This window comes from Vibrio sp. Isolate22 (assembly GCF_022398115.1).
Lineage (GTDB): Bacteria > Pseudomonadota > Gammaproteobacteria > Enterobacterales > Vibrionaceae > Vibrio.
This window is the reverse complement of the sequence record NZ_JAKEUW010000041.1, coordinates 1-46984: the sequence shown is the minus strand read 5'-3', so window position 1 is coordinate 46984 and position 46984 is coordinate 1. Positions and strand designations below refer to the sequence as shown.

44 protein-coding genes and 1 pseudogene are annotated in these 46984 nt (G+C 44.8%); 27 read left to right on the top strand and 18 right to left on the bottom strand.

From position 1 onward, the window contains the following. A partial coding sequence (locus tag L1D55_RS19335) for a transposase (RefSeq protein WP_345772792.1) occupies positions 1 to 143 on the bottom strand: 143 nt, incomplete at its 3' end. Positions 144 to 937: 794 nt separating this feature from the next. Here L1D55_RS19335 and L1D55_RS19330 point away from each other — a divergent pair. From L1D55_RS19330 to L1D55_RS19290, 9 genes are read left to right on the top strand one after another with little or no spacing between them, the layout of a single operon-like run. After that, entirely contained in the window at positions 938 to 1339 is a 402-nt protein-coding gene (locus L1D55_RS19330; protein ID WP_004741168.1) for a hypothetical protein, read from the top strand. 1 nt (position 1340) lies between these two features. Beyond that, a complete protein-coding gene (gene atpB / locus L1D55_RS19325) occupies positions 1341 to 2111 on the top strand; it encodes a F0F1 ATP synthase subunit A (RefSeq protein WP_017060838.1) in 771 nt (256 codons plus the stop codon). Between the two features lie 46 nt (positions 2112 to 2157). Beyond that, positions 2158 to 2394 carry a F0F1 ATP synthase subunit C gene (gene atpE / locus L1D55_RS19320; RefSeq protein WP_004730405.1) on the top strand — a complete coding sequence of 79 codons (237 nt, stop codon included), beginning with the start codon at positions 2158 to 2160 and terminating at the stop codon, positions 2392 to 2394. A 55-nt stretch (positions 2395 to 2449) separates the two neighbouring features. Further along, a complete protein-coding gene (locus L1D55_RS19315; protein WP_004741166.1) occupies positions 2450 to 2920 on the top strand; it encodes a F0F1 ATP synthase subunit B in 471 nt (156 codons plus the stop codon). Between the two features lie 11 nt (positions 2921 to 2931). Continuing rightward, positions 2932 to 3483, top strand: a complete 552-nt coding sequence (locus tag L1D55_RS19310) for a F0F1 ATP synthase subunit delta (RefSeq protein WP_004741165.1) — start codon at positions 2932 to 2934, stop codon at positions 3481 to 3483. Positions 3484 to 3491: 8 nt separating this feature from the next. Continuing rightward, positions 3492 to 5033 (top strand): F0F1 ATP synthase subunit alpha, encoded by a 1542-nt coding sequence (gene atpA, locus L1D55_RS19305; protein WP_239918506.1) that lies wholly within the window; start codon positions 3492 to 3494, stop codon positions 5031 to 5033. Positions 5034 to 5079: 46 nt separating this feature from the next. Beyond that, positions 5080 to 5949, top strand: coding sequence for a F0F1 ATP synthase subunit gamma (gene atpG, locus L1D55_RS19300; protein WP_063521901.1), 870 nt, complete (start codon positions 5080 to 5082; stop codon positions 5947 to 5949). Positions 5950 to 5992: 43 nt separating this feature from the next. Continuing rightward, positions 5993 to 7378: a F0F1 ATP synthase subunit beta gene (gene atpD, locus L1D55_RS19295; protein WP_128164034.1), complete on the top strand. Its 1386-nt coding sequence runs from the start codon at positions 5993 to 5995 to the stop codon at positions 7376 to 7378. A gap of 14 nt (positions 7379 to 7392) precedes the next feature. Beyond that, positions 7393 to 7836: a F0F1 ATP synthase subunit epsilon gene (locus L1D55_RS19290; RefSeq protein WP_004741161.1), complete on the top strand. Its 444-nt coding sequence runs from the start codon at positions 7393 to 7395 to the stop codon at positions 7834 to 7836. A 140-nt stretch (positions 7837 to 7976) separates the two neighbouring features. Here the strand turns inward: L1D55_RS19290 and L1D55_RS19285 are convergent, their stop codons facing one another. Further along, entirely contained in the window at positions 7977 to 8939 is a 963-nt protein-coding gene (locus L1D55_RS19285) for a nitrilase family protein (protein ID WP_239918505.1), read from the bottom strand. A gap of 107 nt (positions 8940 to 9046) precedes the next feature. Between L1D55_RS19285 and L1D55_RS19280 the strand changes: the two genes are divergently transcribed. Then, positions 9047 to 9934: a LysR family transcriptional regulator gene (locus L1D55_RS19280; RefSeq protein ID WP_239918504.1), complete on the top strand. Its 888-nt coding sequence runs from the start codon at positions 9047 to 9049 to the stop codon at positions 9932 to 9934. Between the two features lie 136 nt (positions 9935 to 10070). Here L1D55_RS19280 and L1D55_RS19275 read toward each other — a convergent pair whose 3' ends face one another. From L1D55_RS19275 to hisD, 4 genes are read right to left on the bottom strand one after another with little or no spacing between them, the layout of a single operon-like run. Next, on the bottom strand, positions 10071 to 10787 hold the full coding sequence (locus L1D55_RS19275) for an alpha/beta hydrolase (protein ID WP_239918503.1): 717 nt from the start codon (positions 10785 to 10787) through the stop codon (positions 10071 to 10073). Next, positions 10787 to 11791 carry a cupin domain-containing protein gene (locus tag L1D55_RS19270; protein ID WP_239918502.1) on the bottom strand — a complete coding sequence of 335 codons (1005 nt, stop codon included), beginning with the start codon at positions 11789 to 11791 and terminating at the stop codon, positions 10787 to 10789. The genes L1D55_RS19275 and L1D55_RS19270 overlap by 1 nt, the downstream gene beginning before the upstream one ends. Before the next feature lie 17 nt (positions 11792 to 11808). After that, entirely contained in the window at positions 11809 to 12540 is a 732-nt protein-coding gene (locus L1D55_RS19265; RefSeq protein WP_102425388.1) for an SDR family oxidoreductase, read from the bottom strand. 1 nt (position 12541) lies between these two features. Then, entirely contained in the window at positions 12542 to 13834 is a 1293-nt protein-coding gene (gene hisD, locus L1D55_RS19260; protein ID WP_061031088.1) for a histidinol dehydrogenase, read from the bottom strand. 341 nt (positions 13835 to 14175) lie between these two features. Here hisD and L1D55_RS19255 point away from each other — a divergent pair, with 341 nt between their 5' ends. The 8 genes from L1D55_RS19255 to L1D55_RS19220 all read left to right on the top strand — a co-directional run bounded on the left by L1D55_RS19255 (position 14176) and on the right by L1D55_RS19220 (position 23570). Further along, on the top strand, positions 14176 to 14925 hold the full coding sequence (locus L1D55_RS19255) for an aldolase/citrate lyase family protein (protein WP_239918501.1): 750 nt from the start codon (positions 14176 to 14178) through the stop codon (positions 14923 to 14925). Positions 14926 to 15077: 152 nt separating this feature from the next. After that, positions 15078 to 16043, top strand: coding sequence for a substrate-binding domain-containing protein (locus L1D55_RS19250; RefSeq protein ID WP_239918500.1), 966 nt, complete (start codon positions 15078 to 15080; stop codon positions 16041 to 16043). A 296-nt stretch (positions 16044 to 16339) separates the two neighbouring features. Further along, on the top strand, positions 16340 to 17335 hold the full coding sequence (locus L1D55_RS19245; RefSeq protein WP_060981473.1) for a TRAP transporter substrate-binding protein: 996 nt from the start codon (positions 16340 to 16342) through the stop codon (positions 17333 to 17335). A gap of 168 nt (positions 17336 to 17503) precedes the next feature. Then, positions 17504 to 18067 carry a TRAP transporter small permease gene (locus L1D55_RS19240; protein ID WP_239918499.1) on the top strand — a complete coding sequence of 188 codons (564 nt, stop codon included), beginning with the start codon at positions 17504 to 17506 and terminating at the stop codon, positions 18065 to 18067. Further along, positions 18064 to 19344, top strand: a complete 1281-nt coding sequence (locus tag L1D55_RS19235; RefSeq protein WP_239918498.1) for a TRAP transporter large permease — start codon at positions 18064 to 18066, stop codon at positions 19342 to 19344. Before L1D55_RS19240 ends, L1D55_RS19235 begins: the two co-directional genes overlap by 4 nt. Before the next feature lie 512 nt (positions 19345 to 19856). Beyond that, on the top strand, positions 19857 to 20831 hold the full coding sequence (locus L1D55_RS19230; protein WP_086713765.1) for an ester cyclase: 975 nt from the start codon (positions 19857 to 19859) through the stop codon (positions 20829 to 20831). 17 nt (positions 20832 to 20848) lie between these two features. Further along, entirely contained in the window at positions 20849 to 21844 is a 996-nt protein-coding gene (locus L1D55_RS19225; protein ID WP_239918497.1) for an ester cyclase, read from the top strand. Further along, entirely contained in the window at positions 21837 to 23570 is a 1734-nt protein-coding gene (locus L1D55_RS19220; protein WP_239918496.1) for a sodium/solute symporter, read from the top strand. The genes L1D55_RS19225 and L1D55_RS19220 overlap by 8 nt, the downstream gene beginning before the upstream one ends. A 144-nt stretch (positions 23571 to 23714) precedes the next feature. Here the strand turns inward: L1D55_RS19220 and L1D55_RS19215 are convergent, their stop codons facing one another. From L1D55_RS19215 to bla, 6 genes are all read right to left on the bottom strand, one after another. Next, positions 23715 to 24254 carry an RNA-binding S4 domain-containing protein gene (locus L1D55_RS19215; RefSeq protein WP_239918495.1) on the bottom strand — a complete coding sequence of 180 codons (540 nt, stop codon included), beginning with the start codon at positions 24252 to 24254 and terminating at the stop codon, positions 23715 to 23717. 126 nt (positions 24255 to 24380) lie between these two features. After that, positions 24381 to 26000, bottom strand: coding sequence for a microcin C ABC transporter ATP-binding protein YejF (gene yejF / locus L1D55_RS19210; protein WP_239918494.1), 1620 nt, complete (start codon positions 25998 to 26000; stop codon positions 24381 to 24383). 9 nt (positions 26001 to 26009) lie between these two features. Further along, a complete protein-coding gene (locus L1D55_RS19205) occupies positions 26010 to 27032 on the bottom strand; it encodes an ABC transporter permease (protein ID WP_008217114.1) in 1023 nt (340 codons plus the stop codon). A 32-nt stretch (positions 27033 to 27064) separates the two neighbouring features. Then, the gene (locus L1D55_RS19200; protein WP_061031098.1) at positions 27065 to 28153 is read right to left on the bottom strand and encodes a microcin C ABC transporter permease YejB; all 1089 of its coding nucleotides are present in this window, start codon (positions 28151 to 28153) and stop codon (positions 27065 to 27067) included. A 12-nt stretch (positions 28154 to 28165) separates the two neighbouring features. Continuing rightward, positions 28166 to 30061 (bottom strand): extracellular solute-binding protein, encoded by a 1896-nt coding sequence (locus tag L1D55_RS19195; protein ID WP_239918493.1) that lies wholly within the window; start codon positions 30059 to 30061, stop codon positions 28166 to 28168. Positions 30062 to 30305: 244 nt separating this feature from the next. Beyond that, complete coding sequence (bla, locus tag L1D55_RS19190) at positions 30306 to 31169, bottom strand: class A beta-lactamase (RefSeq protein WP_239918492.1); 864 nt, start codon at positions 31167 to 31169, stop codon at positions 30306 to 30308. Positions 31170 to 31361: 192 nt separating this feature from the next. Between bla and L1D55_RS19185 the strand changes: the two genes are divergently transcribed. After that, on the top strand, positions 31362 to 32405 hold the full coding sequence (locus tag L1D55_RS19185; protein WP_239918491.1) for an endonuclease/exonuclease/phosphatase family protein: 1044 nt from the start codon (positions 31362 to 31364) through the stop codon (positions 32403 to 32405). 114 nt (positions 32406 to 32519) lie between these two features. Here L1D55_RS19185 and L1D55_RS19180 read toward each other — a convergent pair whose 3' ends face one another. Beyond that, positions 32520 to 33170: a porin family protein gene (locus L1D55_RS19180; RefSeq protein ID WP_239918490.1), complete on the bottom strand. Its 651-nt coding sequence runs from the start codon at positions 33168 to 33170 to the stop codon at positions 32520 to 32522. Between the two features lie 163 nt (positions 33171 to 33333). Next, positions 33334 to 33969 carry a porin family protein gene (locus tag L1D55_RS19175; RefSeq protein ID WP_239918489.1) on the bottom strand — a complete coding sequence of 212 codons (636 nt, stop codon included), beginning with the start codon at positions 33967 to 33969 and terminating at the stop codon, positions 33334 to 33336. Positions 33970 to 34375: 406 nt separating this feature from the next. Between L1D55_RS19175 and L1D55_RS19170 the strand changes: the two genes are divergently transcribed. The 8 genes from L1D55_RS19170 to L1D55_RS19135 all read left to right on the top strand — a co-directional run bounded on the left by L1D55_RS19170 (position 34376) and on the right by L1D55_RS19135 (position 44189). Beyond that, a complete protein-coding gene (locus tag L1D55_RS19170) occupies positions 34376 to 34699 on the top strand; it encodes a winged helix-turn-helix domain-containing protein (RefSeq protein WP_239918488.1) in 324 nt (107 codons plus the stop codon). A 263-nt stretch (positions 34700 to 34962) separates the two neighbouring features. Next, a complete protein-coding gene (gene rbsD / locus L1D55_RS19165) occupies positions 34963 to 35382 on the top strand; it encodes a D-ribose pyranase (protein ID WP_239918487.1) in 420 nt (139 codons plus the stop codon). Positions 35383 to 35467: 85 nt separating this feature from the next. Beyond that, positions 35468 to 36973 carry a ribose ABC transporter ATP-binding protein RbsA gene (gene rbsA / locus L1D55_RS19160; RefSeq protein ID WP_239918486.1) on the top strand — a complete coding sequence of 502 codons (1506 nt, stop codon included), beginning with the start codon at positions 35468 to 35470 and terminating at the stop codon, positions 36971 to 36973. Next, complete coding sequence (gene rbsC, locus L1D55_RS19155; protein WP_239918485.1) at positions 36970 to 37962, top strand: ribose ABC transporter permease; 993 nt, start codon at positions 36970 to 36972, stop codon at positions 37960 to 37962. The genes rbsA and rbsC overlap by 4 nt, the downstream gene beginning before the upstream one ends. 137 nt (positions 37963 to 38099) lie before the next feature. Further along, complete coding sequence (gene rbsB, locus L1D55_RS19150) at positions 38100 to 38978, top strand: ribose ABC transporter substrate-binding protein RbsB (RefSeq protein ID WP_171761730.1); 879 nt, start codon at positions 38100 to 38102, stop codon at positions 38976 to 38978. Between the two features lie 217 nt (positions 38979 to 39195). Then, positions 39196 to 40122: a ribokinase gene (gene rbsK, locus L1D55_RS19145; protein WP_239918484.1), complete on the top strand. Its 927-nt coding sequence runs from the start codon at positions 39196 to 39198 to the stop codon at positions 40120 to 40122. A 293-nt stretch (positions 40123 to 40415) separates the two neighbouring features. Next, positions 40416 to 41417: a substrate-binding domain-containing protein gene (locus tag L1D55_RS19140; protein ID WP_239918483.1), complete on the top strand. Its 1002-nt coding sequence runs from the start codon at positions 40416 to 40418 to the stop codon at positions 41415 to 41417. Positions 41418 to 41729: 312 nt separating this feature from the next. Further along, positions 41730 to 44189: a CHASE3 domain-containing protein gene (locus L1D55_RS19135; RefSeq protein ID WP_239918482.1), complete on the top strand. Its 2460-nt coding sequence runs from the start codon at positions 41730 to 41732 to the stop codon at positions 44187 to 44189. Between the two features lie 88 nt (positions 44190 to 44277). Here the strand turns inward: L1D55_RS19135 and L1D55_RS19130 are convergent, their stop codons facing one another. From L1D55_RS19130 to L1D55_RS19115, 4 genes and pseudogenes are all read right to left on the bottom strand, one after another. Continuing rightward, the gene (locus tag L1D55_RS19130) at positions 44278 to 45069 is read right to left on the bottom strand and encodes a carbon-nitrogen hydrolase family protein (RefSeq protein ID WP_239918481.1); all 792 of its coding nucleotides are present in this window, start codon (positions 45067 to 45069) and stop codon (positions 44278 to 44280) included. 119 nt (positions 45070 to 45188) lie between these two features. Then, positions 45189 to 45611, bottom strand: coding sequence for a lysozyme inhibitor LprI family protein (locus tag L1D55_RS19125; protein ID WP_239918480.1), 423 nt, complete (start codon positions 45609 to 45611; stop codon positions 45189 to 45191). A gap of 54 nt (positions 45612 to 45665) precedes the next feature. Continuing rightward, entirely contained in the window at positions 45666 to 46175 is a 510-nt protein-coding gene (locus L1D55_RS19120) for an NUDIX domain-containing protein (protein ID WP_239918479.1), read from the bottom strand. Between the two features lie 290 nt (positions 46176 to 46465). Then, positions 46466 to 46960: pseudogene (locus L1D55_RS19115) on the bottom strand (transposase); the annotation flags it as partial. Positions 46961 to 46984: the final 24 nt, after the last annotated feature.

The following is a 46984-nucleotide window of genomic DNA, read 5'->3' as shown; positions in this document are numbered from 1 at the left end:
CCTCTACCTCGTTTACCATGGTGACTTTTACATTGCCATGCTTCAACGGCTGAGTCGTCAATCCAAAACGTTACTGAGCCTCGCTTGCACAAGGCTTCATTATACTCACTCCAGTTCGCTATCTTCTTCTTCGACTTACCCATAACAACACCATGCTTCTACTACATGGGATCAGATCGCAGGACTGAGAAAAGGTTCCAACTGATTTAGTCAACAACGCCCTTCAGAATACGCTTTATCTAGTCGCAACAACCACAGTCAACGGGCTCTGAAGTAAGGTTTAAACGTCATAAAAACGGTTTTAACACTCTCAATTCTTCCCCTCACCTTCCAATATAACCGGCCATAAATACCTCAATGAGTAACAAAAACGTGGATAACCATTGATGTGACACAGTTTTTCCACGCTTCATGAGTAATAGATAAAAAGTATATATTTCTGCGTAAATAAACGCACGCTGCTCGTTATAAATAACGAAATAGTGATGAAATCACACATCTAGCCCCCAACTCTTACCCTTATGGAAACAATCTTTAAGTGCATGAAAAGTATAAATTAACCACCTTAATCTCACTTAACGTGACTCTGAATTATTCAGGCAATTTTTAATACTTCAAGTTATCAATAAAGCATCTGAAATATTCATGATTAAAGTGACAGAATTATTACTTTCATAAATGAAAAGCACCCATTTCAAAAATGGAATTATTGATATCGATATTTGTCGTTTTGATCACATAATTTTAGGCGTAGTTTATATTTTGTCGAAACGAGAGCGAATTAGTTTATACCGTTCTATTTCGTCAGGAGATATAAAACCAGAAAGATTATATCTTTGTTAACAAGCAAAGTTTTATTAACAAGTAAATGCGAGTAGCAAGACATATTCAAACTGTGTTTTATATGAGCTTACACTGTTAAATATAAGGTTTTATTATGAGGCTTAACGGAATAAGTGGTGACATTCTTGTTGCTGCTAAAAGAGTTGTTCTCTGCCAAATAGTATTAGCCGTCGGTGTAGTTTTATATGAAGTGTTTTTTGGTAATAAAGTAGATATGGAATCGTCAGCTTTGGGCATCGTTATTGCGATGTTGCCTCCGCTGTTTGGTTTTATATATGCAAGCCTAAAGGTGCGCAAGAACCCTAATTATAGTTTACGTGACTTAATGCAAATGAGTCGTGTCGTGAAAATAACTTATACGTTCTTAATGTTTATCTTGGCATTCCAGTTTTTCAAATTGGATAACCCAGTAATATTGTACGCATATATTCTCACGATGGTTGGGTACTTCTTAACACCATTTATTACTGCCTCTACAAGATCGGAGTACGTGTAGTATGGATCAAGTAACTACCGCTCACGAATACATAGAGCATCACTTAACCTTCTTAACTACAGGTGATGGTTTCTGGGCGTTCAACATCGACTCGATGTTGGTATCTTGGATTACGGGTTTACTGTTTATTGGAGCGTTTCGATACGTAGTGACCAAGGGCACCAGCGGTGTTCCAGGTCGATTTCAATGTTTTATCGAACTGATATTTGATTTTGTAAACAACCTAGTAAAAGAGATTTTTCAAGCGGAGGATAAATTAATAGGACCACTGGCATTAACCACTTTTGTTTGGGTGTTGTTGATGAACGCGGTCGATTTATTACCAATAGATTTTATACCAGCATTAAGTCGTGCAATGGGTCTAGAACACTTTAGAGATCTACCAACGGCGGACGTAAATATTCCAATGTCGATGGCACTCGGTGTATTTATCTTACTGTTGACTTATACGTTTAAAAATAAAGGATTGAAAGGCTTTATCAAAGAGCTTACTACTCAGCCATTTGATAACCCTCTTTTATACCCTGTTAACTTAGTTCTTGAATTAATAACATTAATTTCAAAACCTATATCACTAGGCTTACGATTATTCGGAAACATGTATGCAGGTGAGATGATATTTATTCTTATCGCATTAATGCCATGGTGGATGCAATGGGCACTGAGTGTTCCTTGGGCACTATTCCACATATTAATCGTATTCTTACAAGCATTTATATTTATGGTACTGACCGTTGTTTATTTAGGTATGGCAACAGAAGAACACCACTAATTAATAACTAAAAATTTAACTAACAAATTATTTATCGGAGATACAAATGGATATCGTAAGCGCAGTTTTATATGTAGCAGGTGCATTACTGATTGGTTTAGGTGCGGCAGGTGCAGCGTCAGGTATTGGTAACTTGGCAGGTAAATACCTTGAAGGTGTTGCTCGTCAACCAGACCTTACTCCAATGCTTCGTACTCAATTCTTCATCATGATGGGTCTTGTGGATGCAGTACCAATGATCGGTGTTGGTATCGGTCTATACATCATCTTCGCCGTGGCTTAATCAAAAAGCTTTGAAAAGATCGATTTGTAATTAATCAAGATTTAGCGAGGAAGGTATGAACTTAAATGCAAGCATGTTCGGGCAAGCAATCTCATTCGTGATTTTTGTTTGGCTATGCATGAAATATGTATGGCCCCCTCTCACCGCAATGTTAGACGAGCGCCAAAAAGAAATTGCTGATGGTTTACGCCATTCAGAGAATGCAGCGAAAGAGCTAGAACTAGCAAAATCCAATGGCGCACAACTTGTCGAAGATGCAAAACGCAACGTCACTGAACTGATTGAACAAGGCAAAAAACGCCGTAATGAAATCATCAGCTTAGCGCACGAAGAAGCAGAGCAAGAAAAAGCTCGCATCTTAGAGCAAGGCAGAGCCGAACTAGAAAGTGAGCGTCAAAAGCTTCGTCGTGAACTTCAGGCAGACATGGCAGACGCTGTTATTCAAAGTGCACAGAAACTGATCAACAAAAACCTAGATTCAGAAACGAACCGAGCGTTAGTTGATCAACTCATTAGCGAACTGTAAGCGGAGGCAGTATGTCAGATTACACCAATATTGCTCATCCCTACGCCAAAGCCTCATTCGACTTTGCTTTGGGTGAAAACAAGTTACAAGAGTGGCACTCGATGCTTTCAATTCTTGTGGCAGTAACGGAAGAAGAAGCGATTGCTGATCAGATTATCTCAGCAGAAGGGGCAAGCGCCCAACAAACTGAACAGCTCGCCAATCTTATCATTCACGTTTGCCAAGGGTTGGTTGATGAACACGTTATCAACCTAATTCGAGTGTTGGCTGAGAATGGTCGCCTTTCCGTCGTAAAAGACTTGTTTAGCTTGTTCAGCGAGCTGAAGGACGAACATGAACGTGTAATTCCTGTCACTGTCACCAGCTCAGAATGCCTTACATCAGGTCAAGTTACCTCATTAACGGCTGCACTTGAGAAGAAATTAGAGCGTCAGGTTGAATTAGAACAGGTGATTGACGACTCACTGGTCGGTGGGATTGTCATCAAGGCGGGTGAAACCGTTATCGATGGTTCATTGAACACATCAATAAGCCGATTAGCTAATCAACTTCACGCGAGATAGGTAATAAAATGCAATTAAATTCAAATGAAATTAGTGATCTAATTAGAGAACGAATCTCGCAATTTAACGTGAGCACTGAAGCTCGCAACGAAGGCACTATCGTATCGGTTCGTGATGGCATCATCACCATCAACGGTCTTGCAGATGTGATGCAAGGCGAGATGATTGAACTACCTGGTGGCAAATACGCACTTGCACTTAACCTAGACACCCACTCTGTTGGTGCGGTGGTAATGGGCCCTTACATTGACCTTTCTGAAGGCATGAAAGTAAAAGGCACGGGTCGCATCTTGGAAGTACCAGTCGGTAATGGGCTTCTGGGGCGTGTAGTAAACACTCTAGGTGAGCCAATTGATGGTAAAGGTCCGGTAAGTTGTGACCGCCTTGACCCTGTAGAAGTGATTGCCCCTGGTGTAATTGAACGTAAGTCTGTAGACCAGCCTATTCAGACTGGCTACAAAGCGGTAGATACCATGGTGCCTATCGGTCGTGGTCAACGTGAACTGATCATTGGTGACCGTCAGACAGGTAAAACAGCATTAGCAATCGACGCCATCATCAACCAAAAAGACTCAGGCATTAAATGTGTGTATGTGGCGATTGGTCAAAAAGCATCAACCATCGCTAACGTGGTTCGCAAGCTCGAAGAACACGACGCACTTAAAAACACCATTGTGGTTGTTGCATCAGCATCAGAATCAGCAGCGCTTCAATACCTCGCACCTTACGCGGGTTGTACCATGGGCGAATACTTCCGTGACCGCGGTGAAGATGCACTGATCATCTACGATGACCTATCCAAACAAGCGGTCGCATACCGCCAAATCTCATTGCTACTTAAACGCCCACCGGGCCGTGAAGCCTTCCCTGGCGACGTATTCTACCTTCACTCACGCCTGCTAGAACGCGCAGCACGAGTCAATGCAGAGTATGTAGAGAAGTTCACTAACGGTGAAGTGAAAGGCCAAACAGGCTCATTGACAGCGCTTCCTATCATTGAAACTCAAGCAGGCGATGTATCGGCATTCGTGCCAACCAACGTAATCTCGATTACCGATGGTCAGGTTTTCCTACAAACTCAACTATTCAACGCAGGCTTACGTCCAGCCGTTGACCCAGGTATCTCGGTATCTCGTGTGGGTGGTGCTGCGCAGTGCAAGATCATCAAGAAGCTATCTGGTGGTATCCGTACTTCACTGGCTCAATACCGCGAATTGGCAGCATTCGCTCAGTTCTCTTCAGACCTAGATGAGATGACGCGTAAGCAACTTGACCATGGTGAGCGTGTGACTGAGCTGATGAAGCAAAAGCAGTACTCCCCTATGTCGGTTGCAGAGCAAGCTATTGTGATTTACGCGGCTGAAAAAGGCTACCTAGTCGATGTTGAGCTAAACAACCTAGCCCGCTTCGAAGAAGAGCTGATCGCGTACGCCAAAGCTCAAAACCCAGCGCTCATCGACAAGATTAACGCGACAGGTGATTACAACGACGAAATCGATAGCGCTCTTAAAGAGATTCTAGAAGGTTTTGTTGGGATGAAAGCTTGGTAAGTGCTCCGGTTTGTTAGCTGGAAACAAAAACAAATAGGAGCAGATTATGGCAAGTACTAAAGAAATTCGCACCAAGATAGCCAGTGTTAGTAACACTCAAAAAATCACAAGTGCAATGGAAATGGTCGCGGCAAGTAAGATGCGTAAGGTTCAAGACAACATGACGCAAACGCGACCATATGCCGAAAACATGCGTAAGGTTATCTCCCATGTTGCATCAGGGTCGCTGGAATACCAGCACCCTTACCTTCAACAGCGTGAACCTAAGCGCGTGGCTTACATCATTATTTCGTCTGACCGCGGATTATGTGGTGGCTTGAACTCTAACTTGTTCAAGAAAGTGCTGGAAGAAATGGAGCAATGGCGTGCTAAAGGCGTTGAGGTAGAAACCACCTTAATTGGTTCAAAAGCTATCTCATTTTTCCAACGTGGCGGCAATGTTATCGCACAAACGTCAGGCCTAGGTGACGCACCTAAGTTAGAAGACATCTTAGGTACGGTTAACGCGATGCTTGGTCACTATGACGAAGGCAAAATCGACAGCTTGTACTTAGTCTACAACCAATTCGTTAACACCATGGTTCAAGCTCCAACGACTTTACAGCTTCTCCCCCACCCTTCTGACTCAGAGGCAGACGGTGAAGCCAAGAAAGAACGTCGTTGGGACTACATCTATGAGCAAGCACCAAGAGACATACTCTCTGAACTGTTACACCGATACATCGAATCTCAAGTGTATCAAGGCATCGTTGAGAGCATTGCCTGTGAGCAAGCTGCCCGAATGGTCGCCATGAAAGCCGCTACCGACAACGCAGGCCAGCTCATCGATGATTTGCAGTTGGTGTACAACAAGGCACGACAAGCTGCCATTACCCAAGAGCTGAGTGAAATCGTCTCAGGTGCTCAAGCTGTCTAAGGGCAGACAAGAGCGGGTCAGAATAGAATTTGAGGAATTACACATGAGTGTAGGAAAAATAGTAAAAGTAATCGGCGCGGTGGTCGACGTCGAGTTTGGCGGAAATAATAGCCCACGTGTTTATGATGCATTGAAAGTCACTAGCGACGAAGCAAGCTCGCTGGTGTTAGAAGTTCAACAGCAACTTGGCGGCAACATTGTTCGCTGTATTGCGATGGGTACATCAGACGGCTTACGTCGTGGCCTAACCGTTGAAAACACAGGCTCTCCAATCACGGTTCCTGTAGGTGAAGAAACACTAGGCCGTATCATGAACGTGCTTGGTCAACCTATCGATGAATGTGGCGAAATCGGCCAAAAAGAGAACTACGAGATCCACCGCGAAGCGCCTTCTTATGAAGAACAAGCGAACAGCACTGAATTGCTTGAGACAGGTGTTAAGGTTATCGACCTTATCTGTCCATTCGCTAAGGGTGGTAAAATTGGTCTGTTTGGTGGTGCCGGTGTAGGTAAAACCGTCAACATGATGGAGCTTATCAACAACATCGCCAAAGCTCACTCAGGTTTGTCTGTATTTACCGGTGTAGGTGAACGTACTCGTGAAGGTAACGACTTCTACTACGAGATGAAAGAAGCTGGCGTACTAGACAAAGTAGCCATGGTTTACGGCCAAATGAATGAGCCACCGGGTAACCGTCTACGTGTTGCGCTTACTGGCCTAACTATGGCTGAACGCTTCCGTGATGAAGGCCGTGACGTACTGTTGTTCATCGATAACATCTACCGTTACACGCTTGCGGGGACAGAAGTATCTGCGCTACTAGGTCGTATGCCTTCAGCGGTAGGTTACCAACCAACGCTAGCGGAAGAGATGGGTGTACTTCAAGAGCGAATCACGTCAACAAAACAGGGCTCTATCACCTCTATCCAAGCGGTATACGTACCTGCGGATGACTTGACTGACCCATCGCCAGCAACAACCTTTGCTCACTTAGATGCGACTGTTGTACTGTCTCGTAACATCGCGGCACTGGGCCTATACCCTGCGATTGACCCGTTAGATTCAACATCACGTCAATTGGACCCGCTGATCGTAGGCCAAGAGCACTACGACATTGCACAAACGGTTCAAACCACGCTGCAACGCTACAAAGAGCTAAAAGACATCATCGCGATTCTTGGTATGGATGAGCTTTCTACAGAAGATAAGCAGGTCGTATCTCGCGCTCGTAAGATTGAACGTTTCTTAACTCAGCCTTACCACGTAGCGGAAGTCTTTACCGGTCAGAAAGGTGTGTTTGTACCACTCAGCGAAACGCTAAGAGGCTTCAAAGGCCTATTAAATGGTGAATACGACGACATTCCAGAGCAAGCATTCTTGTACTGTGGCTCTATCGACGAAGTGCTTGAAAAAGCGAAATCACTCTAACAGGTAGGTGCATCATGGCTATTGGAATTACAGACAATACATTTCAACTTAATATCGTAAGTGCGGAAGGTACGCTGTTTTCAGGGCCGGCATATGCCCTAGCCGTTTCTGGAGCAGATGGTGAACTCGGGATTCGTCCCGGTCACTCCCCGCTTCTCAGTAAAATAAAACCGGGCGTGACAGTATTTGTCACCGACCCAAAAGCAGAAGATGAAGTGCTTTATGTGTCTGGCGGGATGATTGAAGTTCAACCCGATGTAGTGACGGTGTTGGCCGATACCGCTTTGCACGCAAAAGATATTGACCGTGCTCGCGCAGAGGAAGCGAAACACGCCGCTCTAGAGAATATCAATAAGGGCAATGTAGACGTCAACTTTGCACAAGCTCAGCTTGAACTTGCCAAAGCGATTGCTCAACTTAGAGCTGCGGATCTTACTTCGTCTCGAACTCGCCACTAAACTAGGCAATTGCTTATCTCAGTGTAAATAGTCTCCCCACTTAAAAACGGTTTAAGTGGGGAGACTACATCCAAAGCTTAAAACTCCCCTTCCCCCACTTACCCATTATTCACTCACTTTACCCACCAGCACCTTCAACATTATTTCTCTGCAAAACGCGCTTGGTGTGGATCCAGCTCATGACCTAAAGGCTGTGTTAGTGAATGATAAAGCTCTGGCTTACGACCGCGAATCCAGCGTCTGCCAGTACACATATTCAACTCTTCGGCTTTTAGCTCTGCAATTACCATGTCGTTATCAACACTGTCTGTCTCAGTAATAATCTCACCATAAGGGCTTAGGATCATCGCATTGCCCGTTCTGACTTCATCCATATCAACGCCAACGCCATTACTGAACACCACAAACATGCCGTTGTCGTGTGCCTTTGCCGGTAGCCACCGCATAAGCCACTCACGGCCATTCTTGCCCTGCATTTCAGCTCGAATCGCTTCTGGGTTTTGATCTCGATTAAACCATAGATCTGGGTCAATTCGCTTCATCGCGTTCGGGCTACGTGAATGACAACCGCCCGTCTGATGGGGTGCAATCAATATATCGGCACCTTTCAAAGCGGTAATTCGAACGTTCTCAACCAAGTTGTTATCCCAACAAATCAGGATACCGACTTTGCACCCGTGGGGCGTATCAAACACAGTGTATTGATCGCCGCTACTCATATATGGGCTTACGAAAGTGTGCAATTTGCGATGTTTTTGTACTTCCCCATTTGGCATCGCGAACACATAAGTGTTGTATAAGTTCCCATCCGTTCCCTGCTCTATCAAGCCCGCACCAACACTCATTCCAAATTGCGTTGCCAACGAAACGAGCTTTTGAATAGATTCACCGCTAGGTACAGGCTCAGCAAGAGCTTCAATTTCGTCTCGCACTAAAGCAGAAACATGCCAATAGCCGGTAATACACATTTCTGGGAAGCTGATGATCTCCACACCACTGTCCGCCGCTTGTTTAACGTAATGCTCAATCACCGATAAGTTGTAAGCCTTGTCGCCAGCATGATGATTAAACTGGACCGATGCTACTTTGATGTCTCTTTTCATGATTCGTCCTCTAATTTTCGCTTTATCCTATTTGCTATCGAGCCAGTATAAAAAATCGCTTCAATTCCATATAATAAAAGATATTCTCAGTTCAATGAGCATTTGGAATGGAATTTGATTTACTGAAGGCGTTTTGTCAGCTGGCTAAGTCGGGCAATTATCGCTTGGCTTCAGAGCAGCTCTACATTACTCAGTCGGCACTCACCAAAAAGATTCAGCGACTGGAATCCAATATTGGAACAAGCTTGTTTTCTCGTGGCAGAAATGGCGCCGAGTTAACACACGCAGGCAAGACGTTACTGGAAGAAGCCCAACGCTTGGTTTATTCAATGCATGCCTTTGAGCAGCTTTCTGGCTCGGTGGTCAATGGGACAGAGGGGCATTTAAACATTGGATTCGGCGTGTCCACTTATCATGAGGCACCTAAGTTGATTGCAGCGTATAAACAACAGCAGCCGAATGTTCACATCACCTTAAATGACACAACTTCTAAGCAGCAGACGGATGAGTTATTGACTCACGAACTCGATATCAGCTTCAATCGAATCCCCAGTTCGTCAGATCTCAACAGCCTAACGCTTTTCGATGATTCCCTTGTGATTGCCATTCACAAAGATGTTCTCAATCAAGCGCAAAACAAAGATCAGCTTCTGTCTGAATTGCCTAAGTGGCCTTATCTCAAGCTCGCCCAACATCGTGGTCCTGGACTAGACAAACAGATCCAACAATATTGTCTAGCAAATCACCTCGACTTATCAAAGACACAAGAAGCTGACGATATTCTTACCTTGCTTGCGTTAGTCTCGGCAAATATCGGCTTCACCATAGTACCGAGCAGCGCACAGCAGATAAGCAACACCAATGTCGAATTCATTGCATTACAGGGCGAGCACGCCACTTGGCCTGTCGGATTAATATGGAATGGAGATAGTAATAATCCACTCAGGGATAGGTTTGTAGAGTTTGTGGCGAAGCAGATAGGAAGCAGCTTGTAAGTCAGCGATGGCTATTAGTGCTTAGGTAAGGTGCAAAGTACAGTGGCAAACATGGTGACAAGTACAATATAAAGCGCACTGCACTTTATATTGCATGTTCGGCATGAAAAGTGGCTTCTTCGCTCACTATAAAGAATCACAGCTGAGCGGCTTCAAACCAACTACGAATATGCTGCGCAACAATCTTAGGCTGCTCCATTGTCGATAAGTGTCCACAATCAGGAATGACATGAAGCGATACCTGCTTGATGTGTTTTGCCATTAACAGGTGATTATCGATTGGACATAATAGGTCATCTTTGCCTGTAATGATCAACGTAGGAACCTGGATATCGGCCAACAGCGGTCTCGCATCAGGGCGAGTCGCCAATGCTTGAGCGTGAGCCTCAAACCTTTCAACGCCAATATTGTTCGCCATTTGCGTGATTCTTAGAGTCAGTTCTTGATTCGCTAACTGGTTCGGATGAATAAGCACTGGCATTAGAATATCAGGCGTTATTGACTCAAACTCCCCTGCTTTTGCTTTATCAACCAAGGCGTTTCTTTTCTCCGAGACTTCTGGCTTTTCATCTGCAGAGTTGGTGTCCATTAAGATCAAGCCTTTCACGCGTTGTGGCGCTTGTCGAAAGACTTCAAACGCAAGAATGCCGCCCATAGACAGACCGCCAAGCACGAAACTTTCCGGGGCGCTCTCAAGCACTTTACTCGCTAAGGCTTGCATGGATGTGTCGGTTCCTAAGTCACAAGTAAAAGGAGCCACCCAATCGGGCAGCTCTTTATTGACGTCTTGAAACAACGCTTCATCACATAACAAACCAGGTAACCATAACAGTGGTACTTCTGGTTTCATCATTAGTTGCCCTGCAGTGTTTGTGGTTGGTCAGAACCTAATACCACGTAGGTGAAGCTCGTACCTCGCAGGTTCTCAAGGCTGTACGATGCGCCTGCTGGCACACTAAACACGTCGCCAGTCGTCAATACCAGTTGAGCTTGTTCGCCATCTTTCACCAGGTTAAGCAAAGTATCGCCTTCAAAGTTAATCAACACCTGCTTTTCATCACGTTGGTGAACAGGAATACTCGCCCCTTCCGTTAACTCGTAAGCCATGATACTTACGTCATCCACGCTCTTAACTTGGAAATCGTAGCTCGCAGATGGGTGACCCGTTAATGCAAACTGTTTAACGCCAGGCTTGTCAAAATCACCTGAGATTTCTCGGTAATCCTTTTTCAATGCTACGAAAGGCATCATCTGCTCAGCTGTGTAGGTATCGAATTTGCTCAGCTCTTCGTCCGTTAGCAGTGGCATCAATTCAGACTCACTAGGCACTGCATCACCGTCAATGGTATCAACCAGCGTGCCGTCTGCTTTTAGGTATAAACCGTAGCCTTGGCTGTCTGTAATCACGCTTGGGTGCCAAACCACGCCACCGCCAGAGTTGTCACCACCTAACACAGAATACATAAAGCCGTAATCACGCCCTACCACCTCAAAGCCTCGGAACAGGTTCGTCGGAATAGAGATAACATCACCGTGCGACAGTACCGCTTCGTGTTCGCCTTCATTACCCCAGTAGAATCTAAACTGACCTTTGAAGACCACGAATAGCTCAGCAGTGTGATGAGAGTGCAGAGAGTTCTTAATGCCTGGAGGCTGACCTGCTGCACCAATATTAAAGCCTGCTGTTTCACGGATATGAACATGTTGACGGCTGCTTTCAGCCACACCAGCACCGATGATACAAAAGTTGTCTTTTAGGTCGCTTCCCGGTGTACGTGCATCAATGAAAGCACTCGTGCCTGGGATAAGCTCCATGTAACGAACGAGATTGTTATTTATTGTAGTTTGTAGGGTCATTCTAAATTCCTTCTTACCTAACCTAGCGGTCTTCCGCCATCGACAGCGATGGTATTACCGGTTGAAAATGTCAGTAGCTCTGCAGCTGCATAAACGGCGTTGGCAACTTCTTCGTCACTCGCTAATCGTTTCAGCGGTGTCGACTGCTCTTGTGCATTGCGCCATTCATCGTCTAAGCCTTTGACAAATTCGGTATCCACTAAGCCAGGAGCAACAGCGAGTACTCGGATATCTGGAGATAAAGCGCGGCCTAATGAGCGTGTCATGTTTTCAACTGCTGATTTACTCGCACAATACGCCACGTTGCTACCCATTGCGGTTTGTGCTGCAATCGAAGTGATGTTCACTACGCAACCCTTGGCGCTGCGAAGTAAAGGTTCAAACGCGCGAACCATCGCAAATGGAGCTCGAACATTGACGCGGAAGATCTTGTCTATCAGCTCATCATTCAAAGACGCTAAGTCATTGTGCGCGACAAACTTTGTCATGCCTGCACAGTTCACTAGCAAATCTAATGAATCCGACGACTCTTTAACTTGGTCCGCTAACGCGCCAATCGCAGAGCTGTCTTCAACATTCAGTTGATACATGGCATGACCTGAACCTTGTAAGCTGTCCAAGATCTGTTGAGCTGCAACCTCATTACTGTTGTAGGTAAACACAACGCGATAGCCAGATTGCGCTAATTTGTGACATATGGCGGCACCGATGCCGCCACTGCCGCCTGTAACTAAGGCGAGTTTTGTCATGTTATGCCTCTACCGATTTTTCTTTGTAGCGACGCACACGAATGTCTGCTTGTTCTTTGTGACCAGCGAAACCTTCTAGTGCACACAGACGCGAACAGTACTCACCTACTTTTAGCGAAGCCGCTTCAGTTACGCGCTGGTAAGTACATGTTTTAATGAATTTACCAACCCACAGACCGCCGGTGTAGCGCGCTGCTTTGTTTGTTGGCAGAGTATGGTTAGTACCGATACATTTATCGCCGTAAGAAACGTTTGTCTCACGACCTAAGAACAACGCGCCGTAATTCGTCATGTTATCTAGGAAGTACTTAGGATCTTTTGTCATTACTTGTACGTGTTCAGAAGCAATGTCATCCGCTACTTCAACCATCTCTTCGTAGCTATCACACACAATAACTTGACCGTAGTTTTCCCAAGCCTTACCTGCCACTTCAGCAGTAGGAAGAATCGTTAGCTGACGCTCAATCTCTTTTACCGTCTCTTCTGCAAAAGTTTCGCTATTCGTTAGCAGTACTGCTGGAGAGTTGTAACCGTGCTCAGCTTGACCAAGTAAGTCCGCCGCTGCTAATTCAGGGTCACATCCCTCTTCGTCTGCAATCACAAGCGTCTCTGTTGGGCCAGCAAACAAGTCAATACCAACACGACCAAACAGCTGACGTTTTGCCTCTGCAACAAATGCGTTACCAGGGCCAACGATCATATCTACTGGAGCAATCGTTTCTGTACCCAGTGCCATTGCACCTACCGCTTGTACGCCACCAAAACAGTAAATCTCATCCGCTCCAGCCATCGCCATTGCCGCAACAATCGCCACATTTGGTTGACCGTTAAAAGGAGGAGCACAAGCAATCACACGCTTCACGCCAGCTACTTTCGCAGTAAGAACACTCATGTGCGCTGATGCAACCAATGGGTACTTACCACCAGGGATGTAACAACCAACACTGTTTACTGGTACGTTTTTATGGCCCAGTACAACACCTGGCATGGTCTCTACTTCTACATCATGCATTGAGTCACGTTGGATCTGAGCGAAGTTACGAACCTGTGTTTGTGCAAATTCAATGTCGTGCTTAGTAGATTCGTCCAATGCGTCTACACATGCCTGAATTTGGTCATCTGTTAAGCGAAACTGCTCCGGAGACCAGTTATCAAATTTTTCTGAAAGCTCACGTACTGCACTGTCACCTTTCTTTTCGATGTCAGAAAGAATGTTCTCAACCGTTTGACGTACTTGCGCGTTGTTTGATGCTGATGCTTCTTCAGTGATGCCGTGTTTTAGAATGCGAGCCATGCTTAGTTCTCCTTGTGGCGTATGCCTAGTGTTTGCTTATGTGTAGTTTTAACAGAGTTTATTTTTGTTTTTGTATACTTTTGGATACGAATGCAAGACAAACATAAACATTTTTTTAACACTTGGCAAATTCATTTCTCAACTTAGGAAATCAAAGTCAAGCCATTGTTTTAAATAATAAAAGAACTTAGCAACGGTTAGTTACGATGCCTATCGGATTAAAATACAGTCAATTTATGTTGCATTGATCACATTGTTTTTACTCTTTTTTTACAACAACACATGTTAAGTTTTGCATACCTTTGCAAAAGCAAATAAAAAGTAATGGAGAATAGAAAGTAATGGATAACTTCAAGGGCACACTAAGCAACACCGAACTACTTGGAACTTTTGTTAAAACCCCTCACCCACACATCATTGAAGTGCTGGCGTTGGCAGAACTCCCTTTCATTGTGCTAGATGCGGAACACGCCCCTTTTGATCGATCGACACTGGATAGCTGCATTCTGGCTGCGCGCGCTAATCAGCTCCCTTGCATAGTTCGAGTTCAAGATAGCCAGCCATCGACCATTTTGAATGCGTTAGATTGCGGAGCGACAGGAATCCAGATCCCACACGTATGCAGTGCAGAGCAAGCAGAAAAGTTAGTGAAGATGTCCCATTACGGTGAAGGTGGTCGAGGCTATGCAGGCTCAAGCCGCGCAGCAAAATACGCAACCAAACCGATGGCCAATCACCTAAAGGACAGCCAGAACAACACAGTTGTCATTGCACAAATTGAAGACCCAGAAGGTGTGGTAAACGCAGAATCGATAGCAAAAGTGGAAGGCATTGATGCACTGTTCATTGGACAAGTCGATTTGGCGGTGTCTTACGGTGCTGAAAGTGTGAATGATGAATGCGTGCGAGAAGCGAGCATTAAAATAATCAAAGCAGCTCAGCAAGTTAACAAGCCCGTTGGTATGTTTGTCGCAAATGCTCAAGCGGCTCGTCACTGGAAAGAGCTCGGCGTTAACTTCTTTTGCGTCGGTTCTGAACACAAAATGATCATTGATGGCTTTCGAAATGAGCAAGCCGTCATGAATTCATAAATTTTCTTTGTGATTTCAAATGTTACACGTATTGTAATTATCAAACCTTGCTCATTAGGACCTGTTGACCTAATCAAGGTGGCGCTTGGATTTATCGCGATATAAGGAGATTCACCATAAAAGCGAAAGTTACCTCTATTGATGTTGCCAAAATGCTTGGCGTTTCTCAGTCTACCGTTTCTCGGGCATTCAGTCCGACAGCGAGCATTAGTGAGAAGAAACGTAAAATGGTTATGGATGCCGCGACCAAGCTTGGCTACACGCCAAATGCGATCGCTCGTAGCCTTATTTCCAATCGTTCAGGGTTAGTGGCAATCGCACTTGATAGCGAGTCAAACCCGATGTACGACTTGCAATCTCGTGCTCTGGCGATGGAAATCCAAAAGCGCGGTGGCCAGGTTGTCCTTTGCCCTATCGATAAAGACGACTTGGATCTTGCCATTTCACGTGCGATTGAATATCAGGTTGATGGCTTGATCATTGCCACCAGCCGTCTTACTTCCCGAGCATTCGCACAATGTGAAAAGTTTGGCGTTCACTTAAGCCTTATTAACCGCTATACAGAAAGCATTAATGCGAACAGCGCTGGCTTAGATAACCAACGAGCTGGCACGCAAGCGGCGGATTATTTGCTGGATAAGGGCTACCAACAACTGGCTTATGTAAGTGGTGATGCAGGCTCAATGACCAGTGACAAACGTTGGCTTGGCTTCTCTGAAACCGCAAAAACTCGTGAAGCCGCTTCACCTATCTTCATCAATGCAAAATACAGTTTTGAAGCGGGATTAGAAGCCGCTAAAGAGTTAATGGAGCATACATCCAAGCCAGATGCTGTGTTCTGTGCCAATGATATCCTAGCTATGGGTGTTATGGACGGTCTTAGAAAGCTCGGATGTCATATTCCTCAAGACTTTGCAGTGATGGGAGTGGATGATATCCCAATGGCCTCTTGGCCAAGCTATGACCTCACCACTATTGCTCAGCCTACCGATAAAATCGTGCAAAGAGCTGTCGAAGATTTAATGCAGCGCATCAACGATAACGTGGACGCTAAAGGCGAATACCTGCTTGAATCCGGCACCATTATTGAGCGAGGAAGTACAGCCAAAGGCTCTTAGGCTGCTTTCTCCCCTTTAACAAGCTCACTGCAAACCAACCTACTCAACACCGATAAATTTAGACTAAAAGCCCTAATCTCAAGTTAGGGCTTTTTTCTGTGATCTCGTCGAAAAATTCGCCTATTCATATTAACTGCACTATCAAATCGCCCCAATTGTTATTGACTTGTTAACTCTGTGTTTATATTTTGGATTCGTATGCAAAAATTAGGATATGAAGTGCGGATAAATAACCCACTGAACAACATGGCTCAAATGAATGCACATAAAAGCCATGTGATGAACAAGGAAGAACGATGAAACGCGCAATCTTTACCTCGATTACTGCCCTCGGCTTAACGCTGTCTAGCATGAATACCTTTGCAAGCAATGTGATCCGCCTTGCTCACGACAGCCAAGAAACATCACCAGTCCATAAAGCAATGCTTCACTTCGAAAAAGAGTTGGAATCTCGCTCTAACGGAGAACTTGAAGTTGAAATCTACCCTGCCCGTCAACTGGGCGATGTAAGAGAAACCACAGAGCTTGTTCAGCAAGGTAATTTACAGATGACGTTTGGTGCATCGGTACTGCTTTCACCTTACGTACCTGAGTTCAACGTACTTGATGTTTTCTACCTATTTGAAGACGAAGCGCAAGCACACAAAGCGTTGGACAGCGACAAGATCGGCAAACCACTTCTCAATTCAATGGAATCAAAAGGCTTTCATGGCTTAGGCTTTATGGAAGTTGGCTTCCGCAGCATCACCAATAACAAGCAGCCGATTAACAGCATTGAAGACTTGAACAGCTTAAAGATTCGTTCAGCGTCTAACCCTACGCAAATCAGTGCTTGGAAATCGGTGGGTACAGCACCGACACCGCTTTCTTGGGGCGAGATCTTCACTTCGTTACAACAAGGCTTAATCAATTCACAAGAAAGCGCGGTTTACTCTATTTACGCTGAGCGTTTTTATGAAGCACAAGAGTACCTATCGTTAACTAACCATATTTACACTAACTACGTGCTATTCATGAATAAAGAGTTCTGGGATTCTCTACCGAGTGATCAACAGGCGCTTATCAATGAAGTAAGCCAAGAAACCATCGCGGTACAGCGTGATCTAGCAGCGAAACAGAACCAAGAAGTCATCAAAGAGCTTGAAGCGAAAGGAATGACAGTAAACGTAGTGCCAACCGACGTTCGTGCTCAAATGAAAGAAAAGATGAATGCAGCGGTTTACCAAGAACTTCGTAGCAAAACTGGCGAAGCGCTATTCGACAGTGTGATCACAGAAATAGAGCAACTCTAATTTACTGATCACGATTGCTAGCCCTTCATGGGTGCCCGTTATTGACTCAGGCTTTGAGGCTTCGTTTTAAAGCAGCTTTATTGCTTTACAGACAAACCGCTTTAAAGCCTGAGATGCAGTTCATTCATTGGCATTCAATGCCCTTTTCAACACTCTTTGGAGTTACGTATGAAATGGTTTCGCCTGTTCGACCGATACTTCGAACCAACACTGATCGTACTTTCTATCTCGTTGATGACCGCGCTACTCTGTTTACAGATAGCATTGCGCCTATTCGACGCTTCAATTGCTTGGGCAGAAGAACTTGCCCGCTACCTTTTCGTTTGGGCGATGTACTTAAGCATCAGCTACTGTATTCGTGATGATCGACATATTCGCATTCGCCTATTCATCGACAAACTACCGGGTAATCTAACCCACTACAGTTTGATTCTTTCAGACCTTATCTACCTTACCTTCAGCTCTACCGTTGCCTGGTTTGGTTTCAAAGTGATTGGTCGAAGCCTGAAACTGGGCCAAATCGCTCCAGCAATGGAAATCCCGATTGCATGCCTATATGCCTCTGTACTTGTTTGTGCCGTGCTCAGTGCCATTCGCCTTGTCGTTAGCATCAACAAGCGCATTTCAATTATTGCTTACTCACCAAAGTCGGTTCGACTCACGCAACACCGTTACCGTCATTTGAAAGCAAAACACCGCACTTCTAATCGCTTGTTGGAGCTAAGCTTATGACCTCTGCTTTGTTATTTGGTAGTTTCGGATTACTGCTTCTTATTGGCGTTCCCGTAGGTATCGCACTCGCAGGTGCCAGCATGCTGGCAATCTTGAGCCTACCCTTCTTAAATATCGAATTTTTAGTTCAGGGCTTGGTGACAGGCCTAGACTCTTTCCCACTATTGGCGGTAGTACTCTTTACATTGGCCGGTAACCTAATGAGCCAAGGCGGTATATCAAAACGTCTTTTGCATGTTGCTGAAGTCTTCTTCGGTCACTTCACCGGTGGTTTGGGGATTGTAGCTATCGTTGCTTGTATGTTCTTTGCTTCTATCTCTGGTACAGGTTCAGCAACCGTTGCGGCTATTGGCTTAACCATGATTCCGTCTATGGTTAAAAAAGGCTACGACCGAAGCTTTGCTGGTGCCTTGATTGCTTCCTCCGGCGGTATCGGTGTGATTATTCCACCGTCTGTTGTGATGATCGTGTATGCCATTACTGCAGAAGTGTCCGTAACGAAAATGTTCATGGCTGGTATTCTCCCTGGGGTTGTCGTCGGGCTCGTCCTTATCGGTTACTGTTTGATCGTCTCTAAAGTCCGTGGCTACAAAGGTAACGATAAGAAAGCGACATGGCCTGAGAGACTGGCAGCGCTTAAAGAAGCGATTTGGGCAATGCTATTACCCGTAATCATTCTTGGCGGCATCTACTCTGGTGTCTTCACGCCAACTGAATCTGCGGCGATTGGTGTGTTATACGGCTTGTTTTTCGGCATGTTTGTTTACAAAGAGCTGGATTACAAAAAGGTCGTGAAGATCATTTTGGAGTCTTCGTTATTGGTAGGTGCAGTACTTGTGATTGTGGGCGCTTCAGTTACCTTTGGTCGAATCCTAACGCTTGAGCGTCTACCAACTGAAATCGCGCAGTTCATTCTCTCTATCACGGAAAACAAGCTGCTCATCTTGCTATGTATCACCGCATTGCTACTGATCGTCGGTACATTCATGGAGACATTAGCGGCGATTGTTATCTTAACTCCAATCCTACTGCCTATCGTGACCGCATTGGGAATGGACCCAATTCATTTCGGTATCGTGATGATCGTGAACCTAGCCATCGGGTTTGTCACTCCCCCACTCGGCGCCAACTTATTTATGGCCAGCCAAGTAGGTAACGTGCCGATTGAATCCTTGTCTCGGGCGATTTTAGGCTGGATTGGTGCCATGCTCGTCGCTTTGATGATCATTACCTTTGTGCCAGCGATATCACTGTTCCTTCCAGAACTATTGTCTTAAGCGTATCCATCAAAAAGCCACTCAATATTCATCTTTGAGTGGCTTTTTCAATCAAACCATTCCCAAACTTATCGTTGCATGCGAATCCATTTTTAATTAAATAAATCTAAACAAAAAATTAACAACCTGAGTACAATACCATCGTATAAGAATAATTACTCTAAACTTCCTCTCGTCATCACTTCGATATAATAAATCGTCACAGAGCAATCTCTGGTATAACGCCCACCTCGCTGCAACCAAAACAATACCAATAAATACATACACCTACATAGGTTAACCCTACATTTCCACCTAATTACTTTGTTCATATATACCCGATAAATATGGAATCACCACTCAATTATCTTACTGAGAACCGTATTTTGAGAGTTGTTAAAAAACAGATCCAATCCACAACAAAGAAACACATGCAAAACACTTCATTGACATGATGATAACAAAAGGCAATATTGGATACGTAACCAAAAATAATCCAATAACTAATTTTATGACGCATCAGGAGGTGATTAATGGCTATGGTTGGCTTTGATTCTAAATGGCAAGATTTTCCGGATTACATATTAGGCATCACTAAAGAAATTTGGGAAGATCGAGGTCTGAGTACCCTACATAACTATTACTCACCTGACATTATCGTCCGTACACCACTCTCCATCACCAAGGGAAACGAAAAGGTCATCAGCGCGACCATGGGCACACTAGCCGAGTTCCCGAACCGTACCTTATTGGGTGAAGACGTTATTTGGTCAGGGACTCCTGAGCAAGGCATGCTCTCATCACATCGAATCATTTCAACAGCTACTCACACTAATGATGGTGTATTTGGTAAAGCCACGAACAAAACACTTAAGTTTCGAATTATCGCTGACTGCCATGCCATCAATAACCAAATTAATGACGAGTGGATGATCCGAGACATTGCTGCGATTGCAAACCAACTAGGAATGACGTCAGAAGAGTACGCTCGTCAACAAATCGAAATAGAGGGTGGTGTTGAGCAATGCCCCTTCCCTTTCACTCCCCAAGTCGACATTCAAGGCCCTTACCTTGGTGTAGGAAATGACAATGAATACGGTCAGCGCTATGAAGACATACTGCGACGTGTAATGAGTGCTGAGTTCTCGGTAATACCAAAAGAATATGACCGAGCTTGTATTGGCGAATACACGGGCGGTCAAACTGCACTATCTCATAACGAGATCGACCAGTTTTGGATGTCACTGCGCTCTTCATTTCCGAACGCGGAGTTCAAAATTCACCACCGTATTGGTCGCAATGACGAAATGATGTCACCACGTGCGGCTATTCGCTGGTCGCTACAAGGCAAGCATGAAGGCTACGGTATGTTTGGAAAGCCTACAGGAAAAGACGTTTACATCATGGGTATCAGCCATGCAGAGTTTGGGCCTTGGGGCCTACGCAGAGAATTTACTCTACTTGATGAAAGTGCAGTCTGGAAACAGATTCTCATCCAAATCGGTTAACTATATAAGGAAGTATTATGTTGAACAGCTTGATAGAAAATTTCTACAGAACCTATTTTAACGCTCACTCATCCGAACGAACTCAAGTAGCTCAAGAGATGCTAAATGCTGACGTTAAATGGTGTGTCGCTCATCCTATTAACGACGTCTCTAGTGTCAATGCGACTGAGCAAGCGTTTCTATTACCGCTAATAAACTCGCTACCTGATGTTGAACGACGCCCTTCAATCATTATGCAAGGTGAATATGAAGGTCGCACTTGGGTAAACTCTACTGGCTACTTTGTTGGCACATTTGCAAAACCGTTGTTTGGTATCCCAGCAACAGGAAAAACACTCTACTTACGCTACACCGAGATGGTTTGCACCCAAGATGGTCAAATTATTGAGTCCTATCTAATCCCTGATTTTATCGATGCAATGAACCAAGCTGGTGTTAATCCGTTACGTAAGAGCCTAGGCCATGCTGGATTAGTCCCTGCCCCAGCGACTCAAGACGGAATACAGACAGGTAGCATCGCTGCGGAAGAGAGCGAGAAAAGCCAAAAACTAGTGCTAGACATGCTGGCTTGCTTAGGTCGATTTGATGGTAAACGCCTTGATTCAATGGATCTAGAAAACTACTGGCATGACGACTTCATGTGGTACGGACCAGCTGGTATTGGTACGACTCGTGGTATCCAAGGCTTCCGCGACCACCATCAAGGACCATTTGTCTTTGCCTTCCCTGACCGAAGTGTCGATATAGAGCTCAATATTTTGTCCAAAAATGACTACGTATCCACGGGTGGTTGGCCACACATGCACGGTACACATACTGGCACCAGTGGCTGGTTAGGGTTAGCACCGACAGGCAAGCACATCGAGCTTCGCGTAATGGATATCTGGCGACGAGAAGGCGAACTACTCAAGGAGAACTGGGTCGCTATCGATATCGCACACATCTTAAAACAGCTTGGTTACGATCTGTTTGAGCAAATGGAAGAACAATTAAAAGGACGTGAGCATGTATGAGTTTGGCGCTTTAAACTGGACAATTCTCGGTACCTATATCGTCCTGACTTTAGTTATGGGTGCACTGGTTGGTAGACGCGTGACTTCCGCAAACCAATTTGCATTAGGCGATAGAAATATTCCATGGTGGGCCATCGGTATTTCTGTTGTGTGTACCTATGTTAGTGCGATGTCTTTCTTGGGTGGGCCGGCTTGGTCTTACAAAGAAGGCTTGTCGGTGATCGCTATCCACCTAAACTACCCTTTGGTGATTTTCTTTATCGTTGCTGTGTTTATGCCGTTTTTCTACAACAACGGCCTCACTTCGATTTATGAGTATCAAGAACGACGCTTTGGTAAAGCCTCGCGTATCACTCTGTCTCTGATTTTCTTAATTAAACAGGCGATAAGCTCCGCTGCAGTCTTATATGCGACCTCGTTAATCCTCGAGTTCATTACAGGCATCGACGTGACTTACTGCATCATCATTGTCACTGTTATCGCGCTAATCTATACCGTAATGGGGGGAATTGCCGCCGTTATTTGGACAGATGTCATTCAAGCGGTCATTTTGTTTCTTGGCGCGTTCATCATCATCGAAGCCGTTTGGAATGGCATGCCACAACCAATGACTGAAGTGATGCAAAACCTTAAGTCAGACGGCATGACCGATGCGTTGCAAACCAATTTAGATTTAAGCCAAGTGACCACGGTATGGGCTGGCGTTATCGCAATGACAATGTTCCACACGACTGTGTATGGCGGTAACCAAATGATGGTTCAACGCTGTATGGCGGCTAAGAATATGGGTGATGCGAAAAAAGCGATGCTAATGATGGGTTACGTTGCTTTCTTCATCTACTTCGTATTCATTCTGTTAGGCGTATTATTTAACGCTTACTACGATGGTAAAGAGTTCGAAAATGGCAATACCATTATCCTGCACTATGCTAGCGAATATGGTATGCCTGGCCTTATGGGAATCATCGCGGCAGCTATTCTTGCAGCAAGTATGTCGAGCCTAGACTCCGCTTTTAACTCTATGGCTACCGTCTCTGTTACTGACTTCTATAAACGCTTCTACAAGAAAAACGAGTCAGAGGAACATTACCTCAAAGCATCGCGTTTCTTCACGGTTATGTGGGCACTATGTATCATCATTCCAGCCTTCATGTTTGCAACCAGCACAGGCTCAGTTTTAGAAATATTGAGTAAAGCGGGTTCCTATTTTGTAGGTGCAAACTTCTGTATGTTCGTGCTTGGTTTCTACTCCAAACATATTACAGAAAAAGGATTATTAATTGGTGTTGCAGCAAGCTTCTTAGCAATCTGGTATGTAGCAGTAGCGACTGACATCGCTTGGCCTTGGTACTGTGTCATCGGTGTTTTCGTGAATGCGATTGTCGCGTACGCTGCAAGTTTGTTGCTAACTGGCAAACAAAAAGAAATGCATCTTTACACAGTCAAAGGCCAGCAAGCAGAGTATGCGCGCTTGAACAAGCCGATCAAAGAAGATGGTTGGTATGTTGTTCCGGGTAAAATCGATGCACCTTGTTGGGGACTACTCGTTATGTTCGTATTCTCACTCGTTCTACTTTGGGGAATTAACGAGTTCATTGAGAACGCACCAATGTTGATTAACTTTATCCGAGTCTGCTCTGTTATTGTTGCTGCAAGCGTCATTGGTTACATAATTTACTCAATCAAACGCTCTAAGCCATCAAATGAAGTAGAACAAGTCAGCTAAGGTTCTCCTCAAACTCAACCTAGCGACAACAAAAAAGGCTCACTATTACAGTGAGCCTTTTAGTATCTGGCAAACGCTATGTACACATTTAGCGCTGCTAATAAGCTATAAAAGAGTTTCAGACCAGCCGTTTAGAGCTGTTAATTAGAAGAACTCAATCGAATTACGGCCGCTTTTCTCATCACGTTGAGGCTTTGGCCTGTCCGCTTTCTTTTTCGCTTTGTTTTCTTTCTTTTTCTCTTTCTTTGGTTCTGCTTTAGTACTCAACATTTCAGCAGTGCTTTTCTTAGATTCTTTCTTCTTAGAATCCTTTTTATGCTGGCCTTTCTTCGACTTGTTGTCTTTCTTAGCCGCTTCTTTTTTCTTTGGCTTATCTTCTACTTCTTGTACTGGCTGGTCACAGCACACTACATAGTATTCTTGGTTGAATTCGAAGAAGTCACCATCGTACATTTTACGACGCTTACGTGTTTCCAACTCACCGTTTACCGCAACGTAGCCTTCAGAGATGACATGCTTAGCTTCGCCACCGCCACTCACTAGGTTCGCGATCTTGAACACCTTGTAAAGCTCAATCGGCTGAGATGACACATCGACACCAATCGCCTCAATTTCAATCTCTTCGCCTTCTTCGCCGTACTCGTAACCTTCGTAGTCAGCGTCTTCGTAATGTTCTTGGTCCATGGTGACCTCTACCTAAATATGTACTTCTGAAATATTGGGCGCAGTGTAATCGTAAAACCACTAAATGACCATGTTGAATTCAACCTGATCGCCCTTGTTATAAAGAATAGTGCCTCTATTGGCGACTTACACGCCACCCACGTTCGAGAGACTCACCAACTGCTTGGTGTATTCGTGTTGAGGAGCGCTAAACAGCGTCTCGGTGTCTCCCTTCTCTATCACCTCACCCGCTTTCATCACTATGGTGTAATGACACAAGGATTTGACGACATTCAGATCGTGGCTAATGAACAGGTACGTAAGATCGTACTTTTCTTGCAGTGACTTGAGTAAGTCTAAAACCTGAGCTTGCACCGTTCTGTCTAATGAAGAGGTTGGCTCATCGAGTAGGATAAACTCTGGCTTGAGAATCAGTGCTCGTGCAATCGCAATGCGCTGCCTTTGACCACCCGAAAATTCATTTGGATAACGATGGCGAGTTTCTGGATCAAGGTCGACCTCTTTCATCACATCACAGATACGTTGGTCCAGTTCGCTCTCATCAAGCTGCTGATGAATGCGTAAGCCTTCACCAATCACTTGTGCCACCGACATTCTTGGGTTCAACGCTGAGAATGGGTCTTGAAAGACGACTTGCATACGGCTTCGAAATGGCAGCATTTGCTGACGGTTTAGCCCTTGAAGCTGCTCGCTTTCATAAGTGATCGAACCTTCACTCTCCACCAACTTTAATATCGCCATACCTGTGGTCGACTTACCAGAGCCACTCTCACCCACTAAGCCAATTGAGTGCCCTTTATTAAGGGTGAACTCCATATCAGTAACGGCTTTTACATGTGAAATGGTGCGCTTAAATAAGCCGCCCGTAATTGGGAACCAAACACGAAGTTGATTTACGTCGAGTAGCGGTTGGCTGTCGGGTGACACAGGGACAGGCAAACCTTTAGGGTCAGAATTGATTAGCTTTTGCGTGTAAGGGTGAGCTGGCGCATTAAACAATGTCTGGCAGTCGTTGCTTTCCACAAGGCGACCATCCTTCATCACCGCAACTCTATCGGCAATTTTACGAACGATACTCAAGTCATGGGTGATAAACAGCATCGCCATGCCAAGCTCTTGTTGCAGATCTTTCAACAAATCGAGGATCTGGGCTTGTACCGACACGTCCAGTGCAGTCGTTGGTTCATCAGCAATAAGCAGCTCTGGCTCGTTAATCAGTGCCATCGCAATCATCACACGCTGACGCTCACCGCCAGATAACTCATGCGGATAAGCTGAAATTTTTTGCTCTGGATGACGGATGCCGACTTTAGATAGCCACTCTATCGCCAAGGCTTGTGCTTTGTTGGTGCGCATACCGCGATGTATCGCGAGAGTTTCAACCAGCTGCTTGCCGATTCGATGAAGCGGGTTCAATGACACCATAGGTTCTTGGAAGATCATCCCAATACGACCACCACGAATACCACGCAGTTGCCTCTCGGAACAATTCAAGATATCGCTACCAGAGAAGTTAATCGTCCCGTTCAAGTAATGTGACGAGCCTTTAGGCAGTAGCTTTAAGATGGAGTTAGCCGTCACCGACTTACCCGAGCCACTCTCGCCCACCAGCGCCAGTGTTTCACCTTTGTATATTTCGAGCGAAACATCGTGTGTTACCTGCTCAATCGCCTTCTTTCTTCCAAAGCCTACAGATAGTTTGTCTATGGTTAGAACTGGAGAAGTAGGAGCTGTATTTGAAGTCATAACCTATCCTTACTTCTGTTGGTGTGGGTCGAAGGCATCACGTACCGCTTCACCGACGAAGACAAGTAACGTAAGCATCAAAGAAAGTACAACGAATGCGGAAATACCAAGCCAAGGCGCTTGTAAGTTGGCTTTACCTTGCGCCAGAAGCTCACCTAACGAAGGCGAACCCGCAGGAAGACCAAAGCCCAAGAAATCTAACGAAGTCAAAGTGGTCACCGAGCCAGACAAGATAAACGGCATCATGGTTAGCGACGCAACCATAGCGTTTGGCAACATGTGACGAAGCATAATGCGTTTATCATCGACGCCCATCGCTTGCGCGGCGCGTACATAGTCGAAGTTACGACAACGTAAGAACTCGGCGCGAACAATACCCACCAAACTCATCCAACTGAACAGCACCATAATCCCCAGCAACCACCAGAAATTCGGCTCAATAAAACTCGACAAGATAATCAGCAAGAACAAGGTCGGCATTCCGGACCACACCTCGATGAAACGTTGTCCAAACAAGTCAACCCAGCCGCCGTAGTAACCTTGCGTCGCACCAACGACCACGCCAATGACACTCGAGACAATCGTCAGAACAAAACCAAAGAGCACCGAGATACGAAAGCCGTAAATAATCCTCGCCAACACATCTCGCCCTTTGTCATCCGTACCTAACCAGTTCACTGAGTCAGGCTCCGATGGCACCGCGCCTGCAATATCAAAGTTGATAGTGTCGTAACTGAAAGGGATGATCGGCCAAACGATATAGCCACTCTCTTCAATGAGGTCTATTACATACGGGTCTTTATAGTCAGCCTCGGTTTCAAACTCCCCACCGAACTCTGTCTCTGCGTACTCATTAATGACAGGCACAAACCATTGGTTGTCATAAGAAACCAATAATGGCTTATCATTCGCGATGATCTCTGCAAACAGGCTTAAGCCAAACAACAAGGTGAATATCCACAAAGAGATAAAACCACGCTTGTTTGCTTTAAAACGTAACCAACGAGCTTCAGCTAAAGGGTTGCTAAACATTTTTAATCAATACCTTTGTTATTCATTCGCCATTAACGCGCTTCAAAATCAATTCGAGGATCAACCCAGGTATAAGTCAGGTCGGAGATAATGCTCAACACCAAACCCAGTAAGGTCATAATATAGAGAGAACTAAATACCACTGGGTAATCACGTTGAATGGTGGACTCAAAGCCAAGCAAGCCAATGCCTTCGAGTGAAAACATCACTTCAATCAACATAGAACCAGTGAAGAAAATACTAATAAATGCGCTCGGAAATCCGGCAATAATGATCAACATCGCATTACGGAAAACGTGCTTGTAGAGAATACTGTTCTCGTCCAAACCTTTCGCTCGTGCTGTTACTACATATTGCTTGTTGATCTCATCAAGGAAAGAGTTTTTGGTCAGCATGCTAAGCGTGGCAAAACCACCGATAACCATGGCGAAAATAGGCAATGCTAAATGCCAGAAGTAATCACCGATTTGCTGATACCAGTTAAGCTGGTCAAAGTTACTCGACACCAAGCCTCGCAGAGGGAACCAACTAAAGTAGTTACCACTCGCGAATAAGATAATCAGAATGATAGCAAACAAGAAGCCAGGGACCGCATAACCGACAATCACCACCGCGCTCGACCAAATATCAAAACGAGAGCCGTGATGAATCGCCTTCATAATGCCCAGAGGTATCGAAATCACGTAAATGATTAACGTACTCCAAAGCCCCAGAGAAATAGAAACAGGCAAACGCTCGATGATTAAATCGATAACATTACCGCCCTTAAACAGACTTTCACCAAAGTTAAAGGTCGCGTAATTTTTCAACATCTCAAAGTAGCGAACGTGAATCGGCTTATCAAAACCAAACTGCTTTTTGATCTCTTCAACCACTTCCGGATCCAACCCGCGTGAGCCTTTATAGCCACTGGCAGACGCTTGGTCACTCTCGCTCAAATCAACCTCTTGTCCACCACCAGAAAAGCGCTCCATAATACCGGAGTTGTGCCCTTCTAACTGCGCCACAGCCTGTTCTACTGGGCCACCCGGCGCGATCTGAATGATGAAAAAGTTAATCGTGATGATCGCCCACAGCGTGGGGATCACCAACAACAAACGTCGAAATATATACGCAGCCATGCTAACTAACTCCTAGCGACGTTTCTCAGGAAGCAATGCCGCCTTCTCTTCTGAAATCCACCATGTATCGATACCTAAATCGTATTTAGGCAGCACATCCGGACGCTCAAATTTGTCCCACATTGCCACTCGGTATTCACCCACGTGCCATTGAGGAATGTTGTAGAAGTTCCACTGCAACACACGGTCGAGAGAGCGACCTAGCGTAAGGAGCTTTTCTGGGTTCTGTTGGTTGCGTGCGATTTCTTCAGTTAACGCATCAACCACAGGATCCACTACACCCGCTGTATTGTAAGTAGAATCAATGTAGTTAGAGTTCCAAACAATCATTAAGTTCGGGCTTGGATAAGGGTTTGGCGAAAACGATGAAGAGACCATATCGAAATCTCGGTCACGAAGACGCTTGATATATTGCGTGGTATCAACCGTGCGGATCTTCATTTCGATACCCATTCGCTTAAGGTTCTTTTGAACAGGCGTAGCAATACGTTCCGTAGTTGGGCTGTAAATCAACAACTCAAATGACATTGGCTTGCCAGTCTTTTCGTTGGTCATTACTTTGTCTTTTAACAGCCAACCTGCTTCTTTCAGCAGTTTGAATGCCGTGCGCATTTGGCTGCGAATACGACCACTGCCATCGGTGACTGGCGGTTGGTATTCTTCCGTAAACACTCGAGGTGGGATCTGGTCTTTGTACTGAGACAGCAACGCCACTTCGTCTTCACTTGGTAAGCCTTTCGCTTCATAGTCAGTGTTTTGGAAGTAACTACGAGTGCGCTTGTACTGGCCGTAGAACATGTTCTTATTCATCCACTCAAAGTCCATCGCGTATGTTAACGCTTCACGAACTTTAGGATCTGAGAACACTGGAGATTGAATATTGTAGACAAAGCCTTGGGTTGACTCAGGCTTCTCATGGTTGATCTCTTCTTTGACGATATAGCCTTTGTCGAAGTTTGCTCCTGTATAAGAGTTTGCCCAGAACTTGGCTGAGTTCTCTGTTCGAAGGTCGAACTCCCCAGCTTTAAAGGCCTCTAGCATCACAGTGTCATCACGATAGTAATCGTACTGCACTTCCTTGAAGTTATTGCGGCCCACGTTAACGGGTAGACCTGCCGCCCAATAGTTTTCATCAAGGCCGTAAGTAACACTTTGACCCGACTTATAACTGATGATCTTATAAGGACCGCTGCCTACTGGCGGTTCGCTTAGCGGCTCAGAGAGTTTTCTGTCTTTCCAGAAATGCTTCGGTAACACGCGAGTGCTTTGAGCAAAGCTAAACAACTTCTCACGGTTCGGATTATTCATCTCAATACGAACCACCAAATCGGAAACCGCGGTAACGGATTCGATGTCTTTGTAATACACACGGTATTGAGGCACACCTTCTGTCGAAAACTTCATGAAGGTAAACGCCACATCATGGGCCGTAATAGGTTGCCCATCATGGAATTTAGCATTCGGGTTGATATCGATTTCCATCCAAGAGAAATCACTCGCATAACGAACTTTAGAAGCAATCAATGGATAGTAAGCATCAATTTCATCACTCGGTGAAAACATCAAAGTATCGTAAATTTCACCGGAATAACTGGCGGCAACGCCGCGGGAACCGAATCGATTAAAGCTATCGTAGGTACCAATGCTGCCGTAGATCACTTTGCCGAATTTAGGGGCATTCGGGTTAACGTAATCGAAGTGAGTAAAATCGGCTGGGTATTTTGCTTCACCAAAACCAACCAGTTGTGTGGTTTCAATAACGGTGACGGCGGGAGTGGATTCGGTATCGGATGCGTAAGTAACGGAGGGTTGTAGAGCAATAAGCGGCAGCATAACTGCACATGAGGCTAAATTTAACCTGAAAAACTGAGTGCGCTGCGAGGCCTTGCGTCGAAGATCTGTTCCCATTTGACTCTCCCTTCAAATGTCATGAATTCAATATTCAGCTTGATTTGTCGGCTTTGAATGCATGCCGTTAAAACAAGTATAGAATCAAATCTAACATCATGTAATAACTAATAAAACCATCAGCACCATAAGTCTTACGCTTTATTTACAAATTACTCGGGACTGTTCTAAGAAATGTCACGCGCTAGCGCCATGGCTGAACCTGTGGCTAGCGCGTGATTGTGTAGGATTACTGTACTATTAACTACTGCACCAGATACCCGTCAAAGATAAGTTGACCCACTTCGTTAATCACCTTGTCACGTTGTTGGAGAGTGAATTCAGTTTCTTTAAGAGCGACGCTGATGATCAACGGAGCTCGATGTTCATTCCACACGATAGCCGTAATTGCGCGAGAACCATAAGCGCCCGCCCCTGATCTATCCGCAATATTCCAACCACTAGGCAAAATAGAGCGGAACATTCCGTCAGATACTTTATTGCCCATCATCCAACCTTTTAACGTCGATTTGGACGCTTGTGACAACGTATCGCCATACATCAACTCATTCAACGTCATCACAATGCTATTCGGTGTCGTGGTATCACGAGCATCTCCTGGTCGAGCACGATTTAATTCTGGCTCTAAATGGTCAAGACGAGTATTGCTGTCTCCAATTGAACGCAGGAACTGAGTTAAGCCATTGGGCCCATCTATTCCACCTAACACAATATTTACGGCGGTATTGTCGCTCATCGTCATGGTTGCGCCACACGCATCTTTCAGTGAAATACCTTTACCGACCAGATCTTTAGTCACTGGAGACCAAACAATGAGGTCCTCAGACTTAATGCTGACCTTTGAGTCCAAATCTAGCCCTTTATTTTCAGCGTCATAGAGAAGGTTCGCACAAGCCAGAGTTTTAAAGGTGCTCATCATCGGAAATCGCTCATCACCCTTGTAACTCCATGTTTGCTTGGTCGCAGAATCATAGACCGCCACACCAATGCGTGCCGAAACACGAGATTCAATTTGCTCGATCGATTCTGGCTTAAGAGATTGACTCAATGTCGATGTAGAGAAAAAGGCGCTCAACAATACAAGAGCGAGAGAGGTATATTTTTTCATAGTGAAACCATAAGAAAACGATCGATTGATCATGGAGAAAATTAAACTCGACACCTTAACCGCGTCGAATGGAGAGAATCTAAGCAGAAAGTAACAACCTTCGCTAGATCAAGTGAAAATAACTGACTAAACCCGAACAATATCTCCATATTTTAGATATCCTTAAAGGAGTGATTTCAATAGGATTCAACCTTGAACAAACCAAACCAAGTAACATTCTCAACGTTCAACCTTTTGAACTACCTTGAGCCACCGAACGCTTATTATGATTTTGAGAACATCTACAGCTTCGACGAATGGCAGAAGAAACAACATTGGATTGCTGAAGCGATTCGTTCAACAGATTGCGATGTGATCGGCTTCCAAGAGATCTTCAGCCCAGAATCTTTACAGCAACTCATGAAAGAGTTGGGCTATCCGCACTTTGCCGTCGTCGATAACGCACACGTTGAAGATGATTACCTATACACCTCCCCTGTTGTGGGAATTGCTTCACGTTATCCAATTGAAAATGTTCAGCCTGTCACACCGGATTCGAGCCTACTTGCTGCCTTTCACCTTGGTGACAATTTTTCATTCAACCGAACGCCTGTCCACGCGACTATTACTCTGCCTCACTTAGGCGCGACCGATTGTTATGTTGTGCACTTCAAATCGCAACGCCCAACCGAACCCAAAACTGAACCGCTAGAATCCAGTGGCCGCTCAGTAGAGCAAAAACCACAAAGCGATACACTGATTAAACTTCATCAGGAACAACTAGGCTCTTGGCTATCGAGTGTTCAACGCGGCCTAGAAGCTCAACTGCTACACCAATACATTACCAATCAACGCTATCTAAGCGACCAACCCGTTGTGTTGATGGGTGACTTTAACAAGCCCCTATTCAACGATGAATTCAAAGGGCTGTTGAGTTACTCGTTGAATCGAGATGAAACCAGCCAACATTGGCTTTCTCACTTTAGATTGAGAGACAGTTGGGATCTCTATCATCAACTGCATGAAGAAGACTTACTCGAACAACGCAAACCAACCCACTATTACGGTGCTTCAGGTTCTGTTCTGGATTACATATTGATGTCCAACGAGTTTGACTGCCAGAACTCCTCAAGTTTGATGGAAATATCAAACTACACCGTACTCGATCATCATCTGATTAACCCAAGCTTCGAACACGACCAATTCAGTACCGATCATGCTGTCGTTTCCGTCACCGCGCATATCCGCGAGGCCTAAGTTAGACATAGAAAAGCCGCAGTCAAACACTGCGGCTTTTTAGCCTAGCCAAGCGGGTTTAGCCAACCGACGCCCCATTTAGAAATAGACTTGCTTTAGGCAAAACTGAATAGTTTAAAAGGTGTACATCGCGCCTAAGTAGAAAGAGTCCAAAGTTACTGTCTTTTTGTAAGTCTTGTTTGTTCCCAACCTTGTCTCGTTGATTTCAGCATCAAACACATCTGCTTCGTACCCTAAACGCATACTGAAAGCCGGTGCTTTTGGTGGTGTGTACTCTAAGCCTAAGCCCACACGAGCTCCAGTATCTGCATCAGACTTGATCTGAGAAAGGCTGTATCTTCCCTCCTTAGAATCTAAGTCGATGCTAGACAAACCAACCACACCAAAAGGACGTAATCCGTTATCAAACGTGTAACCAAGGTTTGCGCTCAAAGAAATAACCTTTGGTGCCCAACTGAAATTGTAAGAGCGAGCAAAGTTTATTTTCGCGTTGTGTGCAACAACGTCACCGTAATCCGTGTATTGAGCCTCAATAGAAGCAATACGATTAAACTTATAGCCAGCCATAATGCGATAAGCGTTATCTTTCGCTTCAAATGTCGCTGTTTTAGCTGAATTACTTTTTGATACTAAGCCGTCGTCATCAATGTCTGACGAACCAATTGCGCCACCTAGATAAAAGCCGCTATCCAATACCGAAGCTGATGCCGTATGAATTGTAAATGACGACAGAAGCAATACTGCACTTAATATAGATTTATTCATCTTAATGTTACCTTGAGTCTTTAAACCAACAGCTTTGATATCGCGTTGGTCAATGTATAAAAAAGCTGCCGACTATTGCGACAGCTTTCCACTTTAGCCAAACGGGTTGAGCCAACCGACGCCCCATTTAGAAATCGATTTACCGTTTAACAAAGTGTGAAACTTAGAAGTTGTATGTTGCGCCTAGGTAGAACGACTCTAGTACAATGTCTTTTTCTACTTTTCTGCGATTCCAAAAACTACCTTCGTAAGTCTCGATAGTGAATGCATCCGCTTCATAACCAAGACGTAGGCTTAATGCTGATAATTTAGGCGGGGTATACTCCACACCAACACCGAAACGTACACCAGTGCCGGTATCATCGAAGTCAGAACCAGAAGGACGAGAACCGTCTGCGTTTTTCATATCTAGATCGATAGAAGATAAACCGATAATACCGAACGGACGCATGCCGTTATCAAATGTATATCCAAGGTTTGCAGCTACTGATAATGTTTGAGGAGTCCAAGTAAAACCGTCGTTTTTATCAGCGTGGTTTTTTGCAACTAGATCGCCATAGTCTGTGTATTGAAACTCAAGCGATACAATGCGGTTAAACTTGTAACCTGCAATTAGACGGTAAGAGTTGTCTTCGGCTTCAAAAGTCACAGGTTCTGTTTTTGATGAAACTAAGTCATCATCTTCAAAATCAGCGGTACCAATTGCACCACCTAGGTAGAAACCACTCTCTGCCGCCATTACACTGTTTGTCGCTAAAGCTGACATCAATGCCACGCCTAAAATTAGTTTGTTATTCATTACTGCTCGACCTTACTTATTTCAAATCAAGATTGCTGAGTGTTCCCAAACCGCACAATCTTTTTAGAGTTATCCGACACCCCGTCGAATTGGCGAGCAGATTACGCTCACAGAAAACAAAAAAATAAATAAAAATATAATCACTTAGTAACTTCGAACAACATAATCAGTAAAAATAAATAACCAACTGAATAACAAAGAAATAAAGCACCTTCACTTTTAGCCAAAATTCTCACATCCATTTTCAAACCAACGGTTTTTTATATTTTTTCTCGTGCGGCTTACGTGCGCTTACTTTCAAGAGAGGCCTGATTTTGCATAATCCGCGCGCTTTAACTGCTCGCTTTCGATGCACAACAAGCCATAAACCAATCTTTACTATTCAGAACAAATGAACATAAATACGATGAACCACACCATAGACTTCAGCGGCCTACTCATTGATACCAACACTCGAACGATTACCAACCAACAAGGTAACCGTATTGCATTACGCCCTCAGTTATTGTCTGTGCTCTGTCTATTAGTAGAGAACGTAGGAACGCCGATAACTAAGGAACATATTATTGATGAGTGTTGGGACGGAGAGCTCTCATCACCTCACGCCCTAGCTAATGTTATTTATAACCTGCGTAACGTATTCGCTCGCTTAAGAACACCTCACATCCAAATTCTCACGGTCACTAAGTTTGGTTACGTCCTATCAATAGAAAAAGGTGTACTCGTTTAGGTTTTGCCCTATCCGAGCCAACGATCTAACACTACCAATACGAATCTAGTCCCCCACTTCCCTCGAATTTATGCAATCAATCACGGTGATTAAGATCACCAAAAAACGCCTCATCGAAACGTTTCGATGATCGTTATCACACTCTAAGAAGGTGAAAGGTGCAAATGATAAATCACACACTATTATCACTATCGAAACGTTTCGATGGCTTTTCTTGAGTTGTTTCTCATCCCATCAAACGTGTTTTTTCGATAGGTCGTGATATGAAAAAAAGTACTCTAATAAACTCTGAACTCTCCTACTTAGTGGCGACTCTTGGCCACACAGACGAAATTACGATTTGTGATGCAGGGCTGCCGATTCCAGATCATGTTTCTCGCATAGACCTAGCTTTAACTCACGGTGTTCCAAGCTTTGCTCAAACCGTCAAAACCATGCTTGATGAATCTCAAATTGAAGGTGTGGTTATCGCGGAAGAATTTGCAAAAGTAAGCCCAGAGCATCATGCAGCGCTGATTGATCAAATCAAAACAGAAGAAGCGCGTTGTCGTAAAGAAATTGCGATTACTTACATCACTCATGAAGAATTTAAACAGCGCACTCATGAAAGCCGCGCTGTGATTCGTACCGGTGAATGCACACCTTACGCGAATGTCATTTTCCAAGCTGGCGTAACGTTTTAGCTCAAGCGAAACATAACGACAGCCCAGCGTAATAGCTGAAAGACAGAATAACCAAATACAACTGGCCCCGAGTAAAGGAACCGACATGACTCAAGCCATTTTAGAACTTAGCTCAATTGAGAAGGCCTTCCCTGGTGTGAAAGCACTAGACAAGGCAAGCCTCAACGTTTACCCAGGACGCGTGATGGCGTTAATGGGCGAAAACGGTGCAGGTAAATCAACCCTCATGAAAGTGCTAACAGGTATCTATCAATTGGATGGCGGTACTATCGCCTACCAAGGTAAGCCTGCTGCATTCAAAGGGCCTCGTGACTCTCAACAAGCTGGTATCAGTATCATCCACCAAGAACTGAACCTGATCCCAGAGCTGACCATCGCCGAGAACATCTTCTTAGGTCGTGAAATCACTGGCACCATGGGTCGCATCTTGTGGAATGAGATGTACCAAGAAGCCGACAAGCTACTGAAACGCCTGAACGTAAAACACAACTCAAAAACACCACTTGGCGAACTGAGCCTAGGCGAGCAACAAATGGTAGAGATTGCGAAAGCCCTATCATTTGAATCTAAGGTCATCATCATGGATGAACCAACAGATGCCTTAACCGATACTGAAACCGAATCTCTGTTCAAAGTCATCAACGAGCTACGTGATGAAGGCTGCGGCATTGTTTACATCTCTCACCGCTTGAAAGAGATCTTCGAGATCTGTGACGACATCACTGTACTTCGTGACGGCAAGTTCATTGGTCAATGTGAAGTAAAAGATACTGACGAAGACGGCCTAATCGAAATGATGGTTGGTCGTAAGCTGGACGAACAATATCCTCGCATCGCTCCAAGTCATGGTGAGACCTGCTTAGAAGTGATTGGCCTTACTGGCTCTGGTGTGCATGATGTTAGCTTTACCCTAAAACGCGGCGAAATCCTTGGCGTATCAGGGCTAATGGGTGCTGGTCGTACTGAGTTGATGAAGGTAATTTACGGTGCTCTTCCAAGTGAGCGCGGCGTTATCAACTTAGAAAACAAAACCATTAACCCTGTGAGCCCTAAAGATGGCCTTGCTAATGGCATCGCTTACATCTCTGAAGATCGTAAAGGTGACGGCTTAGTGCTTGGGCTTTCAGTGAAAGAGAACATGTCTCTTTGTTCACTGGATCTACTGACTAAAAGTGGTCAAATCCAACACAAAGACGAAGTGATCGCAGTAGATGACTTCATCAAGCTATTCAACATCAAAACCCCTACTCGCGAGCAAATCATTGGCAACCTTTCTGGTGGTAACCAACAGAAAGTGGCTATCGCTAAGGGCTTGATGACCAAACCAAAAGTACTGATTCTCGACGAACCAACTCGTGGTGTCGATGTCGGTGCGAAAAAAGAGATTTACCAACTCATTAATAAGTTTAAAGCCGACGGCATGAGCATCATTTTGGTGTCCTCTGAAATGCCAGAAGTATTAGGAATGAGTGACCGCATCATGGTGATGCATGAAGGCCGCATCAGCGGTGAATTTGACGCTAAAGAAGCAAACCAAGAATTATTACTGGCGTGTGCGGTCGGTAAAAAGATTAACGAGGACGCAGCATGAGTACCAAAACCATGAGCAAAACAACTGAAACTGAAGCGCCGAAGAAAAAGCCGTTAATCAGCAAAGAGTGGCTGATTGATCAAAAGTCATTAATCGCTTTAATCTTCCTGATTGTTATCGTTTCTTTCTTAAACCCGAACTTCTTTACTGTCGATAACATCTTAAATATTCTGCGCCAAACCTCGGTTAACGCAATCATCGCTGTAGGTATGACGCTGGTTATCCTAACCGCAGGTATCGACTTGAGCGTTGGCTCAGTACTGGCACTTTGTGGTGCGTTCGCTGCCAGCATGATTGGTATGGAAATCCCTGTAATGGTCGCTGTACCAACCGCTTTATTGGCAGGTGCTGCGCTGGGTGCTATTAGTGGTGTGATTATCGCTAAGGGTAAGGTTCAAGCCTTCATCGCAACGCTAGTAACCATGACACTACTTCGTGGTGTAACCATGGTTTACACCGATGGTCGTCCTATTTCAACAGGCTTTACTGACACAGCAGACGCGTTCGCTTGGTTCGGTACAGGCTACGCAATGGGTGTACCAGTTCCAGTTTGGATCATGGTCGTAGTATTCGCATCAGTTTGGTACCTACTTAACCACACACGCTTTGGCCGTTACGTATACGCGCTTGGTGGTAACGAATCAGCAACTCGCCTATCAGGCATCGACGTAGACAAAGTAAAAATCGGCGTTTACGCAATCTGTGGTCTGTTAGCAGCGGTAGCGGGCATCATCGTAGCTTCTCGTTTGTCATCAGCTCAACCAACCGCAGGTATGGGCTATGAGCTAGACGCTATCGCAGCCGTGGTTCTTGGCGGTACAAGCTTAGCTGGCGGCCGTGGTCGCATCATGGGCACATTGATTGGTGCACTGATTATCGGCTTCCTAAACAACGCCCTAAACCTACTAGACGTATCTTCTTACTACCAGATGATTGCAAAAGCAGTGGTTATTCTTCTGGCAGTATTGGTCGACAACAAAAACAAATAAGACTCTAGTTTGAGTCAACGCAACACCCTGTTTTTCCACAGAAAAGCATCAATAAATAACAAACATTAAATCTATAAATAATGTAACAACGAGCTAGGACTCACCTCCTAGCTCACCCTACACAAAGGACTTACACCATGAAAAAATTAGCGACTCTTATTTCTGCTGCTCTGCTTTCTACAACCGTATCTGTGTCTGCACAGGCGCAAGATACAATGGCAATCGTTCTGTCTACATTGAACAACCCATTCTTTGTAACCATGAAAGATGGCGCAGAAGCGAAAGCTGAAGAGCTAGGCTACAAGCTTATCGTTCTTGATTCTCAAAACGACCCAAGCAAAGAGCTGTCGAACATTGAAGATCTAACCATTCGTGGTGTTAAGGCAATCCTAATCAACCCAACAGATTCAGATGCAGTATCTAACGCAATTCGCATGGCTAACCGCTCTAACATCCCAGTACTAACGCTAGACCGTGGTGCAAGCCGTGGTGACGTAGTGAGCCACATCGCTTCTGATAACGTAATCGGTGGTGAAATGGCGGGTCACTTCATCATGGAAAAAGTGGGCGAAAAAGCGAAAGTAATCCAACTTGAAGGTATCGCTGGTACTTCTGCAGCTCGTGAACGTGGTGAAGGCTTCATGAACGCAGTAAACGGCAGCGGCCTTGAGCTTCTTGCAAGCCAACCTGCTGACTTCGACCGTACTAAAGGTCTGAACGTAATGGAAAACCTACTTGCAGCTAACCCAGACGTTGAAGCAGTATTCGCTCAGAACGATGAAATGGCTCTAGGTGCACTACGCGCAGTTCAAGCATCTGGTAAAGATGTAATGATCGTTGGCTTCGACGGCACAGACGACGGCATCGCAGCGGTTAACCGTGGCCTACTTGGCGCAACCGTTGCACAACAACCAGACCTAATCGGTTCTTTAGGCATCGAAATTGCTGACAAAGTACTGAAAGGCGAAAAAGTAGACGAGTACGTACCAGTACCTCTAAAAATCATCGCTAAATAATCGATGCTAAACGAGTAATACCAAGCAGGGAGTCCCCTATCTCCCTGCTTTCTTTACTCAACCACGAATCGACTCACTCAAAATAACAAGCAAAACCGACAGTGCATCGCTGTTTCTCATTCTTCTATCGCGACTTGATGACTCTCTCGCGACTGAATAGCTAACCATGAGAAAGACCCATGCATTTTCAAATACGATATATCATAAGGCTCGTATCATGACTCAACTGATTGTTTTAGGTAGCGTTAACGCTGACCACGTACTGCAAGTTCCTTCGTTCCCTCGTCCTGGTGAAACCTTGATTGGCGGTAACTATCAGGTCATCCCTGGCGGTAAAGGCGCAAACCAAGCGGTAGCCGCAGCACGATTAAATGCGGATATCGGCTTCATCGCTTGTGTCGGTGACGACCCGTTTGGTATCAATATTCGTCAAGACTTTGCTAAAGACGGCATTAACATCGATGGCGTAATCGTCGCAGAGAACACGCCTACGGGCATCGCGATGATCCAAGTCTCGGCAGCCGGTGAAAACAGCATTTGTCTTTCTCCAGAAGCGAACAACAAGCTGACTTGCGAACAAATCGAACCACACCTAGAGAAGATCCGCGGCGCAAAATTCCTTCTAACTCAATTGGAAACCCCAATCGAAGGCATTGAATACGCAGCGAAAACCGCCAAAGAGAGCGGAACCCGCGTGATTCTAAACCCAGCCCCTGCCCGACCACTATCAGATTCGTTATTAGCGTGTGTAGACGTGATTACGCCAAACGAAACCGAAGCTGAGGTTCTAACAGGCGTGACCGTAACCGACAGCGCATCTGCTCATCAGGCGGCTTTGGCTCTGCATGCTAAAGGCATCGAGACGGTAATGATCACGCTTGGTGCTAAAGGTGTGTGGATAAGCAGAAACGGCGAAGGTGAACTTATCGCAGGCTTCCGAGTTGAAGCGACAGACACCACCGCGGCGGGTGATACGTTCAACGGTGCATTAGTGACAGGCTTACTTGAAGACATGCCAATGGAGCGCGCGATTAAGTTTGCTCACGCTGCGGCGGCAATTTCAGTGACTCGCTTTGGCGCTCAAACCTCCATTCCAAGCCGCGCCGAAACCGATGCGTTTTTGGCAGAGCAATTGTCTGCTTAGCTTAATGCCTATTAGAAGGCTGACTCGTTAGCTAAACCCTAATGTTAGCCTTCTAAATAACAAGCATAAGCCCCCTGTTTTCAGGCAGAATATCGCCCAACGTGACAAGTTATACCAATCACAGTAAGTAAGTGATCAAAAATAGCGTAGGAAAAAAACTTGAGAACAAGGCAGAATTTTTCGATAAGTAGTTATTCTACAATCAAAAATTCTAACGAAGTTATCGAGGTTTTTAACAAGCTAGGGTGAACAGTTACTTACTACGATTGGTATTACTCCCACAAGGATTTTTTATGGCAACAATGAAAGACATCGCTAAGCTCGCAAAGGTCTCTACCTCTACGGTAAGCCATGTGATTAACAAGTCGCGTTTTGTCAGTGAAGAGATAGCTGAGCGTGTCAACAATGCCGCGAGAGAGCTTAACTATGCGCCCTCTGCATTAGCTCGTAGCTTAAAGATGAAGCAGACCAAAACCCTTGGCATGCTAGTGACAACCTCGACTAACCCATTCTTTGGCGAAGTAGTAAAAGGCGTTGAGCGTCGTTGTTATGAAAAAGGCTACAACCTCATCTTGTGTAACACCGAAGGCGATAGCGAACGTATGAAATCGTCTATCGATACACTGCTACAAAAGCGTGTCGATGGCTTAATGCTGATGTGCTCGACCCTTGAAGGCGAACATATCGACGTGTTCGAACGTTACCCAGAACTGCCTGTAGTGGTGATGGATTGGGGCCCAATGCTGTTTGCGAGCGACAAGATTCAGGACAACTCGCATCAAGGTGGCTACATGGCGACCAAGCACCTGATTGATAACGGCCACTCTCAAATTGGCTGTATCACAGGCCCGCTACATCGTAACCAGGCATCATCGCGTTACCAAGGCTTCAAACAAGCGATGGAAGAAGCGGGATTAGAGATCAACGCTGATTGGATTGTCGAATCAAACTTCGAGTGTGATGGTGGTTTTGATTCATACCAGACACTAAAATCTCGTGGCAAAATGCCGAGTGCACTGTTTGTAAGTAACGACATGATGGCAATGGGCGTGATTCACGCAGCTGCGCAAGATGGCACATCAATACCCAACGATCTCTCTATCATTGGCTACGATGACATCCACTTGTCTAAATACATGACACCGGCGTTAAGCACCGTCCACCAGCCAAAACACCGCTTAGGTAAAGCAGCCGTTGATACACTGTTGAGTCGCTTACAAACAGCAGACGCCTACCCACAGGTCGTCGAGCTAGAGCCGACTCTAGTAGAGCGAAGCAGCGTAAAAGCAGTTTAATCCACAGCTCCCCTACTCCAGAACAAAGAGCCAGCTTATCCAGTTGGCTTTTTTGCTTTAGCTTTTAGCCTTTAGCGTTAAGTTTTAAGTTTTAGCTTAGCTGTCAGCTCGTCAGCCATTAATAATGGTTGCCCATCAAACCTTGCCCACCCGCCCTTCTAGCACGAAGAATGCACCGCTCTCGATCTCAAAACATGTATTTATGTAAATAAATAGAGGTATTTCCACATCAATATATGCACTTGAACACTAAGTGACAGATTATCTTCTACAATATCAATAAAATGACATCGACATGGAGAGCGTTGTTTTATGATTTTGGGTTGGTTCGACAATATTTCCCTTCAAAAAAAGCTATTCGTCAGCTTTTGTGTCCCTATTGCTCTGATCGTTATCGTTTCTTTTTCTGTTCATAAAAATACTCAGTCCATGGTTGAGGACAACCACTGGGTGGTTCACACCCACAAAGCCATTGCTCGCGCTCAAGAGTTGCTCAATCTAGCAGTAGATATGGAAACCGGTCAGCGTGACTACCTGATCACTGGCGACCCTGTATTCCTAGAGCCTTATTACCTAGCACTGGACGTTTGGCCTCAAAAGATTCAGATTCTTAGCGAGCAAGTGAGCGATAACCCTGCCCAAGTCAAACTTCTGGACACCATTGATACCACCCACAATAAATGGCTAATTGAATCGGGAGAAAAAGAGGTATGGCAACGTGAGCTGGTGAATAGAGGCCAAGCAGACATGCAGAGTGTTGTCGATATTACTCAGCAAAAAACCGGTAAACAGCTGATGGACCAAATTCGCTTGGAGATAGCTGAGTTCATTGAGGTAGAACAGCAGCTAATCAGTATTCGAGTGACAAAATCTGACCATTCTGCCCAACAAACCAGTTACGTTCTATTGGTCGGGACGCTCCTTTCCGTATTCATTTCCCTGATTGTCGCTGCTTGGTCATCAAATAGGATTAAACAAGGGATAGACGTACTACTAGCTGCAGCGAATAAAGTAGCAGAAGGTCATTTACTAGAAGGGGCTGCAACGCTCAAGCTTAACTCAAAAGCTGACACCCAAGACGAAATCGCCCACCTCACACACAGCTTCAAAGCAATGGCGACAAACCTCGTAAAAAACGACAATGAAATGCGAGCAAAAAACCAAGAGATCATTGCAGAACGAACCAAAGCTGAAGCGGCAGTAAAAGCCAAAAGCGAGTTTCTCTCTACTATGAGCCACGAGATCAGAACACCGATGAATGGCGTACTTGGCATCTCTCAGATCATAGCGGCCCAAACTAAAGAGCCAGAAACCAAAGAGAACATCAATATCATTCTCGATTCTGGGCACCACCTAATGACCATACTCAATGACGTTCTCGACTTCTCAAAAGTCGAAGAAAACAAGCTTGAACTAGACGTTGCCCCTTTCCATTTTGCCCAAGTGATACAGCCAGTTTGTAGCGCGCTCAAACCTTTGGCCGATGAGAAAGGCATCCGCCTGCTGCTCGAAAATAACATACCAACCAATATTCAACTTATCGGAGACTGTGCAAGGTTACGTCAAGTTCTATTTAACTTGGGTGGCAATGCGACCAAATTTACTAAAGAAGGACACGTATCGATTCAAGCAGAGCTCAATCGACCGAATAACCAACTCATCATTAGCGTCACTGACACAGGGGTCGGTATCCCTAAAGACAAACATGAACAAGTCTTTAATTCATTTGAACAAGCCGATACATCAACCACAAGGCAGTTTGGTGGTACTGGACTTGGTCTTGCCATAGTAAAAAACCTCGTTAACCTCATGAAAGGTGAAATCACCTTAACCAGTGCGGTTGGGCTGGGAACTAAATTCCAAGTAACGTTGCCAATCTCATGGCAAGAAAGCAAAGTCAGTGAATGCTCGGTTAATACAAACGACACTGAAAACCTGGCACACGAATCTCTCAACATTCTGCTAGTCGAAGACAACCGTATCAACGCAATCGTCGCGCAAGGTTTTTGCGAAAATCTAGGGCATAAAGTCGATCTCGCAGAAAACGGAAGGCGAGCAATCGAACGCCTCCAACACTCACAATACGATCTTATCCTGATGGACAACCACATGCCCGAGATGAATGGGGTCGAAACAACGCAATATATTCGCGATGAGTTAAAGCTCAACACCCTGATCTTCGCTTACACCGCCGATGTATTCCGTGAAGCTCACGACAGCTTCATTAATGCCGGAGTCGACCACATACTGATTAAGCCTCTGCAACAAGAGAGCTTCTTCGATGCCCTACAGAAATTCTCAAATCGATTACCTAAACAATCCACCAAAGAAAACGCTGATAACGATGAAAACGTCATAGAGTTGCACCGCCAACCGATTGATACATTACGATTAACCGAAGAAGAGATAAGCCATTCAGAAATATTAATCATGCTTAAAGATGACGCGGAAGGGTTTAGCATGCTTATCAACTCAACCATCATTGAGTTTGAGCAATCCATTGACCGAGTTATTGAGTACTACTTAGCGAAAGAACTAGAACAACTGCGCTGTACCTTGCATTCTATTAAAGGTATGTCACTCAACTTAGGGCTTAATACACTTTCAAAACAAGCATTAGAGTTAGAAGTACAGGCCAAAAACCAGCAGCTACCTGATATAGAGCTGCTCCAGAAACTGCTTAACCGCCTGATGGTAAACATTCACCAAGCACAACGCATGAAAGCTAAGCACTCGGCGAGTTCTTTAAACAAAACGAATGGCAATGCTTAAAACGGTATGGCTCATCACCACACTCAGAAAAACGAAGGGCAAGGTGAAATACCTTGCCCTCTTTAATTTATGACTGCGGTGCGTGATTCTAACGGTTTAATACAGAGGTGATCTGCTGCATTTCATCCGACAGTTCTACGCCATTGTACTGAGGCGCCAAAGACAAGTCTTGAATGTTCACGGTTTCAACCGACTGTTTATCCGAACATTGAAGCACCAAGTCTCCCTTCGGCGAATAAACTCGACTTCCACCACAATACGTTGCAGTAAACGCATCAACCACATCTTGCCCAACACGGTTACACGTTACGATGTGACAACCTTCTTCTAGCGCCCTCGCCTGCCCCATGGCAAAACTGTGGTGACCACCAAAATTAGCGGGGTGAAGAACAACATCAATCGAGTGATACGCTCTCATGATCTCAGGGAACCAAATATCAAAACAGATCGCTACACCAAACGTTAGCCCTTTATACTCGAAAGTTAAAAGCTCAGAGCCCCGTGAAAAATACTGCTTATCGAATTTGGTTTGACTGACTTTGCGGTACTTATGACGCAGCCCAGTTCCATCAATTACGGCTACGCTGTTGTAATATTCGCCTAGGTCTTCCTCTGCAATGCCAGCAACAATCAAGGTTTCATGCTTTGCTGCCAATTTCGACAAAGAATCAATGGTCTCACTATTGGCGAAGTTTTCGCTCAGCTCATGCACTTCTGATGCTTGGTTAAAGATGTAACCCGTAGAGAACAATTCTGGTAGCAAAGTAATGTCACCGACAGAGGCTTGCGCATCTAAAAAATCCGAAACCAGAACGAGGTTTTTCTGTTTGTTTTTGTATTCAACTTCAAGCTGAACAAGGGTGATACTGACATTATTCAAAATCGAATCCTTACTGGGTAACACAAATCAGATGCAGAGTAAGAGAATCACCTTTCACTTTCTTACTTCAAGCCAAACCATTGAAGCAAGCGCACACTCTCAAGCTCATTTTCGCCTGTCTATTCCATCAACTTAGGTTCTGGCAACACAGGCGGCGTGCTGTCCATATAAGTTAAGAAGTTTTCCCACACCTCATGTGTGCGTTGCTTGGTTAACTTGGTCTTACAAGAAAGCGCCATCAACCCTCTAATCGAGCCATCGCGCCATTGGGTATACACAGAGTCACAATGCGCTGTCATATAAGCTTGCCAACTCTCCTGAGCGGCCTTGATGGCATCCACCAACTCGGCATCCTCAGCATGGTGTTCAAGGCTAGCTGCTAAGTACTTATCAAGCTCTACCTGTGCAGATTCAAGTTCAAGCGCAGCACAGTGGTTTATCTCTAGCGTGTTCATCGCATTGTCGCAATCGACTGCGTTTTCACCAGCTAATACCGAATACGAAAAGCACATCAATATCAACATTGGTACAAGTCTATTCATCACCTTACCTCGTATCCTCTTCCAAGATTGCTATCAAATACATTGTTTTAGTCATTAAGATTCGACGGAAATAGAAGGCTTACTCCAAAGTAATGCAAACGCACTCAATGTAAATGAGTCCGTAATTTCTCCGCAAGCTATCATTCCTCTGATGTCAGACTTTGCGACACTTATAATCCCATTGACTTCACTGTCACACCCTTTAACCCGTTGGCCCTCGTTAACTTGAGCTAAATACACATCAACCTCAGAAGCTAGAATGGCTGAGTTGGGCTTTACGGTTCCAAGCTTTTCTAACTGTGAGGAATCTACTAGGTAGCCAGTTTCTTCATACAACTCTCTCATAGCCGTCTCTAGACTGGACTGCTCATCTTGACCATATCCCCTAGGAGCTTCAATTTGCTCTTCATTACCGTGAGCGATCCTAGGAATAATTATAAAGATATAAGAGTCATGAGTTTCAACAAGCAGTACTGCACCGTTCTTAGAGCTTGGCTCTATTACATAGTGGAATACGCCATCTTTGATTACACTGAACCAAGGGTTTGAATATTGCTCAATCATTTAATTTCTAGTCCCATGTATTTCCGCATTTTAGGGTATATCCCAAACCAGTTTTTCCTTGTCATCGTCTTCTCAGCACTATCCTTGAATTTATCCTCGATATATCCCATCGCTTCATCCGTTATAAACTGCGTCAATTCTACGCTCCCCAACGTAGATATTATTTCAAAAGCCTTATAAGGATATTGGATCAACTCAATTTCGTTTTTCAGCGACTTGTATACAACACCTGCGTCGAGTATTTTTTCCGGAACATTGTTTAATACTTTTATGTCATCTAATAAAAAGGTTCATCGCGGCTTTCCGGGGAAAGCCGCTTTTATCTTCAAGAAGAAGTAGTCTGTATCTCGATACCCATACCCCATTCGCTTGATTAACTTTATTTTGTTGTTTATCCCTTCCAATGTGCAGGTGTTGAGCGGATAACTTGCCGATCCAATAATACCGTGAAGATAAGGCCTCAGTTTTCGTGCGAACTCTTTCAATGGCTTAATTCCACTTTCTTGCACTTGTACCCACCATACCTCCCAGAGCCCCTTAGCATGTGCTTCTGATTCACAATACCAAAGCTCTTTGAGTTGTGAACCGAGTATATAAGTGGTCATTAAGTCCTTATTGATATTCAATATTTCGGTAAGGTAACTATCTTGCCGTGGATTTAAGTTGCTTCTATTTTTCAACAATACCCAGCGTGAACGCTTGACCCATTGCCTCGCTTTTTTATCTTGCTTGAGTTTGTTGGCTTGGTCGACTCTGACTCTATCCATCACCTCACGACCGAACCTCTATCCATCACCTCACGACCGAAC

Bases quoted from the DNA above. Each gene is read 5' to 3' on its own strand.
- L1D55_RS19330 (WP_004741168.1), top strand. From the start codon at position 938: ATGAGGCTTAACGGAATAAGTGGTGACATTCTTGTTGCTGCTAAAAGA.
- atpB (WP_017060838.1), top strand. From the start codon at position 1,341: ATGGATCAAGTAACTACCGCTCACGAATACATAGAGCATCACTTAACC.
- atpE (WP_004730405.1), top strand. From the start codon at position 2,158: ATGGATATCGTAAGCGCAGTTTTATATGTAGCAGGTGCATTACTGATT.
- L1D55_RS19315 (WP_004741166.1), top strand. From the start codon at position 2,450: ATGAACTTAAATGCAAGCATGTTCGGGCAAGCAATCTCATTCGTGATT.
- L1D55_RS19310 (WP_004741165.1), top strand. From the start codon at position 2,932: ATGTCAGATTACACCAATATTGCTCATCCCTACGCCAAAGCCTCATTC.
- atpA (WP_239918506.1), top strand. From the start codon at position 3,492: ATGCAATTAAATTCAAATGAAATTAGTGATCTAATTAGAGAACGAATC.
- atpG (WP_063521901.1), top strand. From the start codon at position 5,080: ATGGCAAGTACTAAAGAAATTCGCACCAAGATAGCCAGTGTTAGTAAC.
- atpD (WP_128164034.1), top strand. From the start codon at position 5,993: ATGAGTGTAGGAAAAATAGTAAAAGTAATCGGCGCGGTGGTCGACGTC.
- L1D55_RS19290 (WP_004741161.1), top strand. From the start codon at position 7,393: ATGGCTATTGGAATTACAGACAATACATTTCAACTTAATATCGTAAGT.
- L1D55_RS19285 (WP_239918505.1), bottom strand. From the start codon at position 8,939: ATGAAAAGAGACATCAAAGTAGCATCGGTCCAGTTTAATCATCATGCT.
- L1D55_RS19280 (WP_239918504.1), top strand. From the start codon at position 9,047: ATGGAATTTGATTTACTGAAGGCGTTTTGTCAGCTGGCTAAGTCGGGC.
- L1D55_RS19275 (WP_239918503.1), bottom strand. From the start codon at position 10,787: ATGATGAAACCAGAAGTACCACTGTTATGGTTACCTGGTTTGTTATGT.
- L1D55_RS19270 (WP_239918502.1), bottom strand. From the start codon at position 11,791: ATGACCCTACAAACTACAATAAATAACAATCTCGTTCGTTACATGGAG.
- L1D55_RS19265 (WP_102425388.1), bottom strand. From the start codon at position 12,540: ATGACAAAACTCGCCTTAGTTACAGGCGGCAGTGGCGGCATCGGTGCC.
- hisD (WP_061031088.1), bottom strand. From the start codon at position 13,834: ATGGCTCGCATTCTAAAACACGGCATCACTGAAGAAGCATCAGCATCA.
- L1D55_RS19255 (WP_239918501.1), top strand. From the start codon at position 14,176: ATGGATAACTTCAAGGGCACACTAAGCAACACCGAACTACTTGGAACT.
- L1D55_RS19250 (WP_239918500.1), top strand. From the start codon at position 15,078: ATGCTTGGCGTTTCTCAGTCTACCGTTTCTCGGGCATTCAGTCCGACA.
- L1D55_RS19245 (WP_060981473.1), top strand. From the start codon at position 16,340: ATGAAACGCGCAATCTTTACCTCGATTACTGCCCTCGGCTTAACGCTG.
- L1D55_RS19240 (WP_239918499.1), top strand. From the start codon at position 17,504: ATGAAATGGTTTCGCCTGTTCGACCGATACTTCGAACCAACACTGATC.
- L1D55_RS19235 (WP_239918498.1), top strand. From the start codon at position 18,064: ATGACCTCTGCTTTGTTATTTGGTAGTTTCGGATTACTGCTTCTTATT.
- L1D55_RS19230 (WP_086713765.1), top strand. From the start codon at position 19,857: ATGGCTATGGTTGGCTTTGATTCTAAATGGCAAGATTTTCCGGATTAC.
- L1D55_RS19225 (WP_239918497.1), top strand. From the start codon at position 20,849: ATGTTGAACAGCTTGATAGAAAATTTCTACAGAACCTATTTTAACGCT.
- L1D55_RS19220 (WP_239918496.1), top strand. From the start codon at position 21,837: ATGTATGAGTTTGGCGCTTTAAACTGGACAATTCTCGGTACCTATATC.
- L1D55_RS19215 (WP_239918495.1), bottom strand. From the start codon at position 24,254: ATGGACCAAGAACATTACGAAGACGCTGACTACGAAGGTTACGAGTAC.
- yejF (WP_239918494.1), bottom strand. From the start codon at position 26,000: ATGACTTCAAATACAGCTCCTACTTCTCCAGTTCTAACCATAGACAAA.
- L1D55_RS19205 (WP_008217114.1), bottom strand. From the start codon at position 27,032: ATGTTTAGCAACCCTTTAGCTGAAGCTCGTTGGTTACGTTTTAAAGCA.
- L1D55_RS19200 (WP_061031098.1), bottom strand. From the start codon at position 28,153: ATGGCTGCGTATATATTTCGACGTTTGTTGTTGGTGATCCCCACGCTG.
- L1D55_RS19195 (WP_239918493.1), bottom strand. From the start codon at position 30,061: ATGGGAACAGATCTTCGACGCAAGGCCTCGCAGCGCACTCAGTTTTTC.
- bla (WP_239918492.1), bottom strand. From the start codon at position 31,169: ATGAAAAAATATACCTCTCTCGCTCTTGTATTGTTGAGCGCCTTTTTC.
- L1D55_RS19180 (WP_239918490.1), bottom strand. From the start codon at position 33,170: ATGAATAAATCTATATTAAGTGCAGTATTGCTTCTGTCGTCATTTACA.
- L1D55_RS19175 (WP_239918489.1), bottom strand. From the start codon at position 33,969: ATGAATAACAAACTAATTTTAGGCGTGGCATTGATGTCAGCTTTAGCG.
- L1D55_RS19170 (WP_239918488.1), top strand. From the start codon at position 34,376: ATGAACCACACCATAGACTTCAGCGGCCTACTCATTGATACCAACACT.
- rbsD (WP_239918487.1), top strand. From the start codon at position 34,963: ATGAAAAAAAGTACTCTAATAAACTCTGAACTCTCCTACTTAGTGGCG.
- rbsA (WP_239918486.1), top strand. From the start codon at position 35,468: ATGACTCAAGCCATTTTAGAACTTAGCTCAATTGAGAAGGCCTTCCCT.
- rbsC (WP_239918485.1), top strand. From the start codon at position 36,970: ATGAGTACCAAAACCATGAGCAAAACAACTGAAACTGAAGCGCCGAAG.
- rbsB (WP_171761730.1), top strand. From the start codon at position 38,100: ATGAAAAAATTAGCGACTCTTATTTCTGCTGCTCTGCTTTCTACAACC.
- rbsK (WP_239918484.1), top strand. From the start codon at position 39,196: ATGACTCAACTGATTGTTTTAGGTAGCGTTAACGCTGACCACGTACTG.
- L1D55_RS19140 (WP_239918483.1), top strand. From the start codon at position 40,416: ATGGCAACAATGAAAGACATCGCTAAGCTCGCAAAGGTCTCTACCTCT.
- L1D55_RS19135 (WP_239918482.1), top strand. From the start codon at position 41,730: ATGATTTTGGGTTGGTTCGACAATATTTCCCTTCAAAAAAAGCTATTC.
- L1D55_RS19125 (WP_239918480.1), bottom strand. From the start codon at position 45,611: ATGAATAGACTTGTACCAATGTTGATATTGATGTGCTTTTCGTATTCG.
- L1D55_RS19120 (WP_239918479.1), bottom strand. From the start codon at position 46,175: ATGATTGAGCAATATTCAAACCCTTGGTTCAGTGTAATCAAAGATGGC.